This window comes from Paenibacillus sp. NPDC101420 (genome assembly GCF_050277435.1).
Taxonomy (GTDB): Bacteria; Bacillota; Bacilli; order Paenibacillales; family Paenibacillaceae; genus Paenibacillus_AQ.
On the sequence record NZ_JBNNSE010000001.1, the window covers coordinates 1,568,268 to 1,625,938 of the forward strand.

Consider the following 57,671-nt stretch of genomic DNA (forward strand, 5'->3'; position numbering starts at 1 on the left):
TACGTTACCGTCGGCACATTGTATTTGGTTTTTCGCATACATTTGGCTCGTTTACGTTACCGTCGGCACATTGTGTTCAGTTTTTCGCATACATTTGGCTCGCTTACGTTACCGTCGGCACATTGTATTTGGTTTTTCGCATACATTTGGCTCGCTTACGTTACCGTCGGCACATTGTATTTGGTTTTTCGCATACATTTGGCTCGTTTACGTTACCGTCGGCACATTGTGTTCAGTTTTTCGCATACATTTGGCTCGTTTATGTTACTCGCGGCACATTGTATTTGGTTTTTCGCATACATTTGGCTCGTTTACATTAGCGTCGGCACATTGTATTCGGTTTTTCGCATACATTTGGCTCGTTTACATTAGCGTCGGCACATTGTATTCGGTTTTTCGCATACATTCGGCTCGTTTACGTTACTGGCGGCACATTGTATTCGGTTTTCCCCATACATTTAGCTCGCTTACGTTACTGGCGGCACATTGTATTTGGTTTTTCGCATACATTCGGCTCGCTTACGTTACCATCAGCACATTGTATTCGGTTTTCCGCATACATTCAGCTCGCTAACGTTACCGTCGGCACATTGTATTTGGTTTTCCGCATACATTTGGCTCGTTTACGTTACCGTCGGCACATTGTATTTGGTTTATCGCATACATTTGGCTCGTTTACATCACCATCAGCACATTGTATTTGGTTTTTCGCATACATTTGGCTCGCTTACGTTACCATCAGCACATTGTATTCGGTTTTTCGCATACATTTGGCTCGCTTACGTTACCATCAGCACATTGTATTCGGTTTTTCGCATACATTTGGCTCGTTTACGTTACCATTAGCACATTGTATTCGGTTTTTCGCATACATTTGGCTCGTTTACGTTACTGGCGGCACATTGTATTTGGTTTTTCGCATACATTCGGCTCGTTTACGTTACTGGCGGCACATTGTATTTGGTTTTTCGCATATATTTGTCAGCAATCTCGAAATTTTATAGATTCTATTCCATAAAAAAACCCGCGCTAGGCGCGGATTCTTAAAGAAGCAATTAAGCCTTCTATTATTTTGCACTCTCGGCAATCGTCTTATAAGCCGCTAAATCTGTATACACTTCCACTTTAAGCGGATTGCGTTTATGTTTGGTAATTTTATAGAAGTGATAGACAAACACTGCAATATTAGCTGCTAAAGATAATGCACTCACAACCCAAAGCGCCGTTTCGCTGTGAGAAGATTGTACGGAGAACTTTGAATCGCCAACAAACGCCGGGAACGACATTGTAAACATCATCCAAATCGCCAAGGTTTGTGCACGGTGCTGTAGCCATGCTCCTTTTTTGAAGAAGAATGCTGGAATTGTACAAGAGATCAGAAGAGCTGCACCTGCATAGAAGGAATGGTCAGAAACTGCGTTATATACATAGGCAAAGTTCCAAATGTCATAAGCAATGATCCAGAACCACAGCTGGTCCGGCCACAACATATCCTTACTCTTGTCTTTACTAATAACAATACCCATCCAACCAGAAATCGTAATAATGTTCAGAATACCTGCGATCCCGTTCATAATGTTCCAAGGACCACCTACCATCATTACGCCATCCACCATGCCTTGCAAGCTGTACACTTGGAAATCACGGATAACTGCTTCAAGAATGTTAACTGCAAGGATAATAGCCGGGAACATTAATATATATTTATTTTTGTCCCATCCTTTAACATAACGGATAGCCATAAACCCTATACATCCTGCCAAGGCAGAATATACTTTTACCCAGTGAAACCATGTTCCAGTACTGGAGCCTTCGCCTGCCGTATTCGGCCAGACCGCTATGGTAAGAACAATAGGGACAACGATAAACAGAATGATTGAGAACCACTTGCTTCTTCGAGCTATTTCGTTGAAAATCATTAATCCTGCAAGTACCACTAACCACATTAGAGCAGAGTACCAAGGAATCGATTCGAATAAAAACATAATGCATTCCTCCTAAAAGTTTTGTGAGCATAAACATCACTGATTGTCTTCGTGCAAAACTAGCTTCGTAAGCATTCGCATATTTTGTATATAAGCTATGTCTTGAGTCCAATATATCCCATCCTCCTTCGAACGATCAAACCGCTCAAAACGTTGATTTATCAAGGTTTTCATAGTCTCATTTCGAGTTGAGTTTACACATCAATAGGACTGGAATTCATCCAAGGTCCTACCCCAAGTAAGGGAATCTATTAGAAACCATGCCTACAGAACTACAAACTGTAAACCTAACTCGAACGTAAAATATCCCCCACAAAGTGAAGTTTTGCTTTAATGCTTACTCAGTTACTTTGTGAGAGGCCCAAAATATATACTTTATGCAATACAAAAAACCTTGCCGACAAATTTCTTTGTGGACAAGGCTTACTACTCACTCATTTTTAAAAAAATCTTTCAACTAAGTATTTCGAATATACGATACAGTTCTCCAGTGTAGGAAAATTCATGATTTCTCCAGCATAATAGATCTTATCTCTTCCCTGCATCTGATCAAGCCGTTCATAGAAGCCTTCACGGATCGCATTAGAATCTACATGGGGGAACTGCTTCCAGCGCTTCATCATATACAGACGGATATTCTCACCGCCAAGCTCGCGAAGTTTATTTTCTACCTTTTCCCTCATCTCGAGATCTGTCATCTCATCATTCTCCGCTACATAAACCGTAACTAGATCCGTTGTTCCCATATCTGCCCACCTGTAATACCATGCCATCATATGTCCCTTGCGTTCAGGATTCATATTGCAGGGGATATACCCAGAAAGCTCCGGCAACCCCTTCACTCTGTAGGCATATACCCGAAACCGTTCGTAGATTATACACTCAAATAATGCTCTGTCTACCGAAGATAAGTGAATCATATCGCCCAGATGCTCTAAGGAAGCAGTATAAATAACCTTGTCAAAATAAAAGATATCCTGGTTTGTTTCCACCCGAACTTGACCATTTTCCTCTTGCTCCATATGTAGCACTTCACAAGTCAGACGCAGATCCTCTACTTGATCGGCCATTCTTCTAATGAGTTCAGTGACTCCCTTAGGCCAGGTTATCATGTGAGTGATCTCAATAAAGGATAATAAATTATCATAAGTAAGAAATTTCAATACATAGGCGGCCGGCACATCCTGAATACTCCCAAAACCAAAAGTATTGAAGTAATGCATATATACCTGCCCAATTACAGATAGCTCATTCTCCGTACACCAATCTGAAAAGGGCTGACATAGATCTGCCGGTAAGTGTAGAAAACCCGGTTCTTGTAGTGACTTATAACGTTTCAAAATTTCCGGCAACCGTTTGAATTCTTGGGTAAACATCTGAATTTGGTCCATAGGAATCTGAGTAGTTTTTCGCCCATTTGTATCAAAAAATCCCCGTTCCAAGAGTGGCCCCTTATCCATAAGATCAAACTCCCTCATGAGTTCAATCGTATGTTTATAAGTTGGCAAGCCGATTAGGGTTCCCATTTCATAGGTTTTCCCTTTATATTCAATCGAATGACACTTGCCACCTACTCGGTCTGACTTCTCAAGGAGAGTGATATGGTTATATCCTTTTTTCGCGAGCTGGTAAGCAGCTGTAACCCCAGAAATCCCTGCACCGATGATCCCTATTCTGTCTTCATACTTCATATTAGTCATCATCCGTTATCTCCTTGTAAATAACCATAATGGCAAGGTCTCACGCTGACCTGCATACTCAAGTGCGACATCCGATGGTATTTTACCTTGATTAGGTCCGTCTGTGATCACCCTGCTGAAGTTATAGATCCTCAAATATTCGTGTAAGCGCTTTTCTAAAGTCTCAAAGGATTCAATCGTATCATCCAACCAAGCCTGCTGATAGAACTCTTTCGTCAACACTGCTACAAATTGCTGTAAGGGCTGAAATACTTCTGTCTGATCTGCAGTAATAGCTACTTGATTTATGTTGTTCTTATGTAAAAAATCGCTGTATTTATGTTTACCTCTATCCCAGTTCGTAGTAAATTCACGACTCTTGTTCGTAACCAGATTATCAATTTGGAATTCTAAGGTCTTCATCAATGGGATGACCTTCAAATCCATAAAATCGATAAAATGAATGGCGGACTTCCGATTATATAGCTTGACTAAGCCTAATCTGGAATAGGCATCGTAGACCACGTATTGATACACCTTTCCTACCCTTGGGAACACTCCCATATAGCTAATACTCTGTTGGCACATATACCCGGGATGAGCATTTTCCGGATTTTTCATCCTATAGTCCAGAGGTTTGGATTTCTCTTTACACCCTCTGCTGTTAGCCGCTTGCGCGCCGTCCCGCTTCTTTGCTTTAACTTCTTTGGCGTAAGCCTCCCGTTCTATTCTCTTACTAAGTCCATTTCGACGCAGCACATTATAAATACCTGACTCCCCTATGTTCACACCCTCATCCTGCAGTTCGTAAAAGATTCGCTTGGGTCCATCTTCAGGGAATTTGGCAACGTATTGTAAGATCAATCTTTCCGTTCGCTTATCCACTTTATTAGGCATTACCGGCTTTCGTTCCTTCTCTGCCAGTCCATCCATCCCCTGCTCTTGGTAAGCTTTACACCACTGATAATAGATCGTCCGGGATATGCCAAACTCCTTGCAGGTTTCGCTCACATTGTTGCTGATAGTCCCTTGCATGAGGATATGATATTTGTTGTTTGCATTCATCTATTACACCCCCTATTCTTTATTTTATACATAGTTGGCGTTAAATACAGTGCTATTCTACAAAGGATAGGTGAAAAACTTATACTTTCTATTATTTAAAAAAAAGAGAGACAGCTCAAGGCTTCTCCCCATTCCGAACAAAATGTGTGCTGTATGCCCCTCCAGAAATCTCCAAACAGTTCAGACGTTGACCATAGGCACATCCACCATCCACACCAATCTTATCGCCCAGCGGACTAAACCAGATGTCTTCCGAATCATGTAGATCCATCGTCGAGGTATGACCGAAAATAACCGTTTTGTCAGTGCTAACTACAGGATTCGTATAAAATGGCTCTCTGATCCAGATAAAATCATATGGATCCTGCTGCTTCCAATCCGCTATTAATGGATTAATGCCTGCGTGGACAAAGATATGGTCTTCCGTCTCATGATAAAGTGGCAATGAACTTAGAAAATCCAAATGATGTTTGTATTTCTGTCTAATTTCTTCTTTCAACAGCATATAATCATGCCAGCCAAAATCCGCTTTAAAAAAGTCAGAATCCGCCTCACAATAGCTCATCAATGTATACAAACCACCGTTGTTTAGCCAATGCGTATCCAGTTTATCATCCTCGCTGGTGAGCGCGTCATAGGCCATTTTATCATGATTGCCTTTTAGAACTGTGACGTCCCATTCCCGCTTTAGGGCCATAACTTGATCCACAATTCCTTTACTATTGAGACCTCTATCCACATAATCCCCCATCAGGATGAGCTTGTCCTCGGATGGCCGATAGTTTATTTTTTTTAATAATGCGTTGAATTCGGAATAGCTTCCGTGAATGTCGCTAATCGCTAATATTCTGATTGTAATTCCTCCTTGCTCTGGATGCTGCAAGCTAAAACGCCTTCGGCGTCCTTTAAGGGACGGTGAGCGTTTATGCGAGAATTATAAGGATACAGTATATCGTGAAACTTATACTTTCTTATAATTTAAAAAAGACGTTCCGGGCAGAGGCACCGAAATATCTTTTTTTGTAATGGTCGCTATACGGAATCCATAACGAGCGGATCTTCATCGGATTGAGTAAAAAGCTGGCGGCTTCTGACTTCATGCACCGCTTCTTGAAAACGATCACATAGAAAAATCAACTGGTCGATCTCTTTCTTACCCACCTTTTCCGTAACTTCACTTAAAATACCTGAAAAAGTAGCCATCTGGGAATCATAAATCTGCTCCCCTTTATTCGTCAGACCAATATATACAACCCGCCGATCGGTATCGGACGTTGTTCGCACCACGTAACCCTTCTCCTCCAAACTGTTAACCATTTGTGTCGCAGTAGGTCTGCTAATTTGGAGCAAGTCGCTTAATCTAGAAATCATGACTCCCTGCTGCTCTTCGACTTCGTCTGAAAGCTTCTTTCGCTTCATTAAATTGTTTATGACATACATCATCATAAATTCTCTATACGAAATCACTTCCTTTGAGGACGGACGAGAGGTCAAACGTTTAATATTTTCAAAGGCTATAATTAGCTTTTGCTCTTGACTATTTTGAGTATCCATAGGGCACCTCCAATTTAACTCAATCTAATTAGATTACTTACCTATTTCCAAAAAATCAAGTCCAAATCACATTCTGTTTCCATAAAAATTAAATAATTAAACAGTTGTGCTAAATGATGAATTTGTGTATTATACATAAATGATAGTTTGGCTACCTAATTATCAAGACATGAATTCCCAAACTACAATATATAGAAGTTAAAGGAGAGGAACAGCTCTGGAGCATCTTACGCAAAAGAAAAAAGTTACAATTATGATTGCTTTAATGGCGGCTATGTTTTTCGCAGCAATCAACCAGACCATTGTGGGTACTGCAATGCCCCGAATTATTGCGATGTTAGGAGGCATTGAACATTATACTTGGGTAATTACCATCTATATGCTCACCTCTACAATCGCTACCGTACTTGTCGGCAAATTATCCGATATCTATGGAAGAAAACCATTCCTCTTAGCGGGGATCGTTATTTTTATTATAGGCGCTTTCCTGTCCGGATTGTCGACAAATATTTTCCAAATGATCACTTATCGCGGGATTCAAGGTCTTGGCGGCGGGATTCTAATGTCGGCTACCGTAACCGCTGTAGGTGATTTGTTCGCTCCTAGAGAGAGAGCCAAGTGGACTGGAATTATGATGGCCATATTTGGATTCTCTAGTGTAATTGGTCCTACCCTTGGCGGCTTCATGGTGGATCACATGGCTTGGAAATGGATCTTCTGGATCTTCTTGCCTTTCGGTATCGTGGCTTTCTTCATGATTTGGAAAATGTTCCCTAAAACTGCACGCTCCACTTCAGAATCCATTGACTACTTAGGCTCCATTTTCCTTTCCCTTACCATTGTTGCACTCTTGCTCGGCTTTTCATGGGCGGGTACAAAATATGAATGGGGTTCCCCAGAGATTCTCAGCTTGTTCGGGGCATCTATTCTCGGAGTTATTATTTTAATTCTGATTGAACGAAAAGCTAAAAGTCCAGTATTGCCATTATCCTTATTTAAGAATTCCATCGTAACCATCTCCATGGTTGTCGGCTTCCTGATGAATGCCGGTATGATGGGCGCAATGATCTATCTGCCATTTTTTGTCCAAGGTGTAGAAGGTGTCTCCCCAACCAACTCGGGATTCATTAATATGCCAATGTCACTGGCAATGATTGTACTTAGTACGCTCGTGGGTAGATGGATCTCCAAATCAGGTAAATACAAGCGTTATGCCCTGATGGGTATGCCATTTATGGTTGTAGCCATGATCATAATGGCCTTTATGAGCAACATTGCGATGGCCGTAGTCAGCATGATTGTCTTCGGGATTGGTTTAGGACTATCGATGCCTGTCTTTACCTTAACCGTACAAAATGCTGTAGCTCCCTCCATGCTAGGGGTTGCTACTGCTACAAATACTTTGTTCCGTAATTTAGGTGGAACCATCGGTATCGCTATTATGGGTACCATCATGAACACTTCATTAACGAATAAACTAGAGGCAGCAGTGTCCTCTGGCAAGGGTCCAGATTTAACCAAACTTGACCCTGAATCCGCTAAACAGCTTTCCGCATTTATGAATCCGCAAATGCTGCTAGATCAGCCTAAGCTGAAGGAACTGCACGCAACGCTGCCAGAGCAGATCCAGCCGCTCTTCAATCAATTGATTGAGATGCTGCGGAACGCACTAAGCGATTCTCTGACGGTTGTATTCTTAAGCGGCACGGCACTGTTAGTCATCGCAGCATTGCTTGTCCTGTTCCTTAAAGAGATTCCGTTACGAAGTGGTGAGAAAAAAACAGAGGTAACTACAGAGGGAAAAAGCGAAGGCAAAAACCTTGAAAAGTCAGTACCTGCTGCACATTAATCACAAATAAATATACATTAGAGATGTCCGTAAACAGCTTTGGCTGTGCGGCATCTCTTTTTTATGTGAAGGAGATTAGGATTCGGTTGGTTGATCGTTCAATTCTTCGAAATAATCGTAGACTTCGTTTAACAGCTCCATTAACGAATCTGTCTTTTCTCTACCCATATAATCAATCATGCCTTTAAAGGTATTTCGGGATTTCGTCACAGCCATTTCGGCCAAATGCTCTCCTTTTTCCGTAAGCGTGATCTCACTGATTCGGCGATCCTGGGCATCGGCAGAACGCACTACATATCCCTGTGCAATCAGACTATTGACCATCTGTGTAACCGTAGGAGAAGTGACTTTAAGAAACTTGCTGATATCTGATACGGTCTGGCCCTTCTTCCCTTCCCGTTCCTTGCCGAGCTTTAAAGAAACCAACATCCGAACCTCACTTGGCTTCAATCCCCAGACTGTAGTTTTACGCCAATTCATCCTGGCAAATTGCTGGAAAGCTTCCATTAGTCCATCAACATTCTGATATTTATCTTCGTTCATCAGTACACCCCATAAGATCCATTTAACACTAAGTATAGCCTAATCGGGCATAAAAAAGAATTGATAGATGTCAGATATCCATTTTCAAATCATTACTATCGAGATGTATAATGGGATCAGAAGAAAGGGCTTGGTCGTCCTTTACTGACGATAAATGATACATTGTTATATATAAAATACAGGCAATTCACGCCTATTCGAAAGAGGTTATCTATCATGTCCTTTTCTTATTCTACATATGACGCTCTAGGGCTTGCTTCGCTTGTCAAAGCACGTGAAGTCTCCCCTCGTGAGCTTGTCGAAGCCGCTTTTGCTCGGCTCGATGAAGTTAATCCAGTTCTTAATGCGGTCGTACGCACTCGTAGAGAAGCTGCTCTTAAGGAAGCTGACGATATGCCTGTTCATGATAGCACTCGCCCGTTTGCTGGCGTTCCTTTTCTGCTCAAGGATATCTCCCAAGCTATCGCTGGAGAACCTCTTACTTCGGGTGCCTTGCTTATGAAAGACAATATTGCCAGACGTGACTCGAACTATGTAGCACGAATCAGAAACGGCGGATTCATTCCGCTTGGACATACGAATACACCAGAATTCGGCCTCAAAAACATTACCGAGAACGTCCTTCATGGCCCGGCACGTAATCCGTGGAATCCCGAATATTCCCCCGGCGGTTCAAGTGGTGGTGCAGCTGCAGCTGTAGCTTCTGGTATTGTTCCGGCAGCGGGTGCTAGTGATGGTGGCGGCTCGATCCGTATCCCTGCCTCGTTCACCGGCTTGTTCGGACTGAAGCCCACCCGTGGACGTACTCCAGTAGGACCAGGTGTCGGTCGTCAATGGCAAGGCGCTTCTATTGACTTTGCATTGACAAGGTCCGTACGCGATAGTGCTGCCATGCTGGATCTACTACAGGTTGTGCAGCCAGAGGCTGCTTTTCAAACACCACTATATCCGGGCGTCTATTTAGACGATCTATTCAAGCCAGCACAGCGAAAACTGCGCATAGCGTTCACAACAGCTTCTCCAGTAGGCACTCCTGTAACGAATGAAGCAGTCATTGCTGTGCTCAAAACTGTAAAATGGCTCGAAGCTGAGGGGTATGAAGTTGAAGAAAAGCTAAGTCCAGTAAATGGTGTTAGGCTGATGGAGAATTACTATACGATGAATACTGGCGAAGTGGCAGCGATGTTCGTATCGCTGGAAAAAATGATGGGACGTACCATTACTTCCAGTGAAGTCGATATCGTTACTTGGGTCCTTGGGGAAGCCGGAAGAAAAGTCTCTGCGGCAGAATTTGTGCATAGTCTGGATGAATGGGATATTGCAGCCGCACAAATGGCAGGTCTGCTTAACCGCTACGATCTGTATATCACACCAACAAATGCGGATTCAGCTCCTAAGATTGGCGAGTTAACGCATAGCTCTGCTGAAATCGAAAAACTGCTGCATGTACATGAATTGCCGAAAGAGGAACAAGAGCGAATGATTTACGCTATGTTTAAACCAAGCCTAACCTACACACCGTTCACCCAGCTCGCCAATTTGACGGGTCAGCCAGCTATGAGCGTTCCCGTCCACATGTCGCGAGAAGGACTACCGTTGGGGGTACAGGTAATGGCTGCTAAAGGCCGGGAAGATTTACTGCTTCAGCTTGCAGCCCATCTTGAACAATCCGAGCTGTGGGTAGGGATGACAGGGAATCCGCTCTTTCCATGATGAAATTCATGAAGTGGTGGCTAAGTCAATTGAGAATCATAGTTCTATTACTTAACTATGTTCGATCCTATTGAGAATATAATGATCGTAGGAAGATCGATAAAGATTTGAATCAAATCAAAATGAGATGGCCAAACAATGACTATGATTGGATCAAAATAGATAATAGTATTAGCGCTAATGTATAGCAGATATATATTAATAAATTAATGATTCTGGTTAGCTTGTCCACAAAAATAAACCGTTCCTCGATGCCCAGCTCCCGACCACATTTTGGAACATAATAACAGACGTTTTTAAGTGTCCACAAAAGCATGCTTTTACGGTGCCGATCGATAAGCCGGTTGTTGGATTGCGCTTCAGCTTGCCATTCACCAGGAATGTATTGGCAGCAGCAGCTGCGGTGGATCCGCGAACCGGCCAGCGCCGGGGTAGCCAGGGAATACCTGCAGGCACTCCTGCAGACGGCAGGTATGGCCACCGGTGAGCACTGCAGCGAGCAGCCTGACGTATGCCCGTTCGCGGTATCCACATCCGGAAGCCGCCGGCTGCTACCGATCGCTGAGCCGGCACCGTGCCGGGTAGTCCGGGAACTGCGGCAGGCACTCCTGCAGACGGCGGGTATGGCCACCGGTGAGCACTGTAGTGAGCTGCCAGGCGTTCGCCGGTCCTGGTGCATCCGCCTCCGGAAGAGCGCCGGATGCTGCGGATCAAAAACCCGATCACCTGGTTGTGCTGCAACTTGCAGCAGCAGCAGCATCTGCGGCGGATCCGCGAGCCAGCACTGAGCCAGGGAGCCCGAAAATAACTGCAGGCAGGAATGGCCACGGGTGAGCACTGCAGCGAGCAGCCCAGCGTTCGCCGACCACCCAGAGATTGACCTATATTGGAATCCCTCAAGCATAAAAAAGGAACCCGCGCTGGTATCAGCGTGAATTCCCCTCACCTGTAAGATTGTTATTTAGCAACTGCAATCTTCATTTCCAAGGACTTGTAATAGGTCTTGATCCATTTTTTTCCTGAGTCTTTCAGGATGTCTCCTTTAGCGTCTATGGTGTACGTAAATGGCCTAATTGTGATGGTTTTCGGCACTGCTTTGAAGGAGGCTGCATAGAACAGGTCTTCTTTAATGTTTGCTGTGATCGGTCGCTTGATGTCGATGTCGCTGACGGTTGCCTGAATTAGATTTCCTTTCTCATCGGCAATGTCATACAACATCTTGCTTGAACGCCCTTTGGATTTGGCTGCTCCAGGAACTTTCCCGCTGCTGTGCAGCTTGAGTTCCATCATTAACGGCGTCATCTGGAAATAGTCCACGGTATAGCTAAAATCCCCGCTTTTTTGAGTTGTACCCGGCTGCAAGGTTGCAAGACTATTCAGCTTTTTCACCGGGACGGTAAAGGTAAATGGCTCCTTGACGCTCTTGGTGTACACCTCTATCGTCATTTTGAATTCATCCGCGAGCTGCGGTTTGCCATCTTTGGGGATGTTGAAAGAGAGCAAAGCTGCCCTTTCATCTTCCGGCATAGACGTCACATAGGGAAGATATAACATCCTTTTCCCATTAACAGACAAAACCGGGATCTGCGCGATATCAATAATGATCCCCTTACCCACAGTGCCTCCCTCCTGCCGGAATGCCATGTCAAGACGGTTCCCGTCAAACATTACTTTGGTTATACTGAGCGTTACGCCCTCGTGGGTAATCGCTAGATTGGAACTGGTAGATTGCCCGGAGGTCTCGGCACTAACGATTGAAGGGAACCCGCTGCCTGTGACTGCCATTACCAACGTTACTGCCAATGCTGCTCCAGCGAATTTTTTTCTCAATTCAGGTTTCATAGAATTCAATGGATTAGCTCCTGTCCTATTTTTTATGAAAAGAAAAAGGGAGCTATCCCCAGGTCATTATTGATGACCTGCGGGACTGTCCCCTTCTCTAATGGATTAAGGCTTAACAGGAATGGTCAATTCCAGATCTTTCAGATATGTTTTCTCACCCACACTGTTCTTTCCTTGGCCAACAACGCTCCAATCCTTGTTGTTCACAGTAAGAGTAAATGGCTTGATTGTAATCGTTTTAGGTGTGCCAGCAAAAGGAGAAAACAGTTGATCAATCTGATATTCAGTCTTGGGTTCGCTGTTGAAATACTCGAATCTGCTCGGATTCACGACATTTCCTTGGTCGTCTACAAGCTCGTAATAGACCATACTGGCGCTGTAATCACCGGTTTGCCCCGGAGATTGTGGTACTTGGCCCTTACTATCCAGAACGAAACGGGTGGACACCGGCGAAATATCCAGTTGCTTAACGGTATAACTGAACTGTCCGTCAGATTTGGAGGCCTCTGGTTTCACAACAATCGATTTATTCTCCACGTTCACAGGAATCTTGAATTCAAAAGCTTCTTTCACCTGTGTGACATTCGCCTGAATGGTCAGCTCGAATTGGTCAGGCAAATTTAGACCCTTAGTCACTTCAACTACATAAGCATTCTTCTGCCTAGGCGAGTCGCCAAAGCTGCCTCCGCCATATTCAATGGCTTGTCCGTTAGCGAGGATCGTTGGCATTTTAATATAACCTTTAAGCTGATCCTTTTCCTCAACATCTTTTTCAAAAAGGTATGGAGAGCCTGTATTCGGCAAATCTACGCCTTCACGTTCCAAAACGAAGGACAACCGGGTTCCATCATAAAGTAAATTAGCTACCTTCAGCGTGATTCCTTCATGGGTTACACTCAGGTTAGGTTCTGTTACGATTCCTTGTTTAATGGCAGTATCCAAAGCTTCGTTGCTGGTTCCCTCAAAGAGAATTCCAACAATAGGAATTTGCTTTAACGTTGAAGCCATTGCCGGTGATACAAATCCCGTACCCACCACACCTGCACCTAGGATGGCTGCTGCTGCGGCCACTACTGCTGTTCTTTTCATTAAATTAGGTTTGGATGATGTTCTTTTCAATTCACTCGCTCCAATCGTATTCATAATTTGATAACTCATACTTTTCTTTGGTAAAGACGATTCACGAATCATTTGTTCGATGGCATTCATTTCAGCGAATTCCGTTTGTTCCGGCGAATGTCCCATGTGCTATCTCTCCTTTTCGGCTTTTACATTCCATCAGTTTGCGGCGCAATCGTTCATATTTTTTCCGTATGGTTGCGGACTTGAGGCCCATGATTTCGCCTATTTCCTCAAAGGTGTACTGCTCTACTGCCTTAAGGAGTAAAATATGACGCTCTTCAGTTGTGAGAAAAGTCAAAAGCTCATAAACCTCTGACTCATGACGGGAGATTTGCAGCACAGGCTGCTGCTCTTTATAATGATCGATCAGCTTAAGCCAGCGGCTCTGTCTCTTCTTCAAATTGATTAGGTGATGGTATGCCATCTTATACAGCCAGGCTGAGAAGGATACTTGCCTGCTGTACTGGTGAAGATTTTGATAGGCGCGAATAAAGATCTCCTGTACGGCATCTTCCGTCTCCGCATGATTTTTCAGGATATAATAGCAGTAGGTATACATTTGCCGTTCAAACTGGATGATGATCGCACTGTATGCCTCTTTGTCTCCTGCTCTGACCTGTTCTACAACCGCTTCAATAGCATTCCATTTTCCTTCCTCTTCCCCGGGGATGGTTGGCTGCAAGAGCTCACCTCCTTTCTTGTTTACCTATATAACAATCTCGTAATGCTATTTTGTGACACTATTTTTTAATATGCAGTTAGATTAGGGACTACAAACGCAGTGAGATTAATTACATATACGAACAAAATCACCCTAACGGGTGAATAACTTTTTAGCCAGCGGTTATTTGTCCGCTGGCTAAAAAGTTATTCACCAAGGTTCCGTTACAGAGACAAACTCTGGGGATTCTCCAGACTCCAGGTCGTAGGCACACTCTCCCACTATAAATTCAGGGACAGGATCTACCGTCCCACATTCTACGCAAACATAATCGATCCATACCTCTGGTTCTTCCTCCCACGGCTCAACATCCGGTGATTGCAGCATGGACAGAGCATCGGGTCTCGCCCATAGCTCTCCAGCATCCGCTGACGGTAGTTCTTCTTCTTTCGTTCTTTCACAGGAAAGGTCATCTCGATTTGTTTATGGATCATGTACCACCACAGATTAATCACCTTCTGTGACTCTTTGTTTTTCCCCCGGCTGTATAGACTATAGCGACCCACCATCCGAAAATGCTTCGGTGGAATGTGCTGCACGAGATCGTAGATAAACTTCATCACCGGCGACACCACATCCACCCGTTTCCCCGTTCGGTGATCTTCGTACCAGTAATGCACCTTGTGGTGGTCGTAGCTGACCACCCGGTACTCTGCAATCGCCGGTCGCGCTAAATAACCCCCTATGTATTTCGCTGCTCCTCGGGCATCCTTCATCCGCTGCTCTGCATTCACATAGAAACCCTGCCGAGAAGTCATTAGAAGTAAATGCTTTCAAATCGTCAGTTGTTCCTTCTTCAATAGTGCCCGAAGCTTTTCCATTAAAAATGGCAAACTCCTTAGTATCTTGGTTAGTATACAATGGATCTACTATTTTATTTATTCGCATTTGAACAAAATCTTTTGATAAATCACTGTTAGCGTAATCTACGATCATTTTTCGGAATTTTAAAATATGATAATTATTTAATTTCATTGTAAACATAGCTTTCTGCAACTTCATTGTTTTTTTAAACCAATACTGATCTAAATGTATTGGGTAAGTGCTCCAACTATTAATGCAACAAACCTCACGCTACTCCTGCTCACGCCCGCAAATACCATAGAAGAAGAGATGGATGGCTTCCTCCAGGAAGGCATCTATATCTTCTTGTTTGCTGGCTTCATCTAGCATTTCTCCCGAACTTCGCATATACATTCCTATAAATGAAAGTATCCCTTTGGTGGACACTTTATTTGAAATTTCTCCTCGTGCTTTGCCATCCTCCACCATCTTGACCATCAATGGTAAAACGTCATTTGTGTAACGTTCTTCAATATAATGAAACATTTCCTGGTCCTCAATCATAAGCTCCTTCACAGTCGTAGGAGACAATGAACTGTAGGTTTCTCTCTCCATCGTCATAATATATTCAATAATCTCTTTTAGAGAATGCTCTCCATGAATGTAATCTTCAAATTCGCGAATGGCCTTCTCTATAAAATCCTTAAAGGCCTCACCAAGCAGTGCTTCCTTGCTGCCAAAATAATTATAAATCGTCACCTGTGAGACGCCTGCCTCTTTCGCAATGTCTGCGATCCGGAGACGTTTGGGCTCACTGCTCTTGAGCATCTCCATCGTAGTCTTCATAATTTTGAGTTTTATTTGAGCGGCTCTTTTCTCAAATCCATTCATGCTATCCACCCTTAACTTCATTATATAGTGCGCTTATTTAAATTTAATGAAATATTTATTATAAATTATTTCATAATTCCATTGACTTCACTATTCACTAGGAATAATATAACATATGAAATATCCAATTAGTAATAGTTCATTATTTTGCAGCGGGGGTGGCGGCATGCTTGTAGTTGAAGGCTTAACCAAACGTTTTTCGAATGGCAAAGGAATCGAAGATGTTACGTTTACCGTTAATAAAGGTGAGGTATTTGGGTTTCTGGGGCCTAATGGCGCGGGTAAATCTACGACCATAAGACATATCATGGGATTTATGAAGCCGGACAAAGGTAATGCGAGCATCCATGGACTTGATGTATGGAAAGCACAAGGCACAGTCCAAAAGCATATTGGCTATCTCCCCGGTGAAATCAACTTTTTTGACGGGATGACGGGCCTTTCCTTCCTTAAGTTCATGTCTGGCATGCAAGGGATGAAGAACACTACTAAACGTGACCGCCTCATTGAACGACTGCAATTTGATGCCTCAACTCCGATCCGCAAAATGTCAAAGGGAATGAAGCAAAAAGTCGGTATTGTCGCAGCTTTCATGCACAATCCTGAAGTTATTATTCTGGATGAACCAACCTCGGGACTCGACCCGCTTATGCAAAAGTTATTTATAGATCTCGTATTGGAGGAAAAAGCAGCCGGAACCACATTTCTAATGTCCTCTCACAGCTTTCAAGAAATTGAGCGCACCTGTGACCGAGCTGCGATCATTAAAGACGGACGTATCATCACTATAAAAAATATCCACGAATTACAATCGATGCAGCGGAAGCTGTTTGAGGTTGTTTTCGCGAGTCGCGAAGATGCAGAGCAATTCGCCGCCTCCGGCCTGCAAGTGGAAGCTCGTGAAGGGAATATGGTCCGCATTGCCGTTCAGGGTAATTACGATCGATTCATTCAGGAGACCGGGAAATATAATATCCGCAGTATGGATGTGTTCACGCAGAATCTAGAGGACATTTTCATGGACTATTATGACCGTGAGGGGGCCGTGCAATGAATCTTCCACTCTATAAAGAAATGATGAGGGTGAACCTCAAAGGCATTATGAATTACGCCTTCGGTTCTGCCTTCTATATTCTGTTTATGATCTGGCTATATCCAGGGATCGCCGGAAGCACAAAAGCCATTGATGACCTCATTAAAGCTATGCCGGAAGGTGTAGGTAAAGCCTTTGGATTAAACAGCGGATTTACCAGTGCTGAGGCTTTTATCTCAGGAGAATATTATGGACTTATTCTGGTACTGATTCTATCCATCGTATGTGTACAAATGTCGACGCAGCTCATGGCTCGACTTGTGGATCGTGGCTCTATGGCTTATCTTCTGATAGCACCAACTACGCGGAGAAAAGTAGCTACCACGCAGGCGCTTGTACTCACAACAGCATTGCTCCTGATTATGGGCGTAACCACACTCGCCGGATTATTAGGTAAAGCATGGTTCCTCGGCAGTGAATATGAATTTAATAGCGGCCGATTCGCTCAGCTGAATAGCGTAGCGTTTTTATTGTTTTTTGCCGTGGGGGGACTCACTTTCCTCGTATCCTCGGTTTGTAATGATGAGAAAAAAGCGCTTGGAATTTCCGGCGCTATCACCTTCGGATTCTTCACTCTGGATCTGCTAGGCAAAATAAGCGATAAACTGGAGGGATTACGTTACATGACCTTGTTCTCCTTCTATCAGCCTGGTAAAATCGTTCAAGGAAACGTGGAGATTATTCAGGTTTCTAGTTGGTTACTGTTGATCGGTATTCTCGCTTTTGCCATAGGGATCGAACTGTTCAGACGACGGGATCTTCCATTATAAGATTAAGGGACGCTCCAATAGCATGTGGCTACTGGAGCGTCCCTCTTTCATATAGAAGAATATAATAAGCTTCTTCACACTAGAGAAGCATTATTTTAAGATTTCGTATCCGGTCTAGGGACACCAAAGTTTGGCGTTCCATCCTCATTCCACTGGATCACTTGCACACGCGCATGCCGATTAGGATCATATAACGGGTCTCCCACAATTTCCTTATAGCTTCTAGCATGGAACACTAGGATATCCTGTGTGCCATCTTCTGAGACTGTAAAGCTATTATGTCCCGGTCCATATTGACCGTTTTCTTCAGAAGTTGTAAACACAGGTTCTGGTGTTTTGACCCATGATTTCGGATCCATTAAATCACTATCCTCATCAGCGGTTAACAACCCCATACAGTAGTTATGATCTGTTGCACTTGCCGAGAAAGTCATGAAAATACGTCCATTTCGCTTAAGAACTGCCGCACCCTCATTCACCAGGAAGCCGATTTTTTCCCAATCATATTCAGGCGTGGTGATGCACACCTGCTCTCCTTTTAACGTCCAAGGGTTTTCCATTTCAGAGATATACATATTAGAATTACCAGGGATATCGGGATCCTTTTGTGCCCATACGTAGTATCTAACCCCTCTGTGTTCAAAAGTGGTTGCATCCAGGGCAAAGGATTCCCATTTCGTTTTGATTTGACCCTTTTCCACCCACTCCCCTTCTAATGGATTTACGGATGAGTTTTCTATGGCAAACATGCGATGATCAAATAAGCCATCTTTCGTATCGGAGGTATGTGCAGCTGCAAAATACACGTACCATTTTCCATCAATATAATGAATCTCAGGTGCCCAAATATTGGCACTCATTAAGCCTGTTTCATGCTTAACCCAAATGGTCTTACCCTCAGCCTCAGCTAATCCCTGAATGGATTCAGAACGACGAAGCTCGATTCTATCAAACTCCGGAACCGAAGCTATGAAATAATAATAACCATCAGTATGTTTATAGATCCATGGATCTGCCCTTTGCTCAATAAGCGGATTTTTCGCATTGAATTCTCTCATGATGACAACTCCTATATCTCTCTTTATTTTTAATTTTATGGGTCACCAAAACACACCCTTCCTTATAAGAAGGCAAGGTGTATTTAAGCTATGTTCATTTGATCTACCCTTTAATACCTGAATTCAAGTTAATAGATTGAACGAAGTATTTTTGAGCAAATATAAATAACAGCAGGGTTGGAACGATCGCCAAGATTGCCGACCCCATTAATTGCCCGATCATACGATAGTTTCCGTAGATATCTTGTAACAAGAGCAACCCAGCTGTGACTGGCATTTTGTCTACATCTGTGTACACGATAACCGGCCAGAGGAAGTCATTCCAAGATCCCGTAAAGGAGAACAATCCGCAAACAATCAGAATCGGCTTAACTAACGGCAATATAATTTGCGCAAAAATTCTAAAGTCACTAGCACCATCAACTTTTGCAGACTCATCTAATTCTTTTGGGATACCGTTCATAAACTGTCTGACCAAGAAGATATTCCCCATACCCGCAAGACCGGGAATAATCATTGCCCAAGAAGTGTTCACCCAGCCTAAGGAATCGATAATTTTATAAGAAGGAATTAAGTTAACTACGCCCGGGAAAAAGGAGATCCCTAACAAAGTAAAGAACAGTGTGTCTCTTCCTTTAAAGTTAATACGGGTATAACCAAAGCCTGTAATCGAAATCACAATAACGACCAGGATCGTATGAGTTGTAGCGATAAACAATGAATTGCCTAACCAACGTAGAATTGGGGCTGTAGAAGTATTGTTCAGAATCGTAACATAGTTCTCAAAAACCCATGTTTCAGGAAATAGTCTAAAGCCTGAGGAAACCACTTCCGTTTGTGATCTAAAAGACGTGGAAATCCCGAATATTACTGGAATAATCCAAATCACACAAAGGATAAGCAAAAAAGCATATGATACATATTTTGAAATACTAACATTGGATGATCCTTTTACTTTGCCTGTTCTATTTACAACTGGACGATTATCTAGGCCATTTACCGCCTGATTTGACATTATAGTACACCTACCTTTTCCATTTCCTTGTTAATCAATTAGTTCCCTAGAACCTTATGTAGCATTTCGGTTCATTACATAATATTGCAGCGCTGAGATCACCAAGATTACTAATCCCAATAACACTGCCATCGCCGATGCCATCCCTGCAATGGATTCACCGTTTCCGAAAGCTAATTGACGAATATACATCATGAGTACGTGTGTACTTTGTCGAGGCCCGCCATCAGTCATCATTAACGGTTGGCCGAATACATTGAAGGCTCCGGCAGTTGTCATAACAAAGGTATAGATTAATGGAAAACGAATAGATGGCAAGGTGATACTTGTGAATCTTTTAATTGAACCCGCACCATCGAGCTCGGCTGATTCATATAATTCTTGCGCAACGCCACTTAAGGAAGCACGATAAATAATCATGTTGCCCCCAATACCGCCCCATAGTGTAATTACAATGATGATAATCCACGCATACGGCTGATTTGCAGGCCAAGCAATTTGTGATCCGAATAGATTACCAGTAATCCCTAATTGCTTATTAAAGATCAAAAGCCAGATTAGTGCAGCCGCAGAAATCGAAATCAAGCCCGGAATATAAAGAATAGATTGAATTAAGCTCTTCATTTTAACTTTTTTATGTTCTAGTGCAACAGCAACCATTAATGGGATAACTATTAATAATGGAACAGAGAGACCCACAAAGATCAAAGTATTTTTCAGACCTCTGAAAAATTGAGTATGAAACGTTGATTTGCCATCAAAAAGAATGGCCTTATAGTTATCAAAGCCTACCCATACCGGGTCACTCATTAAATTCCACTTTGTAAATGAAGCATAAATCCCATAAATCGTTGGCAATAAAATGAAGACAGCAAACAAAATGACGTGCGGACCTACAAAGAAGGCAGGTGCCCAGTTTATTTTCTTTTTCATAGGATTTCATTTCTCCTTTTGCACAAAGTAATGCACCAATATACGGCACATTACTTCGTACAATCTATTCTATTTCGCTTTATTTCGCTGCACTGCTGCTTTCTGCGATCTTATCTTCTACAAACTTCTGCATGGTTGCCAAGGTCTCATCTAAATCAACGTTACCGCGAACGATATCTGCGCAATAAGTATCTACTGCTTCTGCAATGTATGGGTAGTACTCATATGTGTAAATGTAAAGGGATTCAATTTCTTTTTCATTAGAAGTAAAGAAGGATTGCATGTAGTTTTGGTATTCCGGACTTTGGTTAACTACGTTACTTGCGACGTTTTGACCAGCTTTTGCCCATTCCATTGAGTTTGTACGCACATATTCTAAGAAGTTAGCAATCCCTACTTCTTTTTCATCTGTTCTCTTATCGTTCTTAAGCATAGCGAACAAGTGAGAAGAAGATCTATTCGTGAATTTATCAGCGGTTGGAGAATAAATGTTAGTCACACCAAAGTTCAAGCCTTCAACTCCAGCATGTGCGGTAGAACTCCAAGTTCCGTCTGTGGAGAAGAGTACGTTTTGGGATTGGAACATCAAGTAACCGTCTTCACCAAATGGAGTCATCAAACCAGCATCAGCAATTTTCTTAACATCTTCAAAGGCTTGTTTAAATACTGGGGAGTTAACAGCCGGTTTGCCGTCCACCTGAATATCTCCGCCCAAGTTTTGAATTTGAGCCAGGATAACCCATCCGAGCAAGGCATCATTAACTACATAGTCGCCTTCATCCAATTTACCTTGTAAGGAAAGCATTTCATCAATCGTAACAACGTTATCATCCAAGAAAGATTCAGCATTATATTTCTTGAGCAAATCTTTATTGTAATACATTACGTTACTGTGGATATCAAGAGGTACTGTGTATTGTGTTCCGTCGATGTTACCAGTGTTCCAAGCTTGTGGTAAGTAATTTTCAGCTTTTAGTTCAGGTTGTGCCGGCAATACAGTATCTTGCATGGGTTCTAAGACACCTTGCTTAACAAACCCAGGAACACGGTCAGCGTGGATAATTGCTAAATCAGGAACACCTTTGCTGGAAGCCAAAACGGTAGAAATTTTCGTGTACATATCAGCTGTAATAACGTGCTTCACTTTAATCTCTGGATTCGTTGCATTGTACTCTTTAACGATTTGATCCATATAAGCACCATCATCACCAGTCAGCGGTGTCCAGAACGTAATCGTCTTACTATCATCTTTACCACCACATCCTGCTAACACTGTCGTTAACATTAGAACCGTTGCTAATACTACTCCAAATTTCTTTTTCATTACTCTCTCCCCCTGCAGCTGTAATGTTAAGATAATCATTCACATTAACTTTGTTGGAAACGATTAACTTAAACTTAGTATACAGTCGCTTTGAAAGCGTAGTCAATAACTTTTAAATAAACTTAATAGATTTTTTTAAAACTTAGTTAACCTTTTAGTTCATTAAGACGAGATGAAAGCGATATATTATTTACTTCAGTTACCTTTCGTGTTACTTTATATAGAGATTAATAAACTTTACAGTATATGAAATTACTTTGAAAGAAGTGGATAAAATGCAATTGGAAATAGACAAGTCCTCTCTCGTTGTTTATGAAGCCTTGGCAAGTGAAGTACGAATAAAAATCATTCAGTTACTCTCCAAAAATAAGATGAACATCAAAGATTTGGCAGAAGAACTTAAAATAAGCAGTCCCATCGTAACAAAACACATTAAAAAGTTAGAAGATGCAGGAATCATAAAAACAGAAAAAGTTCCTGGTAAATCCGGAATGCAAAAAATCTCAATTCTTAGAGTCGACCATATTGAGATCAACTTCCCTAAAAAAATCTTTCATTCCTTTGCCTCCTATGAGACATCGGTGCCGATTGGTCATTATACGGATTATGATCTGAAGCCTACATGCGGACTTGCCACAGAGAAAGAGTTTATCGGCAGAGTAGACGAACCTAAGTATTTCATGGATTCTAAAAGAGTCGATGCAGAGATTCTATGGTTTACCCAAGGTTATGTTCAATACAACATTGCCAATTTTCTAAAAAAAGATGAAACCTTGCAGCAATTTGAAATTAGCTTAGAGCTTTCTTCCGAATTTCCATTTGCCAATGACGTATGGCCTTCAGACATCACCTTTTCATTGAACGGCTTGGAATTAGGTACTTGGACAAGCCCTGGAGATTTTGCTGATGCAAGAGGTAAATTCACACCTGAGTGGTGGCCGCACAATATTAACCAGTATGGATTACTAAAAACGATTAGAATTACTAATCACAATGGAACATACATTGACGGTGACCCCATGTCTTCCGTTTCGATTGAGGATTTAGATACGACCTGTGACCGATGGACTTTCCGGATCGAAGTGAAGGAAGATGCAAAACACGTCGGAGGCGCAACAATTTTCGGAAAAAAATTCGGAAATCATGATCAAGATATCATGTTCAAAATGTATTACCTTTAAAATCTTCTAGTATGCAAATGTATCAAAGTTGGTTCTTTCATGGGGGCGAACAACTAATTAGTATTTATTCTTCATTAGCCCCCCCTATCTGTACTGTGATATGAACCAGTTATCACTTTCCCCTATCCATCTCTTTATCGCCCACATTTCCCACCTTCTTTCACTTTCCACAACTCCAGTAGTAATCTGCAGTACTTTTCATACGCTATCCAAACCCAACTACCTTTTGTTAATAAAAATATAAATAGATTCATTGTTTCATAAATTTCTATTTGACTATATGCTAATATCATGCTTAAAATGAGATCAATATAAAACGTTTTCCACGATATGGTTTGTATAAACATAAAACAAATTCATTTTGATTTGTAAAAAACGTTTTTTTAGTAGCTCTATTGTAAGCGTTTTACATTTTTCGTACCGCCGCAATCTCTAATCAATAGAATCGGAGGATCATGAATTTGAGGAAAACAACTCGTAAGCTAACCGCTTCACTTCTTGCACTCACGCTGCTAGTACCTGCACCATTCATTTCAGCAGCTTCTGCAAGCGATTCCAAAACAATCCCACCATCCACGCAACAACAGGCTGTCGATTATTCAGGCCACTGGGCACAGAAAGATTTTCAATCCTGGGTGGATAAGGGCTTGATTTCAGGCTATGGAAATGGAATTTACAAACCGAATCAAGAGATCACCCGCGCGGAATGGGTCACATTGATCAATCGGGTCTTTAATTTGCAGGAAAAATCAGAAATCGCCTTCATGGATGTACTGGAGTCAGGTGCTTATTACAGCGATATCCAGAAAGCTTCGGCTGCAGGATATGTATCAGGATATAGCGATGGCACCTTCCGACCAACACAGGTAGTAAGTCGTCAAGAAGCCGCGGTTATGCTGCACAGACTATTCCAGCTCAATTCTTCTGCAAATACCTCTGCACCAAAAGATGTTGAAGATTTACCCTCATGGAGCCAAGAAGCTGTATTATCTTTATTTGGTGAAGGTTATTTGAATGGTTATAGTGACGGCAGCTTTAAAGGCGCAAAAGCCGTAACAAGAGCGGAAGCACTGCGTATGATTGAGAAGTTGGCCGGGGAAATCACTTCTAAGAGCGGGAGTTATACGGGGATTACCACTCAGAATATGGTAATTAGTAACCCGGGTGTTGAGTTGAACAACTCCACCATCTCCGGAAACCTGTACCTTACCGAAGGTATTGCAGAAGGTGATATCACGCTGAATAACGTCACTGTTAAAGGAACAATATTCGTATCCGGCGGCGGCGAAAATAGTATCGTACTTAGTAACTCTAATGCAGGTGACATGGTTGTAGATAAGCGTAATGGGAAACTCCGCGTCGTTACTAAAGGAACGAGTGCCGTACCAAGCGTACGTGTACATTCCGGTGTAATGCTTGAGGAAGATACCACTTTGACGGGAGCAGGCTTCGGCCGGGTCGTTATAGAGAATACACTCCCGAACGATTCAATCATCAGGCTGAGAGGAAACTTTGATTCTGCTGAGGTACGAGCGTTAGGAGTGCCTACACTACATCTAGCTGCAGGCAATATTACTGAAGTTACATTGAACCAATTAGCCAAGCTGCGTGTAGATGCTGGTGCAGCAATCAAGAATCTAATCCTTGCCATAAACGATATAATTACTATCCAAGGCACCGGGAAGGTTAGCTTTGACAATAAATACAGTAATCTAATCAAATTTGAAATACCTACTCCGACAGCTACGGCAACGTCTGGTTCTGGTAGTTCAGGTTCTGGTGGATCGGACGGCAGCGCTGTTGCTACACCTACTACTACCCCGGTTCCTACAGCTACAGCGACTCCTACTGCTACACCGGGTCCGTCAGCAACGGCACCAGCACTCACCAATGTTTCTGTACATGATCCGTCAGTGGCTGTAGACAAAGGAACGTATTATGTATTCGGGTCTCATATCGATGCGGCCAAATCGGATGATCTGCTGAACTGGACTCGTTTCACAAATGGTTATACAACACCGGGCAACGTACTCTTTGGTGATCTTTCCGCGAATCTGGCAGAATCCTTTAAATGGGCTGGAGAGAACGATTCTGACAGTAAAGGCGGATTCTCCATATGGGCTCCAGACGTTTTCTGGAATGAGGATTATAAGAATGCGGACGGAACCACTGGCGCTTACATGATGTATTACAGTGCTTCTTCCACTTACATCCGCTCAGCGATTGGCTTTGCCACTTCACAAAATATTGAAGGTCCTTATACCTATGGAAATACCGTAATTTATTCCGGCTTCACCAAGGAAGAAGATTACGATACTAACAGCAAAATTAACAAAAAATGGACAAACACAAATATTCAAAAGCTTATTGATAACGGAACACTAGAAGATGCCAACCCAGATTGGTTTGACGCAGGCGGTTCATATAAGAACAAAACGTATACAAACGCAATTGACCCGACGTTATTCTACGATAAAGACGGCAAGCTGTGGATGACTTATGGATCATGGTCAGGCGGTATATTTATTCTAGAAATCGATCCAGCTACCGGCGAGCCAAAATATCCGGGTAAAGATGGAACGACCGCTGATGGACGTCTAATCGACCGGTATTTCGGTACCCATATTTCTGGTGGTATGACCAAATCGGGCGAAGGTCCGTATATCGTTTACGACAAGAATACAGGTTACTACTTCTTATACGTAACTTATGGAGGACTTGCGTCCGACGGTGGTTACAATATGCGTCAATTCCGTTCAATGAATCCAGATGGTCCTTATGTGGATGCTGCCGGACAAAGTGCAGTGCTGGCAACGACCAATGATCATTCGGCCATTGGCAACAAAGTTCTTGGTAATTTCATGTTCACGAACGTGAATAGTGATCCAGAATTCCAAACTTACGGCTATGTTGCATCAGGCCATAATTCAGTCAATTATGATGAAGAGACGGGTAAAATATTCAACTTCTTCCACACTCGCTTCCCGCAGCGTGGTGAAACACATGAGCTTCGTGTGCATCAAATGTTCACCAACGAAGATGGATGGCCGCTCACTTCTCCTCATCGTTACACTGGTGAAACTATCGCAGCTGTTATGCAGGAAGATGTTATTGGAGCTTACCAGTTCGTGAATCACGGGAAAGATACTTCTGCTAAAATTAAATCCACAACAGCTATCGAACTGCGAAGTGATGGAACCATTACAGGGTCCGTAACCGGTTCTTGGGAGCTAAAAGGAGAGTATTACGCCGACCTGCTCATCAATGAAATAGAAAACGGAGCTGCTGTACAAAATCTCTACAAAGGTGTATTCGTAAAACAATGGGATTCCACTCGTCAGAGCAATGTTATGACTTTCACAGCCATGTCCAATAAGGGTGTTACCGTCTGGGGCAGCCAAATTGAACTGCTGAGCACAGATCAAATTGTATCCAATGTTAAAGATAGTTTAAGCTTGGGCAACACAAGTAAAGTATACAAAGATCTTACGCTCCCAACTGAGGACGTTAGAGGAACAGTCATTACGTGGTCGTCTTCCAATGAAGCCGTAGTAGGAAACGATGGTTCAGTTGTTCGTCCTGAAAAAGGACTCGGAAACGCAACGATTGAACTTACTGCTACGATTGCGCTGGGTGAGTCTACTGCAACTAAGACCTTTACTATCATTGTAATGGAACTGACTGGAAATATACTGGAAGACGGTTTGGTGGCAGCGTATGATTTTGAAGGAGATCTTTCAGAGAACGGAGATCGTACTGATAAGGGTACAATTACCGGCAATCGGATTAACAATACTGGTGGGAACATCACCTATGAGACAGGTGAAGTTGGTCTTGCAGCTAAATTCGACGGTAGCTCCGGTATTCGCCTACCAAATGGTTTGATTAAAGGCAACACCTACACAATAGGCATGTGGCTTAACCCACAAGAACTGACTCAATTCACTACAGCCTTCTTTGGTGCTACAACAGATACGAATTGGATTAGTCTCTTGCCTTATGGAAACGGTGGAGCTACTACCCGGATGTGGTTTGGTAGCCAAACCTTCCACGATGCAGAAGCAGGCATGCAGATTCCAGTTAACCAATGGTCGCATATAGCTTTCACTTACGATGCCGGGACTGTGAAGCTGTATGTGAACGGAGTATTGAAGTACACTGGAAAAGGATTTACGGATGTATTTAACAGTGCAGATACAGTATTCGCCCTGGGTGTAAACTACTGGGATATCCCATACAAAGGTTTGATTGATAACCTGCGTATCTACGAAAGTGCACTTTCCGCTGAAGCTGTAGACTTGCTGGTAAACGGTGAGCCTGACAGTAATATTAAAGTAAGTACGATAACCATCCGTGATGCTGAAATGGATGTGGCTGTGGGGAATACCTTTACCCCTCAAGTAAAAGTACTTCCTACCAATGCCGGAAATAAGAAACTTACTTGGAGTTCTAGTGATCCTAGCGCCGTTACAGTTGATGCTACAACCGGAACCGTAACCGCACTAACGGTAGGTGGCGAAGCAGTGATTACAGCCACTGCGGCTGATGGCAGTGGTGTCTCAGCAGACTATAAGGTAAACGTTACAGATGGAAAAGTAGCCTATTATGCTTTTGATGGAAACCTTGATGACTCCCTCCAATTGGTCGGTACTGGACAGGTTACGGGAATAAAAATCGAGGCTCCAACTGTAGGTAACATCACTTACGGTAACGGTATCACTAATCAAGCAGCAGTATTTGACGGTGTTTCCGGAATCCGGTTACCTAATGGATTAATTGACAGCAATACCTATACCGTATCTATGTGGTTAAACCCTGAGCAGCTTACTGATGCAACAACAACCTTCTTCGGTGCTGCTTCGATAAACAGCTGGATTAGCTTCGTTCCACAGAACGGCGCAGGTAAAACACTGCTATGGTCTGGCGAGGCGTGGTATGATGCTGTTTCCGCTATGAAGATTCCAGAGAATAAATGGACGCATGTAGCATTTACGGTCAACAACGGTACCGTGAAGGTATACCTCGACGGAGTTGAGCAATTCTCCGGTGAGGGCTTCCCGAATGTGTTTAAGAACAAGAATGGTGTGTTCACTCTTGGTGTAAACTATTGGGACGTACCTTATAAGGGAATGATTGATGAACTGAAGATTTACAGCAGAGCACTCAAATCAGACGAAATACTGACCGAATATAACTCAAATGTAAATTAAGAGAATCATCATTTGGAAAGAGAGCGGAGCCTCAGGCTCCGTTCTTTTTATCTTAAGGCACGCGATCAAAGTGAATGAGCGCCCATAAAATTTCTCACCTTCGTATTGTAAAACAAGCATTTAAATAATATAATCATTAACTATACGTCTTGAACTAAATTGGAGGCCATCTATGAAACTTGACCTGTCGGAAGAATCTCTTCCCGTCTACGAAGCTTTAGCCAGTTCAGTTCGTCTGCACCTGCTGCGCTTGCTTGCCGAGAACCCAATGAATGTCAAGGAATTGGCCGCAGCGGTAAATTTGAGCAGCGCCATTATGACAATGCATGTGCGTAAGCTAGAAGCTGCAGGACTTATCCAGACACATATGGCACCTGGACGAAGTGGTCTGCAAAAGATCTGTACGCTGGCTGCTGAAAGCGCCGAGATCACCTTTCCAGGCAGACAAATTAATGAGCGCAAAAGCTACCGCAAGGAGATTCCTGTTGGGCATTATTCTGACTTCATGATCGAGCCTACCTGCGGTCTTGCCACTACAGAGCAAGTGATTGGCAGCTTTGATGATCCCCGTTATTTCTGGGATCTCGAGCGTATGAATGCTGGTATTCTCTGGTTCGGCAAAGGGTATATCGAATATAAAATTCCTAACTTCCTTCTCTCCAGTCAACAGCCCGAGGAGCTAATCATTACGATGGAGATTGCCTCCGAAGCGCCTTCCATTAATAATAATTGGCCCTCCGACATCACTTTCACACTGAACGGAGTACAGCTTGGATTCTGGACAAGTCCGGGTGACTACGGAGATAGACGTGGTAAATACACGCCAGCTTGGTGGCCAGCACTCACGAATCAATACGGCCTTCTTAAGCAGCTGCGCATTACATCTAAAGGCACGTTTATGGACGGCCTGAAACTGTCCGACGTTACGCTGGATCAAGTGAACATTCGCAACAAGCAATGGACTTTCAAGCTTTCCGTCGATGAAGAGGCCGAGCATATTGGCGGCATTACCCTTTTTGGCAAAGGCTTTGGCAACTATAATGATGATCTAATCGTTGAGCTGTTCTACACAGATACCCATGAATAAAGCCGCATTCATCTCCCGTTGGAGAGTCGAATGCGGCTCTTATTTTACCTTATTTCATGTTCAATGAAGGGTCCCCATAATCCGCCACCAGGCAGTGGACAGCCACGTTCCTTAAGCTTAGCTACAACAGGAATAATGCATCCACAAGCTACGCAAGTCACACTCTCATGCAGCTTAGGACAAGTCCCGCAAAGAGAAATCCGTTCAGCATAAACCTCATCTGGAACACAAAGCTCTGTCTTAAACATGGATGATGACAAGATTCGCTCTATCTGTGCATCGGTAACCTTATAATCGTCGCGACACCCCTTGCATGCAGATGTTGTTGACATGATAACACCACCTTATGCCTTCGGCGTAATCTCCAGCACAGTTACTGACATTGGAGCCAGCTCTACATTAAGAAGATCACCTTCAAGTGTAAAGGCTGTAAAAGCTTGCGGTACGACAGCATCTGGCTGACTAAATGTATTATGAGCATCTATCTTGTTACCTGTGAGCGTAGTGCCTGTCACTTCAACCTTCTGCCCGGAAAGACCACGCAGCTCGAGGGGTACAGTAGCTGATGCAGCGTGATTCAAGTTGCAAAGACTGACATGAATGATCCCAGCGTCTGTTACGGAAGCTGAAGCAGATACTTCAGGAATCTCGCTGCCCTCAAAGCTGTAAGTCCCACTATCGATTGTTAAATCCAACAACTCAGCATCCTGATGGACTTTAAACATATTGAATACATGATAGGTAGGCGTTAGCAGCATTTTTTCTCCTTCGGTTAAAATCACTGCTTGAAGCACGTTAATGGTCTGCGCAATATTTGCCATCCGTACCCGGTCACTGTGTTTATGGAAAATATTCAGGGTTACGCCAGCTACAAGGGCATCCCGAATTGTATTTTGTTGATATAGGAATCCTGGATTCGTACCCGGCTCAACATCATACCAAGTTCCCCATTCGTCAACGATAAGGCCTACTCTTTTATCTGGGTCATATTTGTCCATAATAACACCATGTTTAGTAATCAGCTCATCCATGCGAAGGGCCTTCTCTAAAGTGCTAAACCATTCACTAGTTTCAAAGCCTGTTGCTGCCCCTTTATTCTCCCATGCTGGACCAGGAATCGTATAATAATGAAGAGTAATCGAGTCCATAAAGCGTGTAGCTTCACGCATTAAAACTTCCATCCAGTGATAATCATCCACGTTAGGACCACAAGCGATCCGGTGAATACGATTCTCCCCGTAATTACGTACATACGTCTGATATTGGCGATAAAGATCTGCATAATATTCTGGACGCATATTCCCGCCGCAGCCCCAATTCTCATTACCAACGCCAAAATAAGTGACAGCCCAAGGCTCTTGATGACCGTTCTGCTGGCGAAGCTCAGACATCGGTGAGACACCGCCAAAGGTTAAATACTCTACCCATTCGGACATCTCTTGAACCGTACCACTTCCCACATTACCATTGATATAAGGTTCACATTCCAGCATCTCACATAATTCCATAAATTCATGTGTACCAAAATGGTTGTTCTCAACCGTGCCGCCCCAATGCGTATTGATCATACGTTTACGAGCTTCGCGATCACCAATACCATCTTTCCAATGATATTCATCTGCAAAACATCCACCCGGCCAGCGAAGTACTGGAATTTGTATTTCTTTAAGCGCTTTCACAACATCATTACGAATACCGTTAGTGTTAGGAATCGGTGAATCTTCTCCGACCCAAATGCCTTCATAAATACAACGTCCTAGATGCTCAGAGAAGTGTCCATAAATATTTTTGTTTATCGTACCTTTGCGAATGTCTGTGTTAAGGATTGCGCGATCTGCCATGAATAAACTCCGCCCTTCAACATTTATATTTTTATTAACTAATTAATAATTATACAAACATTATAGAGCGGTCCTCAGCGATCCGTCAATCTCCAATATGAATGAATCTATTCTTTATCAATCGGTTTGTTTATCCCGTCTTCATAATAATCAAAAACGAGCTGCCGCTGCGTTCCTCTTACCCCGTAAAATACGTCGGAGATCCGTTTCCCCTTCCGTCTTAATTCGCTCTCCAGCCATTCTTTGGTCAGTCCATTATTCTCAAGATTCTCTTCAATGAGGACGCCATCCATAATTAACTCAACGGGAAAGCTCTGAGGAACCGAAAGAAGCTTCAAATCTTTTCGAGTAACATATTGATACTCTTGTTTCTTTAAGACGGATACCATTCCGTTATCTTCTAATACGGCATACTCTACTACCTCCAGATTAAAAATTTCTTTTTCCCTCAGTGCCTGATCCAAGGAGTCTAGCGAATACCTTACCTTTTTCATATTCCCTTCAAGAATTTTCCCGTTTTCAATAAGTACCGTAGGTGATCCTGAGATCCAGCTTCTCATTCTACGACTCTTTATAGCGATGATAGATAGTAGAAAAGACGTAGCAGTGATAACAATGAGCGCCACGATCATATATGACGACTTCAGGTCTTTATTAAAAGCCAGGTTTGCCGCAAGCGATCCTAATATAATGCCTGTCACGAAATCATGAAACGTCAAATTAGAAATCGTTTGTTTACCCAATATCTTAGCTATCACTAGCAGCATGATCATAGCGACCACAGTACGAAGAACAATATCCATATGCGCCTGCATCTCTAATGCTCCTTTCTATTCAATCCCCTATTATTCACAAACCAAGGTGAAATGAAACGTCATTACAATCGGTTTAATTTTAAGAGGTCATCCGGAGACTTCTATAAACGTCAAAAGGGCTCTGGAATGGTTCTACTGAACCGTCCCAAAGCCCTAGCTACGAATGCTTATTTTTCAGTCTTGATTGCAAGCAGATTGTGCAGAATCATTGCGCTTTCAGCTCGAGTTGCTGAGCCTCCCGGATCGAATTGCCTGTCACTTCGACCCGGGATAAGTCCAAGGGCTTGAGATTGACCGAACTATAATTGACTGCAGCTTTCGATTCTCCATTGACATACGCATCTTCAGAAACATACAGCTTCGTCTGGTTCCGAATCGGAAGGCTCGGTGCAGTACCATCCCGATCATTACCGCCATGTGACCGTACAGTTCATCTATCGACGGGATCATTTCAAGACAAGCGCGTTCCATAAATTTATCGAATTATTGCAGCAAAAACCCTGAAGACTCGTATGATGAGTTTCTTCAGGCTTTTTTACATGGCACCGTTATGATCACCTGTGCGCCGCCTTCGACACGGTTTCCTGCTTCGATATGCCCTCCGTGCTTTGTAATGAGCAACTGTGCTGTATACAATCCAAGCCCGGAATGACCTTTGTCTTGAGATCTAGACGGATCCCCCGTGTAGAATTTATCGAACATCCGCCGCAAATCAAGAGCGCTTAACCCCTTCCCCGTATCCTTCATGTCAAAGGTAATCTGCGTCTCCTCTACGATGACCGTCCACTCGATCCTTCCCTCCACTGGCGTAAATCGCAAGCTATTGGTAATCACGTTATCGAATACTTGCTCCAACCGTGATGTATCCACAAGAAACTGCTGTTCTTGGTCGCATCGCCTATTCACATAAGAGAAGTCAAAAGCAATCCACTTCTCACGGCATAACAATGCGTATTCATCTTTTTTCCGCTCACAGAAGGCGAGTAAATCCGCTCTCGTATACTGGAGGACAAAATCAGGCGTGTCGATTTTATTCATGAACAGCAATTCCGTCAGCATTTTGTCCGCACGCTGCGTACTGTTCTGAATGGTTAACAAGTACTTCTCCAGCCGTTCGGGACGGCGTGCACCGCTCTCGATTAAATTGTCTACATGACCTTGAATGATCGTCAGCGGCGTCCGCAAATCATGGGCAATCGCAGAGATCATGTCGCGTCTCTCCTGCTCCAGCTTCCACTCCCACTTCAAGGATTGCTCCAGCGCGATCCGCATCTCTTCGAAGGCATCGGAGAGCTCGATCAGCTCCTTCGACCCACCTGCTCCTGCGACGGAGAAATTCAGGTCATTTTGCTGGATTCGTCTAGCTCCCCCGATGATCCGTGCGATCGACGGTTCGAGCCGTTTACCCAATTTTCTCGCGAAAATAAAAGAGAACAAGACGATGAAGAAGAACGGTGCGATCAAACTGCACAAAATAAGCATAACGAGCAGCCCGTTTCCAGGGTTGTTGGAGGATACACTTAAACTGTATCGTAGCACCAGCATCCCCTTTAATTTTTTCTGCGAATCAAGGATCGGGTGGTAATTGATATATTTCCCGCCCTGTTTCTCGCTACGGTTCAGCTTGCTTAGCACATCCTCCGGGCTGTTGACGAAAGTCTGCCCCTTCCAGCCGTAGACGATTTGCCCCTTCAGATTCACGATTTGATACTGCATGCCTTTCGTCAGAATAACATGTTCCAACGCATTCTGCTTTGAAGGAGATAATAAGGCGTCTTTTTGCTGATCTACATAACCTAGAATCTGGGGAATTTGCTGCTCATAATAGTTGGCTGGTAGAATGCTCTTGTCCGTTTGATTAATCAAAGCATAAAGCGTACCGCCCCAAACCAGCATCGAGCCGATGAAGCTATAGAAAAGAACGAGTGTAAATGCGCCCATAAACTGTCTGCGCAGCGGTTTTCGACTTGCCTTTACTTCCTTTCGAATCTGTACCCTACCCCCCATACCGTTGTAACAAAGGTCTTCTCCGGTGCTGCGCACGCCAGCTTCGCCCGGATATTTTTGATATGTTCGGTAATTGTGGCTGCTTCTCCCTCCGCATCGAATCCCCAGATCTTCTCATAGATTTGTTCCCGCGAGAATACTTGATTCGGATGCATGAAGAGAAGCCGGAACAATTCGAACTCCCGGCTGGTCAGCGGAATCGGAAGGTTCTGGTAGAATACCTGATGGCTGTCCAGATCCATCGTGAGATCGCCATGGTGCAGCAGCTTCGGTTGATGATCAAGATGGCTCCGCTGCTCCCGACGAAGATGCGCTCTTATTCTCGCCTTCAATTCTTGCATGCTAAAAGGCTTCACGATATAGTCATCGCCACCGACGGCGAGTCCTTGGATCCGATCCGCTTCATTGGAGCGCGCGCTTAAGAACAGAATCGGACACGAGACCCGGTCACGTATCGCTTGGCATACTTCGAGCCCATCGAGATGCGGCATCATAATATCCAGGATGATTAAGTCGGGCGTCTCTCCCAGTCGATCGAACACTTCCTTGCCGTCATAAGCCACTGATACCTCATACCCATCATCCTGAAGCGCATCGCGCATAAAACCGACGATTTCTCGCTCATCATCGGCGATTAATATCTTTTCTCTCATCTCTTGAATTTCCTTTCGCATCTATCAATCTAGCAGCTTTATCCCCTCATTGTACCTTCTTGTGCGCCAAAAATCCCCTGCAGCGGCACACACGGTGTTCACGACAGGGGAACAATTAAATTTTCAGGTATAACCGAGTTAGAGCTTCGTTGTCGGTTCTTTGACTTTATCGAAGACGATGATCCCGTCATATTGCTCTTTTGGAATGAATCGCATCGACATCGGCATAATGATCTCGGACGTCATGCCATCCTCGGCTGCATAGATCGGTTTGAACATCCAAGCATTATTTTTGTTCGGAGACTTGTGCTTGGATAGATCCGCAAACGCAATCTTATAACCGCTCTGCATCATCAGTTGTTCCAGACTCCCCTTCGGCATCGGCTGAATATCGAAGATCTTCTGTGTCGTAATCGTGCTCGCCTTACCGCTGTTCATGTACAGACCCAACACGTAGACCTTATCCTTTAGCTTCTTATGTAGCAATTCTCCCATACTTGTAAAGCTGTTAATCCATTTCCCTTGTTCTTTCGTTTCGATTTTGGACGTATTCTTCGCCAGATGATCGTTATGCGCCCATAAAATCACTTTCTTGCCGGGATACATCACCTTCATTAACCACTCCACGTTGTCAGCCATGATTCGATCACGGAATTCATAGCTTTCCTTCGTATCGTACATCCCCATCTCGATGAATTTGACCCGATCCTCCAACGTCTTGACAGCGATATCCACCATCCGCGGGTTCGTAGGGTAGGCGGCTGCAAGTTGTTCTTTGTTCTCTTGGATGAATTGGATCAACGCCTTGTATTTCGGTTCGTACGCATTCTTCACCTTCTTGATTTCTGCTTTCGCCTCCGGATGACTATCGTCCATGCCATATTGGTTGAGCACCTTATAGAAATCCGTCATCGCTTGCATTTCGAAGTTGAAATAATTCTCGCCCTGATCCTTGTCTACCTTGGCAATCCAACCGGCAATAAATTGCGTTAAGTACCCTGATGTGAACTGCATGTCATAACCTGCTAGATATAAGGGATCGTTCGTCCCTTGCTTCTTCTTGATGTAATCGAATAAATTCAGAGTCTCCTTGGAATGCCAGATGGGAAAAATTGAACGTTCCATCATTTGTTGCGATGTCCATGTTCCTGCATTATCGTACGTCATGAATGAATCCCCAAGGCCCGACTCAAATGCAATCACGTCAAAATCCAGCTCTTCGTGTAAATATTTGATCAACCTTGTCTTCATGCTGCTGTATTCTGCGACACGGTGAAAGTTCTCGCCAAGGCTAATGACCGTCTTATCTTTCAAGATCGGCTTCAGAAACGCTAAATCTTTATAGTCCGATGACGTCAAAGATTTAATCTCTTGAATATTCTCCTTCGACCCCGTAATTTCCTGCGCGGTCGCCGAGGCGCTCACTGGCGATAGTAATAGTGAAAATGCTAGGCCCAGGGAAATGATACCTGTTAATCGTTTCGTTGCTTGCATGTTGAATGTTCTCCTCCTTCGAAATCTGTTATTACGTCGTTCTCTTACCATGCAGAGACATCGTAACAGGAACTTCTAAGGAATCTATAAAGATAAGAGAATAATTCCTCAATGCGCGTGCCAGAACCGCTTCTTCACGAATCTCACTGCCATATTTAAGACGAGCATGATCATCCCGATGTTGATCGCATAATCCGCTAAATTGAGAATGCCTCTCCCCGATCGAGACATGATAAAATCCGTGACCTGCCCGAACACCAGTCGATCAATCCCGTTGCCAACCGCACCGCCGACCAAGAAACCAGCGATCATATCCGCCAATCGGCCTTTCCAGGCACCCATGCTGCGATAATAGAACACACCGATGACGAACAAGATGGCGATCACCCCGAATAACCACGCATAACCTTGGAATAAACTGAAAGCCATCCCGCTATTCTCATAATGTGTAATCTCCCATCGTCCGAAGAACAAGCTATCTCCGATATCCAGGTTCATCCGAATCCAAATTTTCGAGACCTGATCGATCAAGATCACGACCATCGCGATCATACAAAACCACATAGCGACACCCACTTTCTTCTCAGCCTATGAACAACCATGTAACTCCCTTGTGCTCATCATACTACAAAACCATGTGGCATCGAAAAATAAAGGCACGCCCGAAGGAGTGCCTTTCAGGTATCCTTATATTGACTGCTCGTCTTCATTTTTTTGTAAAATAATGAAGACGAGCAGGTTTCTTGTGTCTAATAACTGAGAGGATAGGGGAATGATTTCTATGACGGCAACGCTAAAAAAGTCTACAAGTTATCTTCCTGCACAAAATTCAGCACGGCATCGTCGACGGCCGAAGTTCTTCCCAGATCAGGGCAATTCACAAGCTCAATTTCGCAAGTCTCCGCACAGCCGTGCAGTTCCAAAAGAACCAGTTCATTACGACCTTTGCGCAGCAATGGACCGGGGATGTATAGGGCCCTTTGCGGTCCTGCGTTCCAGTAGCGGCCCAGATTAAATCCGTTGATCCAGGCAACCCCTTTATTCCATCCATCGAACCGTAGAAAAGTATCCCCAATTTCCTCCGCCTCAAAGCAGCCCCGATAGAATCCGGGCAAACCTGAAGGTGCCGCAGCTTCTTGCTTCTCCACCGTCTGCTCCTTGTACTCAAGTGAAGCCAGCGTTCCCGGTTCTAACGGAAGTGTACGGATCGTCCAGTTATATTGCAGCTGGTTATCGATTCGAACACCGTCCAGAATTCCTTTCGGATCACGAATGAGCGGCCCATAATTAATCCGACCCATATTCTCGACGAGAATATCCAGCTGCGCTCCTCCGGCAGGAATGGAAAGTTCAAGCGGCTGCGGATTCCAGCGTTCAATGACCCCAAGTACCTGTCCATCCAGGAAGACCTGCGCCCGATCACGCACACCCTCGATGTAAAGCTTCTGCCTGGTCCGTGGTCCCTGCACATAAGTGCTGTACAATATAAAACCATAGGATTGTCCGAGCTTTTCCATCGGCTGTACACACACACTGTTCACCGGCTCCGATAACTTCTCCAGATTGGAAGCTGTGAATAGTTCCGCTCTTTCCATCAAGGCAACTTTCCCGTAGGAGATCTTCGGAATCGGCTCAGGGAGCGGACAAGTCGGTGCAAATCCATGTTTGCCCAGTACCGACCGAACAGCTTCAAATTTCGCCGTCGTATCTCCCCATTCCGTGAGCGGGGCATCATAATCATAGCTTGTAGTCGTCGGCTCGTAGGCGACGATATGATTCGCCCCATTATAGAAGCCAAAATTGGTCCCGCCGTGGAACATGTACATATTGAGTGAGGAGCCATGCGTCAGGATATCATCCAGAACGCCAGCTACATCTTCGGCATCGCGCACATGATGATCCTCCATCCAATGATCAAACCAGCCGTTCCAATATTCCATCACCATCAGCGGCTCTTCAGACCGGTACTCCCGGTATTTGCGGAAGGATTCCTCTGCACAGGAGCCAAAATTAACTGTAGCATGCACATCTTCCAGAGTTCCACCGAGCAACATTTCATCGGTTGGTCCGTCGGAGGTAAAGAGCAACACATCGACCCCTCTGCTGAGGAGTCCATTACGCATATATCTCAGGTAACTACTGTCATTGCCATAGCTGCCATATTCATTCTCTACCTGGACGGCCAGAATCGGCCCGCCATGTGTGGACAGTAGCGGAACCAGCCGAGGAATCAGCTCATCGTAATACCGGTCCACCTTGCTTAAATAAAGAGGATCACAGCAGCGAAGCTGAAGTTCACTGTAAGCCAGCAGCCAGGCCGGCAGACCACCGAATTCCCATTCGGCACAAATGAATGGACTCGGTCTGACAATAACATGAAGCCCAAGCTCTCCGGCCAGTTCAATAAAAGAGACCACATCGGCCATGCCATCAAATACGAACTCCCCTTCCTTGGGTTCATGCATATTCCAGGCGACATAGGTCTCCACGGTATTGAATCCGCAGGCTTTCAATTTCAGTAGCCGGTCTTTCCAGTATTCAGGCACAACCCGAAAATAATGAATGGCTCCCGATACGATTCGGTAAGGCTGTCCGTCCAGCAAATATTGTCCATCGTTCCAAGTGAGTAGGCTCATACTCTTCAAACTCCTTTTTTAACATCTATTCTAACGATTCCCCGCTGTGAAAGACGGCAAGCCGTCTGATCTTGGGGCTTGCAGTAGTTAAGAGCACCCGCAGTCGTATTTTTTCTGTGCAAATTGGAGGGAAGGCGTCGATTTTCTTATGGCCAATCGCGCTGCCACGTTTCAACTCCAGCCACGCTCCGTCACTGAATGCTTCCAGCACATATTCGCTCACTCTTTCGCCATAAGCGATGTCCTCCATAATCTCGGCGTGGTCAATCACAGTAGCTACAGGCAATTCCAGCTCAATAAGATCTCCAGTGCCCGCCGTTACGGCTAGTGCCTTTCCGAATCTACGTTGAATCTCCTTACCGAATTCCAGCAGACGCTGCACATCGGCCTCTGGAAACAGCCCGTGGTTGTCAGGCGCCACATTGAGTAGCAAAGTCGCCCCATGCCCAACCGAACGATAATAAATATCCATTAGCTGCTCCAGAGACAGCAGCAGATGCTCTTCCTGAGGATGCCAGAACCAGCGGTCTTTACGGATGGGCACATCACATTCCGCAGGCACCCAGCTCGGTGTTCCGGGAAGCCAGTTCAATGAAGCTTCACTGAACATGCTACCCCGAGCGGAATCCGCAGTGTTCCAGCATGGATAAGGAGCAACGCCATCCTCATTGCCAACCCAGCGAATCGTTGGTGCCCCCATATTAAACACCATGGCGCTTGGCTGATGGAGCTTAATCAGATCCATAATCCGCCGCCAATCGTAATTACGGCCTTCAGATCCTGCGCCGTCGAACCAAATCTCCGTAAGTGGGCCGTAGCCCGTAAGGAGCTCCTGCAATTGCAAGCAATAGAAATCATCATATGCTTGCGGATCCGCATAACATGGCTCATGTCTGTCCCATGGAGACAAATAAATGCCGAAGCCTAGTCCAAATTCACGGCAAGCCTCCTCGCACTCCTTGACAACATCGCCTCGCCCTTCTTTCCATGGGCTGGAGGCAACAGAATAAGTACTCGTTGCAGTCGGCCACAGGCAGAAACCATCATGATGCTTAGCGGTCAGTATAAAATAACGGAATCCAGCTTCTTTAGCTGCACTAACCCATTGGCGGGCATCCAGATGAAGCGGGTTAAAGACCGTAGGTGAATCGCTACCTTCTCCCCACTCCTGATCGCAAAATGTGTTCATTCCAAAATGGCAGAACATCCCCAGCTCCAGATCCTGCCACTCCATCTGTTCCTTAGAAGGCAAAGCTACTTGCTCTTCGGACTTGTTCTTTGAAGAAATGCTTTCCATCATTTTTATACTCTCCCGTATATTTGTGTAAGCCCAATGTATAAATAAGGGCTTTGGAAAGCCGGTTGATGACCTTCCAAAGCCCCGTCCCCAACTTGGGATACCTCGCTTATTGCCTATTTACTTGATGACACCTTTTTCGTTGATAATTTTCGTTGCTTCACCAACCATCCATTGCTGCACCTTATCAATCGATTCATTTCCAAGCATGAATCTGCTGAAGCCGTCATCGATAATTTTGGTCAATTCGGACGTTGCCGTCGTCATCACCTGCGCACCGTCAAGGAATTGAATTTCGTTATCGAAAAGTGTGTATTTGAGTGAATCCATATCATACATATCTTCTTTGCCAGCGACCAATTTAGTCAGCAAGGTCTCATTGTCAGCTTTTTTATATCCGGAGAATTCCAGTCTGTTATCACTAACAGCCGTAGACATAAATCTCATCAATTTGAAGGAAGCCTCTTTGTTCTTTGAAGTTGCGCCCATCGCCAGCATGTTGCCGCTGGTGAAGTATTTGCCTTCATAGTCTTTCGGTTCCGATCCTGCAGGAGGCACCGGTACCGGAGCAAAGGCTGTCTTGAATTCATGCGGATACTGCTCGGTGTTACCTGGATCAGCAATCGTCCAGTTGCCAGCCAAGATCATAGCAGCTTCTTCATTGAAGAATTCGGTACGATAGTTAAGCTTAGCGGCAAGAGCGTCTGCATAAGATTTCGCAGATTTATCAGCAGACTCCATATCTTTACGCAGCTGGAAGAAATACTTATATGTCGGATCCGCGAAGATCGTCGTCCCGTCATCATATACGAACGGGTCTTTCATCATCGTTTGAGCTGGAGCGTTCATGTACAATTCCCAGGTGTGGAAATATGTGCCGTAACGTTTGTCCACGCCTTCGCCTTTGGTCAGTTTTTTGGCATAGTCGCGGTAGTCATCCCATGTCCAGCCAAAAGTAGGTACAGGCAGACCCGCTTCATCCAGTGCATCTTTGTTCAGCATCACGTAGTTGCTGCTCTTCGTATATTGCAACCCATAATAGTTGTTGTCGACCTTAGCATTCACATAATATTCATCCTCAGGAACGAGGTTATCTTTCTCATAGAATTCATTCAGCGGGGCAAGTGCTCCCCGAGTCGCCCGTTCAAGCACGCCTCCCAAGCTTGGCACCTGAACAACATCAATCGCTTCGCCGGAAGATATCAGGAAGTCGAGTTTCTTCAGCATCTCCACAGAATCACCGGGAACGAGTGTCACATGCTCTACCTTGATGCCTGGGTTCTGATCCATAAATTCCTGCAGCATAGCATCGGTACCAGCCGACTGGGCTTCATTATCCCAGTTGTAATACTTGATGGCGACTTGCTTGTCCACCTTGGTGTTCCCGGCATTCGTGCTAGCTTCAGCATTCCCGTTCTTTTCCGAGTTTCCGGAATTTCCACAGGCGCTTAGCGTTAAGGAAACCGCCAGCATGGAGCCCAGTACAACGGATAATTTTTTTTTGCTCTTTGTTTTCATTTTACTTCCCCCCGCACTGAATTTTAAGTATAGTTCCTTGTTCATTTCTTATTATAGGCATCCGCTTTACTGGCCAAGTGCACAATTTTGCTGTTGTAGGATCACATTTTTGACTTTTACTATCTATCGTGTACACCCGCAGGTCAGCCCTTTACGCCGCCAAGGGAGATTCCGTTAATGACTTGCTTTTGCAGGGCAATGAACACGATGACGAGCGGGATGATCGCCGAAACAGCTGCCGTCATCATAATCGCATAGTTGTTCGAATAATCGTCCCGGAACAGGGTCATACCGAGTGGGATAGTGTACAAATTCTTATTTAGTAAGAAGATCAGCGGATTCTGGTAATCATTCCAGGTCCAGATAAATTTGATGATCGCCACCGTAGCGAGCACCGGCTTGCAGAGCGGAATAATGATAGACCAGAATATCCGTAAATGGCCTGCACCGTCAATTCGCGCCGCTTCAATATATTCGTCGCTGACACCAATCATAAATTGCCGCAGCAGGAACGTGAAGTAGATGGAGAACATACTCATTAATATGATTGCAGCATGAGTATCATAAAGACCGAACCAGCGAATCAGCAGAAAGCGCGGAATCAGTGTGGCCTGGTCAGGTATAATCATGAACGACAGCAGCGCCAGAAACACCATATTTCGTCCTTTAAACTTGATTTTGGTCAAGGCGTACGCCGACATAGATGAAATGATAAGTGTAATTAAGGTTGTAATAATCGCAACTTTAAAGGAATTTAAATAGAAATGAGAAAAAGGTACTCGTCCCATCCAAACCATCTTGAAATTATACGCTACATTGATCTTCTCGGGAATCCATTGGATCGGAAAGCGCATAACATCTTTCTCATATTTAAAGGCTGCGGAAATCATCCAGATCAGAGGAATAAGAAATACAATGGACAAAGCCCCCATGATGCAGGTAGTGATCACTCTGGACATATTTTTTCTAATCAGTTGCATGTTAATCTCCCCCCTTTATTCTTCATTTCTCATTTTCCAAGTAGCTGCGGTGATCAAGCCTATGACGGCGAATAGCAGCCAGGAAATTGCAGAGGCATAGCCCATGTTGTAGTATTTGAACCCTTCCTCATAGATCCTGAACACAAGCACGGTAGAAGAATTGTTCGGGCCACCTTCGGTCAAAAACGCGATGATGTCGAACACCTTAAACGAGCCAATCAGCATGGTTATAAGCAAGAAGAACGTGGTTGGACGCAGCATCGGAACCGTGATGGCAAAGAATTTCTTCAGTGCGCTGGCTCCATCTATTTCGGCGGCTTCGTAGATTTCATCGGAAATATTCGTCAAGCCGGCCATATAGATAATAATGGTGTAACCCAGACTCGCCCAAGAACTGATAATGGCAATCGATAACAGCGAGGTCTTTGGATCGACCAGCCATTTTGGAGGGCTGGAAATTCCAAGCTCCATCAAGAACTGATTGATCGGTCCAAGGGATGGATGGAACAATGCGCTCCATACAGCGGCAATTGCAATAATCGAAGAAATATAAGGGATAAAGAAGGCAACTTTGAAATAATTTTTAAGAAATACACTATTTTGAATCAATGCCGCCAGCACCAAAGCAATCGCAATCGGTATCGGCACGGTCATAATCATATAAATAGCATTGTTCTTCAAAGCTTGAATGATGCTCGGATCATGGAACATTTTGATATAGTTATCCAATCCGATAAACTCGATCCCTTGAACCCCCGACAATAGATCCCATTTCGAGAAGCTTAAATAAAGTGAGAATCCAAGTGCAAATACATTAAGAAAAAGCATTCCGACAATTTCCGGAGCTAGAAACAGCCACCCGGTCAAAGCCTCTTTCCGCTGCGGAGTCCAGAACTTCCGCTTCTCCTGCAGAATTTTTGGCACAGGTTGTTTTGCAGCCTCCACGTTGTATCACCTCGACAATTTGATTTGTCATTATAGTAATATATCCGCCTCCCGTATGAAGGAGTGATTATGACCCGAGATGTGCAAGATTTTGACCTTTGTCATTCGACATCAAAAAAACCGCCCTAGATGGGCGGCGGGTCTATTCGGTAGGCTGAGATTTGCACTCTCAGCGTACCGAGTGTTTGGATTTATATTCGCTCGGCGTTGTTCCCACATATTTTTTAAATACTTTTGAAAAATAGGTTCTGTCCGAATATCCCAGACCAACGGCCAGCGATTCCAGGTTTTGGGTGGAGATTTTCAGCATTTTGGTCGCAACCTTCATCTTGTGCTGATGTACATAGTCCGTAAAAGTCAGACCTGTCATGCGTTTGAAATAACGCGAGAAATAGCTCGGGTCCAGAAAGAGATAACGTGCCATATCAATTGAAGTGATGTTATCGCCAAGATGCTGATCGATAAATTGCTGGATAAGCTGCAGCTTGGGCTCCTGCGGGGGAGTTCCCGCCACCTGCTGTTTGTTGCCTGTAATCTGCACAAGCTTTCTTTCCACCAGTTCCATCGTATCCTCCAGTGTGCGGGTTTGCACGAGATAGACGAACAGATCCTCATCGAATGTTAGGCTAGTGAACATCAGCTCGATACCGCGGAGCATAAAGGATAAATCCCGGACGAAATCGCCCGGATGGATAGCCATAACTTTTGCAGTCCTAGCGATTTCCTGAAGAGTGCCACGGATGGCTTCAAGATCATTTTTAATCACGGCCCGTTCCATCTGCGGGATATAACTATCCAGAAATCCTTGAGGAGCAGGCTGGAAGCGAGGGGTAGCGATTTGCAGAGTATCCAGAACTGTGTATTCCGCACTCGCATAAAACTCGCACTTGTCCTGGACAATTTGCCGATGAATCTGTCCAATCGCCTGCAGCTCTATTTTCTCAGTGACTGCGATGATGCCCGGTTGAATCTTAAGGAGATGGGAGCACTCGGAACACAATCGCTGTAAATAATCATGAAAATAAAGACTGGCATTCTGCGCCAGATTTACACGGTAATTATACAGAATCACAATATTCTTCTGCTCCAAAAAAGGCGTAATCCCCTCACACGCTTCGGACAGCTCTAGGGCTATATTGTAGATGGCATATAAAATAAGTGGATACTCGCTCTGCTTGTACCTCTTCTCGAAACTGGAAAAGTGAATGCTGACCGTGCCCAGCATGAACCACGGATACGTCCAGGATATGCCGATTTGCGTCGCATAGGCTAGCGTGGTTTCGGGCGGAGCGCCGCCAATCACCCTTTGCAGCAGATTCTGCCGGAATAACTGGCTATTGTATCCCGTTTCCCCATGCTTGATTAGCCCGATCTTCGATTTAAGCAAGCGTACAGACTTGGCAAGGCTTTTCTCCAGTTGCTCGTCCGTAAGCTGGTCCTTAATTAAATAGTCATCCACCTTCAGCTTTACCGCTTGCTGAGCATAATGGAAATCCTCATGACAGGTCAGGAAAATAATTCTGACCTCCGGCTTCATCCGGGTAAAGTAATCGGCCAGCTCAATCCCGTTCTTTTGCGGCAAGCCAATATCTGTGATCACGATATCGGGTTGTACTTCCTCAAACATTAATAACGCCTTGGCACTGGAATAGGTGCTGCCGACAATCTGCAAGCTATGTGCTTCCCAGTCAATCATCTGCTGAAGCACCTTGAGCATAGGAACATCATCATCTATGAGCATCACTTTATACATCAATATCCCTCTCTCTCCGACAGATTAACCTGATGATTGCCTTGCGGCAAATACAGAGAAACGGACACCCCACCTTGCGGCAAATTATGCAGCGACAAGCGGGTATCCTGACCATAGGTCAGCCTCAGCCTTTGAACCACGTTAATTAAACCGACCCTTTGATAAGTTCCATCCTGTTCATCGTCCTTGTAGAGCAATCTGCGGTTCAGTCCTGCCAGAATTTCTGCCCCTGCACCACAGCCATTGTCTTCGACTTCAATCATAATCCCATCAGGGATCGTTCGGGCACGGACGACAATACGCGGTGCCGGGTGGTCAACTAGACCGTGAACGATGGCATTCTCTACGAGAGGCTGCAGAATAAGTTTAGGAACGATGAGCTTCTCTGTATCCGCTTCCAGATCGACCTCCAGTTCAAGAGGGATTTCGTTGCGGATCTTCATGATGTCGATATAATGGCTAAGCAGTCTGCATTCTTCCCGTAAGGTAGCCGGTTCATTGACCTTCAGATAGGCACGGAGAAGACTCATTAGCGAATCAATGATCCCGCTGTGCAGCTTATCTTTAGCCAAAATAAGGCTACATTTGATCGAATTCAACGTGTTGATCAAAAAGTGGGGACGAATCTGCATAAACAGCGCCTCAAGTTCCATCACTCGCTTCTGTTCTTGCTCCAGCTCGATGTCGTGAATCAATCCTTGCAGTTGATCCAGCATAGTATTCAATGTCTGCCCCAGCTCAGCGATTTCATCCTTGCCCTTGACCTCCAGCCTGACATCAAGATTCCCCATCCCGAACTGGCGCACAACGCGCTGCAGCTTCATGATCGGACTATGCAATCTTTTGGCAATCAGCATGGAAGTAGCCGAAAAGACAATAAACAAGAGAAGCACTAAACCAATACCACTATAAAAAGTTCGCGAAATCTGGCCCGACCATTCTTTCTCTGAAGCTTCATAGACCAGCTCCCAATTGGATTTGTCGATGGCTCTGGCCGTACGCACGCTCCCTCTAGCTTCCTTGCCTTCTGGGGCTAGCTCTGAGTTCCCGGCGATCAGACCTCCTCTGGAATCAAACAACGCCAGCTTGCCAAACTCGACCGGCCCGAGCAATTTGTTGAAATAGGCATCGGGAATTGAGATGAGAAGCACGGACACCTGCTGTTTCTCCCGGCTATCATAGATTACTCTGGCAATATAGTAGCTACTGCTTTTACCGGAACCGCTGTCAGCCATCCCAAGCCATTGCAAGGTCTCCGGTTCGTGAATATTGACACGTCCCATCAGCTTGTCCATGTTGGCATTAATCACGGATAAATTCTCAGTCCCAGAGGAGATCACAAAGTGTTTCCGGTTAACCAAATACATGCGAATGTTATTATTTAGCGGCTTAGAGTTGATGAGCGAAAACACATCCTGAATTTGCGTAAAATGTACGTAATCCTGATAGGTGTTCAATCGCTCGGTATCTGCAAAGACCTTCAGATTGGCGCGAAAATTGGTATCGTTTACAATAAAATGCGATGCAAATGTCACATCATCAATGGTCTTGTTTAGTTCGTCAATCATAACGTTCAGAAAGTTATCGTTGCTGAGCTGCAGCTTTTCTACCATCGTATCCCGAATAAGCACAAAGGAGATGATCGATACTGCAATCAGCGGAATAAAAATCAGCAAAAGAAATGAAACCTGGATACGTCTATAGTAAGTGAATTTGAACATGTTTTCTCCGCGCCTCTCTCATGCTCTTTTCTTTTATTCTATCAGCCCGTTATCCAGTATACATGCATTATTTGATTACCGTGACTTTCTTTTGACCGTTTGCGAAAACAATAAGCACTACTTCACCAAATATTTGTATACCTTCCACTACATAGGAATCCAAGTGACTGGATGGAACCTCGTGGCTGATCACGATAATATGCTCCTCATTCCTTTCAGGGAAGCTGATGCGGCATGCCTCCGCCTGCACAGCATCCACAGGTTCACCCGTATGTCGGTAAATCGGCACCTGTTCAACCAGTGGACAGAACGGCTCACCGGAAGGCTGCGGGTACAGCATCTGCATCATCGATACCGTTCCTTTTCCCGTTCGGGCGTAAACGGCATGTTGATTAGGTTCCAGCAGATTGTATTCGCGGGAGATTACCCCGTCATCAATCTTGCCCTGAAGTCCTTTAACATTAACGGGAATGATGCAAAGATTGGCTTCCCGCTCATTTTTTGTACGGCAACTGAATGTCTCCTCTTCCATCTGAACCGCTCCGGGCGCAAAATGAAAATGCTGGGAAAACGTATGCTCCTGACGGCAGCTAAAGCTGTCGACCAGAAGCCAGTAATAAGGCTTGATGAATATGATCCTCCTTAGCAGGTGTACCGGATCATCCAAATGACGGTAGCCATCATGGCTGCCCTCAACATAATCAAAGTCCGGATTGCTGATCCATTTACTGCCTGCCGGCTTCGCAATTTGGGAGAAGGACCATGTATCCGTGATTTCAGTGAATCCAATTCCGTCAACAGTAGTCGTATTATGGGCAGCGCTTTCTTTTAACGCTTTTCTAAGTGGTGTGTGATCACTATAGTTGTATCTGCCCAGATCGGTAAGCATATCCCGCCCAAAGGCATACAGATCGAAATGTAGCAAATCCGCGTGACCATGTCCACCACCAAGCGGTCCGCAGTGGAAATATAGGTACAAGTCCTGCTCGTCCCAACCCGTTCGCATCACATAATGACCGGAATGTGTGAAAGAGCGTGACAAGTAAGGCGGTTCCTCCGCAATCAGCTGCTCGTAGCCTTCAACTCCATTCATTCCGAACAACCAGGCATTGTCATAATCCATATGATCATATCCGCCAAAGCGGAGCACAGAATCCTGGAACAACCAACCTGCATAAGTCAAAATCGAACGGACATCGCTGTCATCGCTATCCCCGAGCATCGGCTGCCGATGATTCGGTTTGGCCCAATACAAGGAAGCGACGGCCATTTGATGAACTTTTTGCTGAAGTTCATCCTGTAGCTCCAGTCCATTCATGCGAGCCAAGCGGATGCAGTCGAGAAAACATACCAGAACCTCATGGTGATAGGTGGGCGATTGCTCCCAATGGATACCATCCGCCATGACCTGGATTCTAGCCGTCTCCCCTAATCTCTCCTCACCGAGCCGTCGCCAAATCTTAGCCCTAGTGAACTCAGGGAAGTAGAGCGCGGTTTGGAATAAGCCACAAGTCTCCAGAACGCCCCAATTGCTGATATTCTTCCAGCCCGTAAACGATAAAGCTAAATATTCGCTGTGTTCATGAAGGGATATCATTACTTTCGCCAGAAGCGTCGGTGTGAGCAGCGGACTATCCTGTATATAGGATAGCGCTTTGATCCAGTTCGCACAGCGAAGACCCGCTTCAATTGTGCGCCAAGTCAACGTATCATTCGTAGGCATGTCTGGAACAGGATTACGGTCCATCCAATCTTCAAGCTGACAGCAAAATGTTCTCGCATACTCCTCATTACCTGTTATCGCATACACTTGTCCTAATGCCACCCAGTAGCGGTGGCGATTCAGCATATAAGCCCATTCTACATCCTTATCCGGAATATAACGCCAGTCAATTTCTTCCTCAAAGGAAACCGGAATGCGGCTGCGCTCCATATCCCAGGGAAACCGAAAAAGAAACGTCTGCTCCATAACTTCATCCGCCGTCTTCATTACGACTTCCAGCTCATCTGCGCAATATTGCTGTATATAATCGATATGCTGCTGTTTCCGACTGTCCTCTGCCCGCCAGCCCGGCGTGCTCCGACTAGTCAAATACCGATGCAATTCAGTCAGCGCATCGTCCTGCCGTGCTTGGCTGAGCGCATCCTTCACGGGCGCTAGAGCAGGTAACTCAAGGTCGAGTAGCGTAAAGACAGCATAGGGAGAGGTTGATCGGACATCAGCGTTCATACCAGTACCCCCTGGTGCCTTTTTGCAGCCGCAGCAACGCTTCGAGGTAGAAATAATCTCCCCAGATCATGAAATCATCCGGAGACAGACCGCCGCGTACATGGTAAGAGCCGTGCTTCAGCAGCCCCTCCGCATCTTCACCGATCGTGGAATAGTTCTGCACAAGTGAAGTCATCGACTGTATTAATCCCTGCTGAAAATAAGCCCGTTCGGGATCTTCCTCCTCCATTAGCTCCAGCAGTTCCAGTAGTCCAGCCGCAACAATTGCAGAGGCCGAGCTATCCCGGTACGTATCCGCAGACACTGGAGCATTAAAGTCCCAGTAAGCGACATGATCCTGTGGCAAATGCTCCAGAAAATAGCGGGCCATCCGCTTGGATGTTTCCAAATACAACGGATCCTTAGTATAGCGGTAAGATAATGCAAAACCGTAGACGCCCCAGGCTTGCCCGCGTGTCCAAGTCGATCCGTTAGTATAACCCTGGTGTGTAGCACCGCCAATCGGCTCTCCGGTCTTCTGGTCGAAGAAAAACGTATGGTAGGAGCTGTCGTCTCCCCGCACCAGATAACGTTTCGTTTTATCCGCCTGCATGACCGCCACCTGCCGATATAGGGAATCACCGGTCTGTTGTTCTGCCCAATACAGAAGAGGGAGATTCAACAGACAATCAATAATGATGCGCCCACCTTCCTGGGCATCTCCCACAGGTCCCCAAGCCTGAATATAACCACCGCCTGTGCGCCAGCGCTTCAGTAATAAGTCCGCCGCCTGCAGTGTCAACTGACGCGCGGATTCGTCTTTATCTATAATCCACTGGGCCTTGGAGGATAACGAATACAAAAATCCGATGTCGTGATGATCAAGCACCGTCTTTGCCGCGAAACGGCGGCGGAAATCCTCTACGGTATGAGATGCCGCGATACGAAAGCTGTCATCCTGCGTATATTCATAGCACAACCACAACATGCCGCTCCAGAATCCATTGGTCCAATCGTCATTGTTATTGAGCTGGTAAGTTCCATTCATGCTGACATGAGGGAATCTGCCCCCGAATCGGTCTATATTTTTACGTACCTTCTCTATCGCATCTTCAATCGCATTGCTCCACATAAGTTCCTTGCTCCCTTCGGGCTCTTCGTTTCTTATGTTTCATGATAAGGAGAGTGAACAGGATCTAATAGGGGCGATTTTTGCTTTGATGTGCATTATTTTGACTTTTGTACGAAGTAACAAAACGTATAACTATTTATGGAAAAATACGTTAAAATCAGAAAGTGACTTACAACTTTCATTCTTTTTAGAAACGGAGTGTCCTATTAATGAAAAAGCTAGGTGCATTATTTTTATCCATTTTCATGGTTATGTCTGTCTTTACCACTGCCCATGCGGCTGAAAAGCCTGTCGGTGTGTGGATTGATGGAACAGAAGTAAAGTTAGGCAATTCTAATCCTGTTCTAGAAAAAGGAACTACATTGGTTCCTATGCGTCCACTCCTAGAGAAGCTTAATGTAAATATGAATTGGAATAAAAAGACCCAAACCGTAACGGGGACCAAAAATGGACTAGCCCTCTCACTGACTATCGGCAGCACCACAGCAACGGTAAACGGGGAGAAGAAAAAACTAGAGGTGGCTCCTAAAACCATCAACAATGTCACCTATGTTCCTGTCCGCTTTATCGGTGAAACGATCGGCTATAAGGTAGAATGGAATGCGGCGCAGCGCACCATCACCTTTGTAGCTAATAACGAGGCTGCAGGGAGCACCGGATTCTTATGGAAAGTGGAGAACAACGGTAATACCGTCTATCTACTTGGCTCTATCCATGTGGCTAACGACAAAATGTACCCGCTACGCCCGGAAATTGAAGCTGCTTTTGAAGCGTCTCAATATCTCGGGGTCGAAGTTGACTTAACAAAGGTTGATCAAACGGAGATGCAAAAGTTCCTTACGGAGAAAGGTTCTTATACAGATGGGACCAAGCTCAAGGATCACGTATCCGCTGATACCTATAACAAAGTTGTTGCGCTTCTGAAAGCGAATGGTCTTGCAGGAAATGCATTCGATTCCTATAAGCCATGGGTCGTTACTCAAGGTATCTCAAGCCTACAAATGCAAACAACAGATTATACACCGGATACGGGTATCGACCTATATTTCACACAGAAGGCAGGCAAACTGAATAAACCTATCGTTGAATTGGAAAATATGCAATTGCAGCTGAACATGTTCAATCAATTCTCAGATGGATTGCAAGAAAAGCTTCTCCTTGATACACTCGATAGCCTCAAGCAAACGGACAATGCCGCAGCAACGGCTTCGCTGGATGGATTATCCCAAATGTGGATGCAGGGGGATGAACAATCCCTCGTAGCTATGACACAAGCGGTCGCTAAGGAGCCAGAATACTATAAGGGTCTCGTTTCGGATCGGAATGCCAACATGGTGAAGCATGTAAAAGAGTATTTGAATAGTGATAAAAAAGCGACTTATCTTGTCGTTGTTGGTGCACTACACATGCTGGGTGATGATGGCATTGTGACTCAATTGCAAAAAGACGGCTTTAACGTCGTCAAACAATAAATACTAGTGTCAAAATAAATAAGGCTGTCTCTTAGTCATCTACAATGACTTTGAGGCAGCCTTTTATTTTTACTTTTTTAGCTCAATCTAAAAATAGTAGTAAATTGACGTGAAGACAGAGCGGAGGGGTGGAGGGATTCTGGAGAAACGCCAGTGTTCGCCTTTAAAGACCCATTTCAACTGCTAATCTTTCTACTATTCAGAAATTGGGCTTTAACAGCGATCGTAAGAACCCTCCACTCCGCAGCGGTTTATTCACAAACAGGCTACTACTATTTTTGGTTTTGAGCTTTTTCCTTCTACCACTTGATTAACTGATCCACCTTCACCGGAAGTCCAGTAGCGATCGAACGATTAGCCGCAATCCCGGTCATAATGGACAACGCCCCATCCACATGGGAAGCTGCACGATTAAACCGATCCTCCACAGGTCGTTCAAAAATATCACGGAGCATGACCGGATCTCCGCCCCCATGTCCCCCAACGCCTTCTTCAATTTCAACTTCATAAGGCGGCGCAAAATGAGGGAATACAGTGATTTGCTTGTCCTTTAGTGCCCCTTCATCTTCTTTCTTCCCCCCGGCGTTTACATAGGACTGTTCAACAACCTTAACTTCCATCCGCCCCTTCGTCCCATTAAATACTACAATGAAGCCTTCCCAAGGCAAATAAGCATTAAGTGAATAGTTCATAATCGTCTTGTTTTTGTATTTGACCATGACTGCCATCGTATCCTCAATGCTGATATTATCACCGAATACACTTTGATCTCGCAGGTACCCATCTTCATGCTCGGCATCCAGATACATTTGCTTAAGCTGCTCGTTGTCTTTTAGATGAAGCGCAAAGGGATCATTTTCCGCTGCACTACTACCATGGGCACGCTGATAAAACTCTGTCACCCCGCGCTTCTCCGCATTCTCTCTGCCATAGAACCTTAAATCTCCCATGGCATAGACCGTATCCGGACGAGAGCCCAACCAGAAATTCATCAAATCGAAATGATGTGTTGATTTATGAACCAACAGCCCTCCGCTGTTCCGTTTATCCCGATGCCATCTGCGGAAGTAATCCGCCCCATGCTGTGTATTTAGCAGCCACTCAAAATTAACGGATAACACTTCTCCAATCGCCCCATCCATGATCAATTCACGGATTTTGGTATTGTGCGGGGCATAGCGGTAATTGAACGTAACACGCAGTTTTTTCCCCGTCTTCTCAATCGCTTCAAGAATTTCCTGACATTTCTCTTCATCTACCGTCATTGGTTTCTCCGAAATCACATCACAGCCAAGCTCCATCGCCCGGATAATATAATGGTGATGTGTGCGGTCAATACTCGTAACGATAACTACATCCGGCTTAGTCTCTTCAATCATACGATCAAACTCATGAGCTTTATAAGTAGGAACCGCATGATACTGATATTTCCCTTTCAGTAATCGATTCGCATAATCCATTCTTGTTCCATTCACATCGCAAAAGCCTACAATTTCTGAAGTTTCACGATAATTCGTAGTTATTTCACCATAGAAGAACTCCGCTCGGCCACCGGTACCTACGAATACATATTTCTTCTTCGACACAAGGATCACTCCATTGCTATTGATTTAGATGCCGTTTCTCCCTATAGTTTATAGTATAAAATACATCGAAATCTAAGCGATTATTAGCAGAAATAGCGAAAACTTTGCATATATTAGCTTCATTATCTGAAAGGGGCAAATCTACAATGGAACAGGAGATAGAGCCTCCATTTATCATTGAACAAATCAAAAGAGCCGGCCCATTCAGCATGGATTCCGACCATTATCACGATACATATGAAATTTATTATTTACTCGCAGGTGAGCGCAGCTATTATATCAACAATCTGATTTATACCTTACGCAAAGGTGATTTGATATTTATTAACAAAAATGAACTCCATCGCACCACTTCTAAGGGCTCAGCACGCCATGAGCGAATATTGATTAACTTTGAGGAGGACTTTCTGCAAAAAACATTGGCGAACTACGACCTAAGCATTCCTTTTCTAACTACACAAAGCTTACTTCTGCGTCCCGGAGTACATGAACAAGGAGCCATCGAATCTATCCTTTTCTCCATGCTAAAAGAACAAGAAGAACATCGATCACAGCAAATCCCCTATCTTCAGACACTGCTCATCCAGTTATTTATTGAAATGAACAGAGTACAAGAAATAAGCCGCGAGCCCATCGCTCCTGAGAGCAGTGAGAAGCAGCTTAAAGTCTACGAAATGATCGATTATTTACAGGCACATTATGTTGAAAAGCTTACATTAGAGCAGCTATCTGAAACTTTTTTCATCAGCAGTACCTATCTTTGCCGTTTATTCAAACAGACCACTGGCTTCACCATTGTTGAATATCTAAACTACATTCGGATCAAGGAAGCCCAACGACTCTTGCAGAGCACTAACACTAAAGTCACTGCCATTGCAGAGAATACAGGCTTTGACAGCATCGCCCACTTTGGGCGGGTGTTTAAGCAAATCGCGAAATGCTCACCTCTGCAATACCGCAAGCAGAATCGCTGATCATCAGGCCTTGATTACACCTTTTTTGATAATAATATTTCCATAAAGTGCTTCTTCACCTGAGACTACAACAGCATAACTTTGCTTAGAACGATTGTAGAAATCAAACCGCTCCTCATATTTAATCGTCGCTTCAGCGTCATGTTTGGCGATTATCGACTCGTACGTGGACCAGATCACCGGCACCGTAGGATCTCCCTCAACCACAGCCATAAATGCCACCTGATGTTCCACATAATGATCAAGGGGCAGCAATTCCAATATTGCATCCAAAAGCTCAGGTATCCCAATACCATCATATCTTAGTACTTTTGAGTTTAAGGAGTGTCCGGGATAATTAGCATCTGCCAGTACAAGCTCATCGCCATGACCCATTTCCATCATCACACGTACCAGTTCCGGAGATAGTAGCTTAGGAATTTTTTTCAACATCCAAGCACCTCATTACTTCCCATAAAAAGATCTCAAAGCAACCAGCTCATCAATCCGATGCTGTGGCAGCTCTCTCTCCCCGTCAATCATACGTGTAATAAAGGTAATCTTGGCTGTATATTCGAGTCTCTCCATATTCAGATAAGCCTCCATAACATCCGTTCCCCAAGTAAGTGCTCCGTGATTTTCGAGCAGGACTGCTGTTTTTTTGCCAAGGAAAGGCATCAGTGAGTCCGGGATTTCTTCTGTTGAAGGTGTTCCGTATTCCGCCAAAGGAATATCCCCGATCATGATAACCGACTCTGGCATCAGCATTTTATCGAGCGCCTCACCTTTAATGGCAAAAGCGGTAGCATACGGGGGATGTGCATGAACCACACCATTCATCTCAGGTAGCTCATTATAAATTCTCAAATGCATTTTGGTTTCCGTTGAAGGTCTGTATCCTTCCGCCGCTTCAAGAACTTCACCTTGCAAGTTTACTTTTACAATCATATGTGGCTCTAAATATCCCTTGCTTACCGCTCTGGGGGTAGTGAGAATTTCATTCTCTGATAACCGTGCTGAAATATTCCCATCATTGGCGGCAATGAAATCTTTATTAAACAAATTTCTGCCAATATCACAAATCTGCGAACGTAGTTTTTGTTCCAAGTTATCCATAAGTTCTCTCCTCGTATCCTATTTTTTAGAGTTTTTCACCAAAGAAGGCTGGTATGTCTTAAAGGTAAAAGATCGTGCCACGAACTCTTTCGCCTTAGAAACTTCCAATTTCCCCAGGGCAGCCAGCTGGACAATGATATTGCCAATTCCACTGGCCTCCACTGGCCCTGCAACGACTTCTCTACCCGTAGCATCAGCGGTGAGCTGGCATAATAGCTCATTTTGAATCCCACCGCCAACCATATGAATGATAGTGATTGTCTTGCCGGTGATCTCTTCCATTTCTTCAATCGTTCTACAGTATGATTGCGCAAGGCTCTCAAGGATAACGCGTATAAACTCAGCTTTCGTATTAGGCGACTGTTGCCCCGTTCGCTCACAATATTCCTGAATCCGCTGCATCATCACACCAGGTGTGCTGAAAAGCTGGTCATTCGGGTCAATGATCGCTGGCGCCCCATTAATCGTTTGGGCTAATTCAACCATTTCACTTTGACTAAAATTCTCTCCTGCTTTCGCCCAATTCCTCTGGAGCTCCTGTAGAATCCATAGTCCCGTTGTGTTTTTTAGCAAACGATTAGAATTACCGTAGCAACGTTCATTTGTGAAACCATATTCATAGCTTTTCTCTGAAATGACCGGCTCAGGCGTCTCCATACCAACCAACGACCACGTACCACAGCTTAAAAATGCTGCTTCATCCTTACGAGTATAAGGGATCGAAGCTACTGCTGAAGCCGTGTCATGTGAAGCGCCGGCTATCACTTTCATCGGGCCTATATTAAGCTCCACTTGAATAATCGGTAGGATAGATCCAATAACTGTTCCCGCATGAACCTGTTGTGGAACTAGACTACTCGGAATCCCAAGCCTGTTAAATAATTCAGAGGAGAGCTCTCCCGTTACAGCATCCACTAAGCCGCTTGTACTCCAGATCGTGCTTTCTGCTGCTTTTATACCAGAAAACAGGTAATGAAATAGATCTGGCATCATTAAAATCGTATCCGCGGTCTTCATAAGAGAATCATTATCCTGAAAATCAGAGAACAGCTGATAAAGTGTATTAATCACACTTGGCTGAAGACCGGTCATACGGAATTGCTCTGCCGGTGACAGTAACGCTTCCAATTTGAGACGGTGAACCTCCATCCTCCGGTCCCTGTAATGATGGGGGGGATAGAGCATCATTCCTCTTTTATCAATAAACCCGTAGTCAACTCCCCATGTATCCACACTTAATGACGTCAATTCTCCATGTTGCCTAAAGGCTTTTTGAACCCCTTGCTTCATTTCATGGAAGAGCCTTAGAGTATCCCAATATAAATGCCCGTTGACCTGTACCGGCGTATTCTCAAACCGATGAATTTCTTCCATTTGCAGCTTATCGCCATCATATATCCCCAGCATAACTCTTCCGGAACTGGCGCCGAGATCTATGGCTAGAAGCTTAATCGTATCACCCATTGTTCACCACACCTGCTTCACAGGAAGATTTTAATAGAGGGGTCCAAAGTTCTGACATGCTCTGTAATCTGCTCCCTCCAGATCTTCGGTACCAAATAACGACCATACTCGAGGTCTAAAAATACGTGATTCCTCAACGTTATGCATGCTGACCGGAATGCGCAGAATAGACGCCAGCGTAATCAAATCTGCCCCAATATGCCCATAACTGATCGCTCCATGATTTGCGCCCCAATTATTCATGACATCATACACTGATTGGAAAGAACCACTATTGGTTAACTTAGGTGCAAACCAGGTTGTTGGCCAAGTCGGATCTGTTCTTTGATCCAGTGTATGGTGAACATCTTCAGGCAGCTCAACCGTGTGCCCCTCTACAAGCTGAAGAACAGGTCCAAGCCCTTTAACTAAGTTCATCCGTGCCATAGTAACTGGCATCCCGCCTTTAGTTAAATAATCCGTAGAGAAGCCGCCCCCGCGGAAATATTCTTGAGAAGCCGGGCGGAATTGGGTATGGCTCAAACATGCTTCTACCTCATCCTCCGAAATTTCCCAAAAAGGTTTAATCGCAGGTTTACCCTCTATCGTCTGCTCACCCGTGCCATCAAGTGCAGCCGAACCCGAGTTGATCAAGTGAAGTATTCCGTGTGCTGCCTCACCT

At 44.5% G+C, this 57,671-nt stretch carries 46 protein-coding genes (1 of these 46 only partly in view); 10 read left to right on the plus strand and 36 right to left on the minus strand.

What is annotated here, in order from left to right:
- Positions 1–1,067: 1,067 nt before the first annotated feature.
- The 5 genes from ACQKMP_RS06825 to ACQKMP_RS06845 all read right to left on the minus strand — a co-directional run bounded on the left by ACQKMP_RS06825 (position 1,068) and on the right by ACQKMP_RS06845 (position 6,283).
- Positions 1,068–1,985, minus strand: a complete 918-nt coding sequence (locus ACQKMP_RS06825; RefSeq protein WP_042186069.1) for a DUF5692 family protein — start codon at positions 1,983–1,985, stop codon at positions 1,068–1,070.
- Positions 1,986–2,425: 440 nt separating this feature from the next.
- Positions 2,426–3,688, minus strand: a complete 1,263-nt coding sequence (locus tag ACQKMP_RS06830; protein WP_427469053.1) for an FAD-dependent oxidoreductase — start codon at positions 3,686–3,688, stop codon at positions 2,426–2,428.
- A 3-nt stretch (positions 3,689–3,691) separates the two neighbouring features.
- Complete coding sequence (locus tag ACQKMP_RS06835; protein ID WP_427469054.1) at positions 3,692–4,729, minus strand: helix-turn-helix domain-containing protein; 1,038 nt, start codon at positions 4,727–4,729, stop codon at positions 3,692–3,694.
- A gap of 115 nt (positions 4,730–4,844) precedes the next feature.
- Positions 4,845–5,612 (minus strand): metallophosphoesterase family protein, encoded by a 768-nt coding sequence (locus ACQKMP_RS06840; RefSeq protein ID WP_427469055.1) that lies wholly within the window; start codon positions 5,610–5,612, stop codon positions 4,845–4,847.
- Positions 5,613–5,761: 149 nt separating this feature from the next.
- Positions 5,762–6,283, minus strand: coding sequence for a MarR family winged helix-turn-helix transcriptional regulator (locus ACQKMP_RS06845; RefSeq protein WP_052404196.1), 522 nt, complete (start codon positions 6,281–6,283; stop codon positions 5,762–5,764).
- Positions 6,284–6,500: 217 nt separating this feature from the next.
- Between ACQKMP_RS06845 and ACQKMP_RS06850 the strand changes: the two genes are divergently transcribed.
- On the plus strand, positions 6,501–8,132 hold the full coding sequence (locus ACQKMP_RS06850; protein ID WP_427469219.1) for an MDR family MFS transporter: 1,632 nt from the start codon (positions 6,501–6,503) through the stop codon (positions 8,130–8,132).
- Positions 8,133–8,207: 75 nt separating this feature from the next.
- Here the strand turns inward: ACQKMP_RS06850 and ACQKMP_RS06855 are convergent, their stop codons facing one another.
- Positions 8,208–8,675 carry a MarR family winged helix-turn-helix transcriptional regulator gene (locus ACQKMP_RS06855; protein ID WP_042186061.1) on the minus strand — a complete coding sequence of 156 codons (468 nt, stop codon included), beginning with the start codon at positions 8,673–8,675 and terminating at the stop codon, positions 8,208–8,210.
- A 216-nt stretch (positions 8,676–8,891) separates the two neighbouring features.
- Here ACQKMP_RS06855 and ACQKMP_RS06860 point away from each other — a divergent pair, with 216 nt between their 5' ends.
- Positions 8,892–10,388 carry an amidase gene (locus ACQKMP_RS06860; RefSeq protein WP_427469056.1) on the plus strand — a complete coding sequence of 499 codons (1,497 nt, stop codon included), beginning with the start codon at positions 8,892–8,894 and terminating at the stop codon, positions 10,386–10,388.
- Positions 10,389–11,021: 633 nt separating this feature from the next.
- Positions 11,022–11,222, plus strand: a complete 201-nt coding sequence (locus ACQKMP_RS06865; protein ID WP_341061514.1) for a hypothetical protein — start codon at positions 11,022–11,024, stop codon at positions 11,220–11,222.
- Positions 11,223–11,345: 123 nt separating this feature from the next.
- On the opposite strand, the gene ACQKMP_RS06870 is transcribed toward ACQKMP_RS06865, so the two are convergent.
- The 5 genes from ACQKMP_RS06870 to ACQKMP_RS06890 all read right to left on the minus strand — a co-directional run bounded on the left by ACQKMP_RS06870 (position 11,346) and on the right by ACQKMP_RS06890 (position 15,747).
- Positions 11,346–12,230 (minus strand): DUF5643 domain-containing protein, encoded by an 885-nt coding sequence (locus tag ACQKMP_RS06870; RefSeq protein WP_427469220.1) that lies wholly within the window; start codon positions 12,228–12,230, stop codon positions 11,346–11,348.
- 105 nt (positions 12,231–12,335) lie between these two features.
- On the minus strand, positions 12,336–13,475 hold the full coding sequence (locus tag ACQKMP_RS06875; protein ID WP_076284283.1) for a DUF4179 domain-containing protein: 1,140 nt from the start codon (positions 13,473–13,475) through the stop codon (positions 12,336–12,338).
- Entirely contained in the window at positions 13,441–14,034 is a 594-nt protein-coding gene (locus ACQKMP_RS06880; protein WP_042186048.1) for an RNA polymerase sigma factor, read from the minus strand. The genes ACQKMP_RS06875 and ACQKMP_RS06880 overlap by 35 nt, the downstream gene beginning before the upstream one ends.
- 296 nt (positions 14,035–14,330) lie before the next feature.
- Entirely contained in the window at positions 14,331–14,831 is a 501-nt protein-coding gene (locus tag ACQKMP_RS06885; protein ID WP_076300055.1) for a transposase, read from the minus strand.
- 316 nt (positions 14,832–15,147) lie between these two features.
- Positions 15,148–15,747, minus strand: coding sequence for a TetR/AcrR family transcriptional regulator (locus ACQKMP_RS06890; protein ID WP_427469057.1), 600 nt, complete (start codon positions 15,745–15,747; stop codon positions 15,148–15,150).
- Between the two features lie 166 nt (positions 15,748–15,913).
- Between ACQKMP_RS06890 and ACQKMP_RS06895 the strand changes: the two genes are divergently transcribed.
- Together ACQKMP_RS06895 and ACQKMP_RS06900 are read left to right on the plus strand one after the other, a co-directional pair.
- Entirely contained in the window at positions 15,914–16,801 is an 888-nt protein-coding gene (locus ACQKMP_RS06895) for an ABC transporter ATP-binding protein (RefSeq protein WP_427469221.1), read from the plus strand.
- Positions 16,798–17,610: an ABC transporter permease subunit gene (locus ACQKMP_RS06900; RefSeq protein WP_379422709.1), complete on the plus strand. Its 813-nt coding sequence runs from the start codon at positions 16,798–16,800 to the stop codon at positions 17,608–17,610. Before ACQKMP_RS06895 ends, ACQKMP_RS06900 begins: the two co-directional genes overlap by 4 nt.
- A gap of 95 nt (positions 17,611–17,705) precedes the next feature.
- Here the strand turns inward: ACQKMP_RS06900 and ACQKMP_RS06905 are convergent, their stop codons facing one another.
- The 4 genes from ACQKMP_RS06905 to ACQKMP_RS06920 form a co-directional block, all read right to left on the minus strand.
- Positions 17,706–18,668 carry a glycoside hydrolase family 43 protein gene (locus tag ACQKMP_RS06905; protein WP_379422711.1) on the minus strand — a complete coding sequence of 321 codons (963 nt, stop codon included), beginning with the start codon at positions 18,666–18,668 and terminating at the stop codon, positions 17,706–17,708.
- Positions 18,669–18,771: 103 nt separating this feature from the next.
- Positions 18,772–19,683 (minus strand): carbohydrate ABC transporter permease, encoded by a 912-nt coding sequence (locus ACQKMP_RS06910; RefSeq protein ID WP_042186041.1) that lies wholly within the window; start codon positions 19,681–19,683, stop codon positions 18,772–18,774.
- Positions 19,684–19,737: 54 nt separating this feature from the next.
- On the minus strand, positions 19,738–20,616 hold the full coding sequence (locus ACQKMP_RS06915; RefSeq protein WP_042186039.1) for a carbohydrate ABC transporter permease: 879 nt from the start codon (positions 20,614–20,616) through the stop codon (positions 19,738–19,740).
- 79 nt (positions 20,617–20,695) lie between these two features.
- Complete coding sequence (locus ACQKMP_RS06920; RefSeq protein ID WP_042186037.1) at positions 20,696–21,940, minus strand: extracellular solute-binding protein; 1,245 nt, start codon at positions 21,938–21,940, stop codon at positions 20,696–20,698.
- A 275-nt stretch (positions 21,941–22,215) separates the two neighbouring features.
- Here ACQKMP_RS06920 and ACQKMP_RS06925 point away from each other — a divergent pair, with 275 nt between their 5' ends.
- The 3 genes from ACQKMP_RS06925 to ACQKMP_RS06935 all read left to right on the plus strand — a co-directional run bounded on the left by ACQKMP_RS06925 (position 22,216) and on the right by ACQKMP_RS06935 (position 29,418).
- The gene (locus ACQKMP_RS06925) at positions 22,216–23,121 is read left to right on the plus strand and encodes an ArsR/SmtB family transcription factor (protein WP_042186035.1); all 906 of its coding nucleotides are present in this window, start codon (positions 22,216–22,218) and stop codon (positions 23,119–23,121) included.
- Between the two features lie 461 nt (positions 23,122–23,582).
- Positions 23,583–28,331: a LamG-like jellyroll fold domain-containing protein gene (locus ACQKMP_RS06930; RefSeq protein ID WP_427469058.1), complete on the plus strand. Its 4,749-nt coding sequence runs from the start codon at positions 23,583–23,585 to the stop codon at positions 28,329–28,331.
- A 172-nt stretch (positions 28,332–28,503) separates the two neighbouring features.
- Positions 28,504–29,418, plus strand: a complete 915-nt coding sequence (locus ACQKMP_RS06935; RefSeq protein WP_042186033.1) for an ArsR/SmtB family transcription factor — start codon at positions 28,504–28,506, stop codon at positions 29,416–29,418.
- Between the two features lie 44 nt (positions 29,419–29,462).
- On the opposite strand, the gene ACQKMP_RS06940 is transcribed toward ACQKMP_RS06935, so the two are convergent.
- From ACQKMP_RS06940 to ACQKMP_RS07015, 16 genes are all read right to left on the minus strand, one after another.
- Positions 29,463–29,750, minus strand: a complete 288-nt coding sequence (locus tag ACQKMP_RS06940) for a hypothetical protein (RefSeq protein WP_042186032.1) — start codon at positions 29,748–29,750, stop codon at positions 29,463–29,465.
- Positions 29,751–29,762: 12 nt separating this feature from the next.
- On the minus strand, positions 29,763–31,259 hold the full coding sequence (locus ACQKMP_RS06945) for an alpha-N-arabinofuranosidase (RefSeq protein WP_042186030.1): 1,497 nt from the start codon (positions 31,257–31,259) through the stop codon (positions 29,763–29,765).
- A 107-nt stretch (positions 31,260–31,366) separates the two neighbouring features.
- Complete coding sequence (locus ACQKMP_RS06950; protein WP_339246099.1) at positions 31,367–32,074, minus strand: DUF421 domain-containing protein; 708 nt, start codon at positions 32,072–32,074, stop codon at positions 31,367–31,369.
- A 525-nt stretch (positions 32,075–32,599) separates the two neighbouring features.
- Positions 32,600–34,117 (minus strand): sensor histidine kinase, encoded by a 1,518-nt coding sequence (locus ACQKMP_RS06955; RefSeq protein ID WP_427469059.1) that lies wholly within the window; start codon positions 34,115–34,117, stop codon positions 32,600–32,602.
- Positions 34,048–34,734 carry a response regulator transcription factor gene (locus ACQKMP_RS06960; RefSeq protein ID WP_076284294.1) on the minus strand — a complete coding sequence of 229 codons (687 nt, stop codon included), beginning with the start codon at positions 34,732–34,734 and terminating at the stop codon, positions 34,048–34,050. The genes ACQKMP_RS06955 and ACQKMP_RS06960 overlap by 70 nt, the downstream gene beginning before the upstream one ends.
- 138 nt (positions 34,735–34,872) lie before the next feature.
- Complete coding sequence (locus ACQKMP_RS06965) at positions 34,873–36,228, minus strand: erythromycin esterase family protein (protein WP_042186023.1); 1,356 nt, start codon at positions 36,226–36,228, stop codon at positions 34,873–34,875.
- A 108-nt stretch (positions 36,229–36,336) separates the two neighbouring features.
- On the minus strand, positions 36,337–36,780 hold the full coding sequence (lspA, locus tag ACQKMP_RS06970; RefSeq protein WP_256721618.1) for a signal peptidase II: 444 nt from the start codon (positions 36,778–36,780) through the stop codon (positions 36,337–36,339).
- A gap of 251 nt (positions 36,781–37,031) precedes the next feature.
- Complete coding sequence (locus ACQKMP_RS06975) at positions 37,032–38,864, minus strand: glycoside hydrolase family 35 protein (RefSeq protein ID WP_427469060.1); 1,833 nt, start codon at positions 38,862–38,864, stop codon at positions 37,032–37,034.
- Between the two features lie 25 nt (positions 38,865–38,889).
- The gene (locus tag ACQKMP_RS06980) at positions 38,890–40,164 is read right to left on the minus strand and encodes an alpha-L-fucosidase (RefSeq protein WP_427469061.1); all 1,275 of its coding nucleotides are present in this window, start codon (positions 40,162–40,164) and stop codon (positions 38,890–38,892) included.
- A gap of 117 nt (positions 40,165–40,281) precedes the next feature.
- Positions 40,282–41,679 carry an ABC transporter substrate-binding protein gene (locus tag ACQKMP_RS06985; RefSeq protein ID WP_042186016.1) on the minus strand — a complete coding sequence of 466 codons (1,398 nt, stop codon included), beginning with the start codon at positions 41,677–41,679 and terminating at the stop codon, positions 40,282–40,284.
- A 143-nt stretch (positions 41,680–41,822) separates the two neighbouring features.
- The gene (locus tag ACQKMP_RS06990) at positions 41,823–42,659 is read right to left on the minus strand and encodes a carbohydrate ABC transporter permease (RefSeq protein WP_042186014.1); all 837 of its coding nucleotides are present in this window, start codon (positions 42,657–42,659) and stop codon (positions 41,823–41,825) included.
- Positions 42,660–42,674: 15 nt separating this feature from the next.
- The gene (locus tag ACQKMP_RS06995; protein WP_042125419.1) at positions 42,675–43,604 is read right to left on the minus strand and encodes a carbohydrate ABC transporter permease; all 930 of its coding nucleotides are present in this window, start codon (positions 43,602–43,604) and stop codon (positions 42,675–42,677) included.
- A gap of 169 nt (positions 43,605–43,773) precedes the next feature.
- Entirely contained in the window at positions 43,774–45,357 is a 1,584-nt protein-coding gene (locus ACQKMP_RS07000) for a response regulator transcription factor (RefSeq protein ID WP_339269689.1), read from the minus strand.
- Positions 45,357–47,078, minus strand: coding sequence for a sensor histidine kinase (locus ACQKMP_RS07005; protein WP_042186009.1), 1,722 nt, complete (start codon positions 47,076–47,078; stop codon positions 45,357–45,359). The genes ACQKMP_RS07000 and ACQKMP_RS07005 overlap by 1 nt, the downstream gene beginning before the upstream one ends.
- A gap of 67 nt (positions 47,079–47,145) precedes the next feature.
- A complete protein-coding gene (locus tag ACQKMP_RS07010) occupies positions 47,146–49,308 on the minus strand; it encodes an alginate lyase family protein (RefSeq protein ID WP_427469062.1) in 2,163 nt (720 codons plus the stop codon).
- Positions 49,298–50,419 carry a glycoside hydrolase family 88 protein gene (locus tag ACQKMP_RS07015; protein ID WP_427469063.1) on the minus strand — a complete coding sequence of 374 codons (1,122 nt, stop codon included), beginning with the start codon at positions 50,417–50,419 and terminating at the stop codon, positions 49,298–49,300. Before ACQKMP_RS07015 ends, ACQKMP_RS07010 begins: the two co-directional genes overlap by 11 nt.
- A 209-nt stretch (positions 50,420–50,628) precedes the next feature.
- On the opposite strand from ACQKMP_RS07015, the gene ACQKMP_RS07020 reads away from it, so the two are divergent.
- Positions 50,629–51,891, plus strand: a complete 1,263-nt coding sequence (locus tag ACQKMP_RS07020) for a TraB/GumN family protein (protein WP_427469064.1) — start codon at positions 50,629–50,631, stop codon at positions 51,889–51,891.
- Between the two features lie 299 nt (positions 51,892–52,190).
- Here the strand turns inward: ACQKMP_RS07020 and ACQKMP_RS07025 are convergent, their stop codons facing one another.
- The gene (locus tag ACQKMP_RS07025; protein WP_427469065.1) at positions 52,191–53,477 is read right to left on the minus strand and encodes a Gfo/Idh/MocA family protein; all 1,287 of its coding nucleotides are present in this window, start codon (positions 53,475–53,477) and stop codon (positions 52,191–52,193) included.
- Between the two features lie 146 nt (positions 53,478–53,623).
- Between ACQKMP_RS07025 and ACQKMP_RS07030 the strand changes: the two genes are divergently transcribed.
- On the plus strand, positions 53,624–54,451 hold the full coding sequence (locus tag ACQKMP_RS07030) for an AraC family transcriptional regulator (protein WP_427469066.1): 828 nt from the start codon (positions 53,624–53,626) through the stop codon (positions 54,449–54,451).
- A 3-nt stretch (positions 54,452–54,454) separates the two neighbouring features.
- Here the strand turns inward: ACQKMP_RS07030 and ACQKMP_RS07035 are convergent, their stop codons facing one another.
- The 4 genes in view from ACQKMP_RS07035 to ACQKMP_RS07050 are tightly spaced (at most 30 nt apart) and all read right to left on the minus strand, a layout consistent with a single transcriptional unit that may run on beyond the window.
- Complete coding sequence (locus ACQKMP_RS07035; RefSeq protein WP_427469067.1) at positions 54,455–54,883, minus strand: RbsD/FucU family protein; 429 nt, start codon at positions 54,881–54,883, stop codon at positions 54,455–54,457.
- 12 nt (positions 54,884–54,895) lie between these two features.
- Positions 54,896–55,546: a class II aldolase/adducin family protein gene (locus tag ACQKMP_RS07040; protein ID WP_427469068.1), complete on the minus strand. Its 651-nt coding sequence runs from the start codon at positions 55,544–55,546 to the stop codon at positions 54,896–54,898.
- 18 nt (positions 55,547–55,564) lie between these two features.
- Complete coding sequence (locus tag ACQKMP_RS07045; RefSeq protein ID WP_427469069.1) at positions 55,565–57,010, minus strand: rhamnulokinase; 1,446 nt, start codon at positions 57,008–57,010, stop codon at positions 55,565–55,567.
- Positions 57,011–57,040: 30 nt separating this feature from the next.
- Positions 57,041–57,671 carry the end of an L-fucose isomerase gene (locus ACQKMP_RS07050; RefSeq protein ID WP_427469070.1) on the minus strand. The gene runs 1,136 nt beyond the window's last position, so only the last 631 of its 1,767 coding nucleotides appear in the window; its start codon lies beyond the right edge, outside the window; its stop codon occupies positions 57,041–57,043.

Coding starts and splice junctions, on each gene's coding strand:
- ACQKMP_RS07030 (WP_427469066.1), top strand. CDS start 53,624: ATGGAACAGGAGATAGAGCCTCCATTTATCATTGAACAAATCAAAAGA.
- ACQKMP_RS06890 (WP_427469057.1), bottom strand. CDS start 15,747: ATGAATGGATTTGAGAAAAGAGCCGCTCAAATAAAACTCAAAATTATG.
- ACQKMP_RS06920 (WP_042186037.1), bottom strand. CDS start 21,940: ATGAAAAAGAAATTTGGAGTAGTATTAGCAACGGTTCTAATGTTAACG.
- ACQKMP_RS06975 (WP_427469060.1), bottom strand. CDS start 38,864: ATGAGCCTACTCACTTGGAACGATGGACAATATTTGCTGGACGGACAG.
- ACQKMP_RS06910 (WP_042186041.1), bottom strand. CDS start 19,683: ATGTCAAATCAGGCGGTAAATGGCCTAGATAATCGTCCAGTTGTAAAT.
- ACQKMP_RS07035 (WP_427469067.1), bottom strand. CDS start 54,883: ATGTTGAAAAAAATTCCTAAGCTACTATCTCCGGAACTGGTACGTGTG.
- ACQKMP_RS06960 (WP_076284294.1), bottom strand. CDS start 34,734: ATGAGAGAAAAGATATTAATCGCCGATGATGAGCGAGAAATCGTCGGT.
- ACQKMP_RS06945 (WP_042186030.1), bottom strand. CDS start 31,259: ATGGCAGATCGCGCAATCCTTAACACAGACATTCGCAAAGGTACGATA.
- ACQKMP_RS07005 (WP_042186009.1), bottom strand. CDS start 47,078: ATGTTCAAATTCACTTACTATAGACGTATCCAGGTTTCATTTCTTTTG.
- ACQKMP_RS06870 (WP_427469220.1), bottom strand. CDS start 12,230: ATGAAACCTGAATTGAGAAAAAAATTCGCTGGAGCAGCATTGGCAGTA.
- ACQKMP_RS06950 (WP_339246099.1), bottom strand. CDS start 32,074: ATGCAGGCGCATATGGATATTGTTCTTCGTACTGTGGTCGCTATGATC.
- ACQKMP_RS06875 (WP_076284283.1), bottom strand. CDS start 13,475: ATGGGACATTCGCCGGAACAAACGGAATTCGCTGAAATGAATGCCATC.
- ACQKMP_RS06980 (WP_427469061.1), bottom strand. CDS start 40,164: ATGATGGAAAGCATTTCTTCAAAGAACAAGTCCGAAGAGCAAGTAGCT.
- ACQKMP_RS06900 (WP_379422709.1), top strand. CDS start 16,798: ATGAATCTTCCACTCTATAAAGAAATGATGAGGGTGAACCTCAAAGGC.
- ACQKMP_RS06990 (WP_042186014.1), bottom strand. CDS start 42,659: ATGCAACTGATTAGAAAAAATATGTCCAGAGTGATCACTACCTGCATC.
- ACQKMP_RS06885 (WP_076300055.1), bottom strand. CDS start 14,831: ATGACTTCTCGGCAGGGTTTCTATGTGAATGCAGAGCAGCGGATGAAG.
- ACQKMP_RS06895 (WP_427469221.1), top strand. CDS start 15,914: ATGCTTGTAGTTGAAGGCTTAACCAAACGTTTTTCGAATGGCAAAGGA.
- ACQKMP_RS06940 (WP_042186032.1), bottom strand. CDS start 29,750: ATGTCAACAACATCTGCATGCAAGGGGTGTCGCGACGATTATAAGGTT.
- ACQKMP_RS06830 (WP_427469053.1), bottom strand. CDS start 3,688: ATGATGACTAATATGAAGTATGAAGACAGAATAGGGATCATCGGTGCA.
- ACQKMP_RS06935 (WP_042186033.1), top strand. CDS start 28,504: ATGAAACTTGACCTGTCGGAAGAATCTCTTCCCGTCTACGAAGCTTTA.
- ACQKMP_RS06855 (WP_042186061.1), bottom strand. CDS start 8,675: ATGAACGAAGATAAATATCAGAATGTTGATGGACTAATGGAAGCTTTC.
- ACQKMP_RS06915 (WP_042186039.1), bottom strand. CDS start 20,616: ATGAAAAAGAAAATAAACTGGGCACCTGCCTTCTTTGTAGGTCCGCAC.
- ACQKMP_RS07010 (WP_427469062.1), bottom strand. CDS start 49,308: ATGAACGCTGATGTCCGATCAACCTCTCCCTATGCTGTCTTTACGCTA.
- ACQKMP_RS06985 (WP_042186016.1), bottom strand. CDS start 41,679: ATGAAAACAAAGAGCAAAAAAAAATTATCCGTTGTACTGGGCTCCATG.
- ACQKMP_RS06905 (WP_379422711.1), bottom strand. CDS start 18,668: ATGAGAGAATTCAATGCGAAAAATCCGCTTATTGAGCAAAGGGCAGAT.
- ACQKMP_RS07000 (WP_339269689.1), bottom strand. CDS start 45,357: ATGTATAAAGTGATGCTCATAGATGATGATGTTCCTATGCTCAAGGTG.
- ACQKMP_RS06835 (WP_427469054.1), bottom strand. CDS start 4,729: ATGAATGCAAACAACAAATATCATATCCTCATGCAAGGGACTATCAGC.
- ACQKMP_RS07015 (WP_427469063.1), bottom strand. CDS start 50,419: ATGTGGAGCAATGCGATTGAAGATGCGATAGAGAAGGTACGTAAAAAT.
- ACQKMP_RS06965 (WP_042186023.1), bottom strand. CDS start 36,228: ATGCAAGCAACGAAACGATTAACAGGTATCATTTCCCTGGGCCTAGCA.
- ACQKMP_RS07045 (WP_427469069.1), bottom strand. CDS start 57,010: ATGGGTGATACGATTAAGCTTCTAGCCATAGATCTCGGCGCCAGTTCC.
- ACQKMP_RS06860 (WP_427469056.1), top strand. CDS start 8,892: ATGTCCTTTTCTTATTCTACATATGACGCTCTAGGGCTTGCTTCGCTT.
- ACQKMP_RS07020 (WP_427469064.1), top strand. CDS start 50,629: ATGAAAAAGCTAGGTGCATTATTTTTATCCATTTTCATGGTTATGTCT.
- ACQKMP_RS07040 (WP_427469068.1), bottom strand. CDS start 55,546: ATGGATAACTTGGAACAAAAACTACGTTCGCAGATTTGTGATATTGGC.
- ACQKMP_RS06925 (WP_042186035.1), top strand. CDS start 22,216: ATGCAATTGGAAATAGACAAGTCCTCTCTCGTTGTTTATGAAGCCTTG.
- ACQKMP_RS06845 (WP_052404196.1), bottom strand. CDS start 6,283: ATGGATACTCAAAATAGTCAAGAGCAAAAGCTAATTATAGCCTTTGAA.
- lspA (WP_256721618.1), bottom strand. CDS start 36,780: ATGATCGCGATGGTCGTGATCTTGATCGATCAGGTCTCGAAAATTTGG.
- ACQKMP_RS06825 (WP_042186069.1), bottom strand. CDS start 1,985: ATGTTTTTATTCGAATCGATTCCTTGGTACTCTGCTCTAATGTGGTTA.